Source organism: Streptomyces sp. NPDC048664, from assembly GCF_040650555.1.
Lineage (GTDB): Bacteria > Actinomycetota > Actinomycetes > Streptomycetales > Streptomycetaceae > Streptomyces.
In genome coordinates, this window is sequence record NZ_JBEZHK010000005.1 from 226,701 (window position 1) to 283,012 (window position 56,312).

The following is a 56,312-nucleotide window of genomic DNA, read 5'->3' on the forward strand; positions in this document are numbered from 1 at the left end:
CCGAGGCGAGCGAGCCATCGCGAAGGAGGCAGCCGTGACGACCGCCGGCCCGCCCGTACGGGGACGTTCCACCCGCCAGCGTGCCGCCGTGGCGGCGGCACTCGACGAGGTCGACGAGTTCCGCAGCGCCCAGGAGCTCCACGACATGCTCAAGCACAAGGGCGACTCGGTGGGCCTGACCACCGTCTACCGCACTCTGCAGTCCCTGGCCGACGCCGGCGAGGTCGACGTGCTGCGCACCTCGGACGGGGAGTCCGTCTACCGCCGCTGCTCGACCGGCGAGCACCACCACCACCTGGTGTGCCGGGTGTGCGGCAAGGCCGTCGAGGTGGAGGGTCCCGCCGTGGAGAAGTGGGCCGAGGCCATCGCCGCGGAGCACGGCTACACCAACGTCGCCCACACGGTGGAGATCTTCGGCACCTGCGCGGAGTGCTCCGCGCGGTAGGCCCCGCCCCCCTCGCCCGCCGGACGGGCCAGGGCCTAGCGGACCCGGGGCAGCCGGGTGTCCAGGAGGGCGCGCAGGCGGTCCAGGTCCTCGGGCGATCGCGCGCCGCGCTTCACGAGCACCGCCGCGCAGTTCCCGCGCCGGTCGGGGCTGCGCAGCACGAAGCAGTGCTCGCCCTCGGCGTAGCTGCCGTAGTTGGTCCACGCCATGCGCGCGTCCATGTGGGTGCTGGCCGTCCGGACGCCGTCCTCGCCGACGGACACCCGCATCGTGCCGTGGTGCTGGTTGGCCTTGAGCAGGTTGCGGGCCGAGATGCGGGGTGAGCGGTACATCAGCACCGCCCAGGCGACGAGCCCGATGCCGAACGCGAAGAAGCCGCCGTGGTCCCCGCGCAGCCCCAGGGCCACCAGAGCGGCGCCCACCAGCCCGACGCAGACGTGGAGGACGGGGTGGAGGAAGAGGCCGTACAGCCCGCCCCGCTTGCGGATCAGGACCCTGACGGCGTCCGCCAGGTCCTCGACCCGCAGGTCGTACTCCAGCTCGACCTGTCTTCCGTGCTGCTCCACGGCCTGCTCACTCATGGTCCCTCCCCGGTCCTGCGTGCGAGCGGTGATCGTAGAGCAGCACCGCGGACCGCCGGTGAACCGGGGGCCCCGCCCACCGGCCCCGCCGCCGCGGCTACTCCTGGCCGCCCTCCATGGCCAGCAGTTCCTCGTTCGGGACGGCGCCGCCGAAGCGGCGGTCGCGGGAGGCGAACTCCACGCACGCCCGCCACAGGTCGCGGCGGTCGAAGTCCGGCCACAGCACGTCCTGGAAGACCAGCTCGGCGTAGGCGCTCTGCCACAGGAGGTAGTTGGAGGTGCGCTGTTCGCCGCTCGGCCGAAGGAACAGGTCCACGTCGGGCATGTCCGGGTAGTAGAGGTACTTCGCGAGGGTCTTCTCGCTGACCTTCGAGGGGTCGAGCCGGCCCGCCCTCACGTCCTCGGCGAGGGCCTGCGCCGCGTCGGCGATCTCGGCGCGGCCGCCGTAGTTCATGCAGAAGTAGAGCGTGAGCCGGTCGTTGTCCTTGGTCTGCTCCTGGGCGATCTGGAGCTCCTTGGCCACCGACTTCCACAGCTTGGGCATACGGCCCACCCAGCGCACCCGGATGCCCAGCTCGTCGAGCTGGTCGCGGGTCTTGCGGATGAAGTCGCGGTTGAAGTTCATGAGAAAGCGGACCTCGTCGGGCGAGCGCTTCCAGTTCTCGGTGGAGAAGGCGTACAGCGAGATGTTCTGCACGCCCATCTCGATGCATCCCTGGAGCACGTCGAGGACCCGCTCGGCGCCGACCTTGTGCCCCTCGGTGCGCGGCAGGCCGCGCTCCTTGGCCCAGCGGCCGTTGCCGTCCATGACGATCGCCACGTGCTTGGGGATCAGCTCGCCGGGGAGCCTCGGCGCACGGGCCCCGGACGGGTGCGGTTCCGGCGTCCGGTACTCACGGCGCTGGCGTCCCAGGAACCCGCGTACGGCCATGTGCTTCTCTTCTCCCTCGGTGTTTCTTCAGGCTCGGCCGCGCCTCGGGCCCGGCCTTGTCTCAGGTCGCTTCGACGTACGTCGCCCTACTGTTCCACGTAGCGCAGGGAGCGCAGTCCGCGCTCCAGGTGCCAGTGCAGATAGGCGGACACCAGCCCGCTGCCCTCCCGGACGTACCGGGGCTCGCACGCGTCGGCGGTCTCCCAGTCCCCCGTCAGCAGCGCGCCGAGCAGTCCGAGCGCCCCCGGCGAGGGTACGACGCTGCCGGGCACCCGGCAGTCGACGCAGACCACGCCGCCCGAGGCCACGGAGAAGAACCGGTTGGGTCCGGGCATGCCGCACTTCGCGCAGTCCCCGAAGCTGGGCGCGTAGCCGTTGACGGCGAGGGAGCGCAGCAGGAAGGCGTCGAGCACGAGATGCGGCGCGTGCTCGCCGCGGGCGAGGGTGCGCAGGCCCCCGACGAGCAGCAGATACTGCTGGACGGCCGGTTCGCCCTCGTGGTCGGTGAACCGCTCGGCGGTCTCCAGCATGGCGGTGCCGGCGGTGTAGCGGGCGTAGTCCATGACGATGCCGCCGCCGTAGGGCGCGATGGTCTCGCTCTGGGTGCACAGCGGCAGCCCGCGCCCCACCAGGTCGCTCCCCCGCGCGAAGAACTGCACGTCCACGTGGGAGAACGGCTCCAGCCGGGCGCCGAACTTCGACTTGGTCCGTCTCACCCCGCGGGCCACGGCACGTACGCGTCCATGGCCTCGGGTGAGCAGGGTGATGATCCGGTCCGCCTCACCCAGCTTCTGGGTGCGCAGCACGATGCCGTCGTCGCGGAACAGACTCATGGGCCCCATTCTCGCCTACGCCGCACGCGCCCCGGGGGGCCGGGCGTCAAGGGACCTCGCCCCGGCTGCGCGCGTTGGCGTACGCGGTCGCGGCGCGCAGGCGCTCCGCCGGGGTCGCGGCGCGCACGGCGTCCGGTTCCACGTCCCACTCCCTGCCCCCGCCATACGGCCTCAGCTGCACATACGGCCCCTCGTGCCCCATCACCACGCCGACCCTTCCGGTACGGACGTCGATGGCGTACGAGCCGATCGGCGGCTCCTGCATCACTCCTCCGCGGCCGGCCGCGGACGCCACTTCTTCACGATCTCCTCCGCTCTTCGACGCGCCGCGCCGAGTCTCGTCCCCCGAGTGATACGTGCACTGCAGCCATCGAACTCCCCCGCCCTGTCGACTTTTACCCTTCGCGCCCCCGTGGTGACGCTCTGCATCTACACTGGCGGGTGTCTGCGCTGTGCAAGACGCGAGGTGGACGCGGTGCGTTCGTCCGAGCGGGGGTTTCGCGGAGGTTCGGCCGCCGACACGCAGGCACACAACCCCAGTGGCCCTACCGCTCCCCGGGGTCGGGCGGCGCGAGGGACAGCAGGGCGTCGACGAAGGCGGGGCCGTCCGGGACCGCGCCGAAGTAGTCGCGGTCGACGGACTCGACGGCTTCGACGGCCCGCGCGGCGAGCCCTCTCCCCTCCGGCGTGACGAGCAGGCGTCTGACCCGGGTGTCCCGCTGGTCCTGCTCGCGCCTGAGGAGCCGTTTGGCCTCCAGGGTCCGGGCGACCTGGGAGGTGGTCATGGCGTCCATGCCGGCGTGTTCGGCGAGTTCGCGCTGGCTGGGTGGCCGGCCGTCGCGGCCGAGCCACCAGGCGCCGGCCAGCACGACGAACTGGGGATGCGTCAGCCCGAGGGGCCGCAGGGCTCCCGCGACGGCCCGCTGCCACCGCAGCGTGACCCGCCACAGCAGGAACCCCGGGTTGCCCCAGGGTTCCCGCCCCCGCCGCTCGCGGTCGGTCATGCGTGCCGCCGCGCGGCCTCGGCCAGGGCCGCCATGGCGTCGGGGAAGTCGGCGCCGATCCGGGGCCCGAGCTCGGGTCCCATCCGGTCGGCGGCCGGCCCCTCGATCTCCAGCCGGTGTGTGATCCGCGTACGGTCGCCCGGCAGCGGGGTCAGCAGATGGACGAAGCGCAGGGTGACGGTGTCCGGGATCACCGTCTCGTCGGTGAAGCCCTTGTCGGGCACGACCTCCGTGAGGACGAACGGCAGCGCCTCCTGCCCCTGGGGCGTCAGCGTCCCCGTCACGCCCGCCTCGAACGGTCCGGCCAGCGTCACGCGCTCGAGGCCCTCGTCCCACTCGGGCCAGGTCGCGGTGTCCGCGTACCGCGCCCAGACCTGGGCCGTGGTCACGTCGGCCTCGACGGTGTGCTCGAACTCCCACATGCTGCCACCTCCAGAAGATATGCACGCTTACCATCAGCATGCACACCATGGAGCGGGGGCGGGAGCGCGGACCCACGAAGCGGGCACCTGATGTCCCCTCAGGTCCGTTCACGGTAGCGGTCGGCGCGCCTCACCCCGAGACCGACACCAGCCCCGCCTCGTACGCGATGATCACGAGCTGCACCCGGTCCCTCGCGTCCAGCTTCGTCAGCAGCCGGGTCAGGTACGTCTTGGCCGTCGAGACGCTGATGTACAGCTCCTCGGCTATCTCCGTGTTCGACAGGCCTCGCCCCACCAGCGTCAGCACCTCCCGCTCGCGCTCGGTGACGGCCGTCAGCGCGCGGCGCGGGCCCACCGGTCCGCGGCGGGTCGCGAAGTCCCGGATCAGCCGCCGGGTCACCCCGGGCGCGATCAGCGCGTCGCCTGCCGCCACCACCCGCACCGCGCCGATGATGTCGTCCAGCGCCATGTCCTTGACCAGGAACCCGGACGCGCCCGCGCGCAGCGCCCCGTACACGTGGTCGTCGTCGTCGAAGGTCGTCAGCACCACGATCCGCGTCTCCCCCGGCCCCGAGGCGATGCGGCGGGTCGCCTCGATGCCGTCCATCAGCGGCATGCGGATGTCCATGACGACGACGTCCGGGCCGTGCTCCTCGGCCAGGGCCACCGCCTCGGCACCGGTGCTCGCCTCGGCCACCACCTCGATGTCCTCGATGTCCGCCATCACCATGCGCAGCGCCGTACGGATCAGCTGCTGGTCGTCGGCGAGGACCACACGCACCGTCATCGGGCGACCGCCGGCGCGGTGTCGGCGAGAGCGTCCGGCAGGGGCAGGCGGGCCGCGACGCGAAAGCCGCCGCCCGGGCGCGGTGCGGCGCTGAACTCGCCGTGCAGCAGGGCCACGCGCTCCCGCATGCCCGCGAGGCCGAAGCCCGTGTCGGTGGCCGTGCCGTGTCCCCGGCCCTCGTCGGTGACTTCCACGGACAGCGCGTCCCGACCGTAGTCGAGGGTCACGAGGCACGCGTCGCTGCCGGAGTGCCGTACGACGTTCGTCACCGACTCCTGGATGACGCGGAACGCCGACAGCTCGATGTCCGGAGGCAGTTGGCGGGGCTCACCGCCACGCCGCACCTCGACCCGCACACCGGCCGCCGTGGTCGCGGCGGCCAGCCCGTCCAGGTCCGCCAGCCCGGCGCCGTGGTCGTGCTCCTCGGCCTCGGCGCCGGACTCGGCACCGGCCTCGGCGGCCCGCAGCGCCACCAGCATCCGCCGTAGCCCCGCCAGGGTCTGACGGCCCGTCGCCTCCACCGCCTGCATCGCCTCCCGCGCGGCCTCGGGCTGCGTGGTCGCCACCCGGGCCGCCGCGCCCGCCTGAAGGGCGATGATCCCGATGCTGTGCGCGACCGTGTCGTGCATCTCCCGGGCGATGCGCAGTCGTTCCTCGGTCACCGCCTGCCGCGCCGTGCGGGCGCTCAGCTGCCGTGCGTGCTCGCGCGCCTGGTGCACGGAGCCGCCGAGCAGCCAGGCAACCAACGTCACCAGTGCCACGGCCAGTTCGGCCGACATGCCCACGCTCCAGCCGCACAGCAGCCGTACGCAGATGTACAGCGCGAGGGTGCCGACACCCATGGCCAGGGCGATGGCGGCGGTACGGCGCGGGCGGGTCGTGGCGATGAAGTACAGGGCCAGGACGGGCGTGAGGTACTGCGCCATGGGCAGTTCGCCCACCCCGATGGTCGTGGTCTCGCCGATGGAGGCGAGGATCAGCAGGGTGAGGGCGCGCAGCGGACGGCGGTCGAGCAGCCTGGCCCCGCACAGCACCAGCACGGTGGACAGCACGAGTGTCGTCAGCCCGTCCCAGCGGTACAGCTGGGCCGCCTGCCACTTCTGCGGCTCCGTCTCACCGGGCAGCCGGAACGTGGTCAGCAGCGTGAACAGCGTGCTCACCCACCAGACGAGCACGATCCAGGCGCGGGGCGCGACGGATCTGAGCAGGGGAAGCGACGACGTGGCGGGCATGTCGGCGATCGTAGGCACGCGGCACGGCACCGGTCATCGGACCGTGGACGTACACCCGTGGTCGACATCCCCGCCGGTGCGCCGGGGCTACGCCCCGGGGCCGTGCTCGACGGAGATCCTCTCGGGTGCGGGTGACCGGGCCGGGCGCAGCGTGCGGCGTACGCGTCGCAGGAGGGCCAGGTGGGCGGCGGTCAGGGCCACCAGGAGGGCGATGTTCACGAGCACGGCCGTGTGCATGCCGTCCGTGAAGGCCGTGCGCGCGAGGACGAGGAGGTCGCCGCCGAGGCGGCCCGGCAGGTGCGCGGCGGTCTCGGTGGCGCCGGCCAGCGTCGCGCGGGCGGCCCGCGCCGCGTCGGGTCCGACGGCCTCGGGCAGGCCGCCGGTGTGGAGCCTGGCCCGGTAGACGGCGGCGGCCACGGACCCGGCGACGGCCACCCCCAGGGCCTCGCCCAGGTTCGCGCCGGTCTCCCCGATGCCGGAGGCGTTGCCCGCGCGTTCGGGCGGGGCGGAGCTGATGATGGCGTCGTTGGTGAGGGCGAGCGCCGCCTGCACGCCGAAGGAGGCGAGGGCGAAGCCGAGGACGCCGAGGAGCGGGCCGGACGCCGGGCCCGTGCCGAGCAGCAGGGCCAGGCCCGGTACGGCCAGCAGGAAGCCGCCCGCCATGACCCCGACCGTGCCGGTGCGCCGGGCCACGAACGGTGCCAGCAGCGCGCTCACCACGCCCGCCAGCACGGAGGGCAGCGTCCACAGGCCGGTCACCAGCGGGGACAGGCCGAGGACCAGCTGGAAGTACTGCAGGAGCAGGAACTGGGTGCCGGTCACGGCGAAGAGGCCGAGCGTCAGACCGGCCAGCGCCACCCCGAACTCCGGGCGGCGGAAGAGCCGCAGGTCGAGCATCGGGTCGGGCAGTCTCAGCTGCCTGCGCACGAAGACGGCGCCCAGGCACAGTCCGGCGGCCAGGCTCAGCGACGAGGCGGTGCGCACCCCGTGCTGGGCGATCTCCTTGAAGGCGTAGACCACCGGCAGCACGGTCAGGACGGACAGCGCGGCGCTGACCGGATCCAGGCGTCCCGCGTGCGGGGCGCGGTACTCGGGCAGCAGCAGGGGTCCGGCGACCAGCAGGACGGCGCCCACCGGCACCCCGAGCAGGAACACCGACCCGTACCAGAAGTGCTCCAGGAACAGCCCGCCGACCAGTGGTCCGATCATCGCGCCGACGCTGAAGTTGGTCATCCACACCGCGACCGCGAGCCGGCGCTGCCCGGGGTCGCGGAACATGTTGCTGATCAGGGAGAGGGTCGAGGGCATCAGGGTCGCCCCGGCCACCCCCAGCAGCGCGCGTGAGGCGATGAGCGTCTGCGGGGTGGTGGAGAACGCGGCGAGGGTGGAGGCGGCGGCGAAGGCCACCCCGCCCGTCAGGAGCAGCCGGCGGCGCCCCGCCCGGTCGCCGAGGGTGCCCATCATGGCGAGGAATCCGGCGACCATGAAGCCGTAGATGTCCACGATCCACAGCAGCTGCGTCCCGCTCGGATGGAGCCGTCGGCTCAGATAGGGGACGGCCAGGTGCAGCACCGTCATGTCGAGGCCGATGAGCATCGTCGGCAACGCCAGGACCGCGAGGCCGGTCCATTCCCGGCGCCCGGCCCGTGGCGGGGCGCCGGCCTGCGCGGGCCGGGGCGCACCGGCCGAGGACACGGTGGTCAGCCGCCCGCGGGGGACAGCGCCAGGTGGTCCCGGCAGGCGTCGAGCAGCCGGCGTACCGCCGGGACGAGCGGGTGCTCGCGCGCCTCGTCGGGGGTCAGCCAGAGGGCGGTGGTGCCCTCGGGGCCGAGTTCCACGGGCAGGTCCGCCTCGACGGGGGCGGCCGTGCGGAAGACGTGCCACAGGTGGGCGTCGGCGCCGCGCCGGCAGCCGTCGCCGGGTACCGGGACCCGCATCAGGCGCTCCAGCCGCTCCCCCGCGATGCCGGTCTCCTCCCGAAGCTCCCGGGCCGCCGCCCCGTCGGGGTTCTCGCGGCACTCGACGTGCCCGGCGGGGATCGTCAGACCGAAGGGGTGGGCGGTGCGGTCGAAGAGGAGCAGGCGTCCCCGGGTGTCCCGGACGAACACGCCCGCCGTCTCGTGCCAGTACTCGCCCGCGCTGTCGGTCCACCAGCGCACCGCCGGGTCCAGCACGAGGGCCCGTTCGGCACACGCGCCGCACGCGCGGCACTCGCACAGGCGCCGGCCGCCCTCGGTGTACCAGCGCACCGCCTCGCGGTGGCAGCGCAGGCAGTAGTGGTGCGCCCGGCCGTCGCGCAGCGCGTCGTGCGCCACGAAGTCCAGTCTCATCTCCCGCTCCGTCCGCTGGGATGGGCATGGTTCCGCGCGGCGGACGACCCGGAGGTCCGCCGCGCGGAAGCCGTGCGTCAGGCCTGGCCGACCGTCGGTACGTCCAGGCCGTAGCGGGTGAACAGTTCCCTGTCGCCCGCGACGTAGGAGGTGTCGGTGAGCGCCGTCTGGTCGTTGGGGCCGCGGCTGCACATGCACATGTGCCGGCCGGTGGAGACGACCTGTACGGCGCGTGCGCCACCCGAGTTCATGATCTCCTCGGCGATGTCCTTGACGAGGTGCTCCTGGATCTGGAACCTGCGGCTGAACGCCTGCACCAGGCGGGGGAACTTGCCCAGGCCCAGGATCCGGTCGCCGGGCACGTAGGAGATCGCCACCTGGCCGTAGAAGGGCAGGAAGTGGTGGGCGCAGATCGAGTAGTAGTTGATGTCGTGCACGCGGACCACGCCGGCGTGCTCGCCCTGGACCTCGACGGTGGTCTTGAGGATCGTCGAGGTGTCGATCTCGTAGCCGCTCAGCAGTTGGCGGTAGGCGCGGACGATCCGCGGTTCGCACTCCGGTTCGCGGTACCAGTCCAGCGCCCGTTTGTCGGTCGTGACGTTCTCTTCGAGCCATTCGGCGATGCTGCTCATGAAAACACCTCCTGGTGGACGGAGTTGCGCCTGTTCCAGACTGCTGTTCCAGGTCGGCCCGCAGCGGGCCCCGCGTGAGCGGCTGCCCGGTTGCTCCGTCCTCGTACTCGGGCCGCACCTGACCGGGACAGGCGACGACGCCCGGAGTGTCCCTGGGTGAGCGCATACACACGTGCTTTGAACAGCAGTTTCGCGCTGACGGTGTCATGCTGCCCGGGGCCGCGGGGCCCGGCAACTCGTCAGCGGTGACCGGGTGATCCCTCACTCGTTCGGGTGCGCCGCGCCCTCCCGCTCCCCCGCCGCACGGGCCTCGATCCCCCGGAAGTGGTCCGCCATCGCGCGCTCCGCGCGCTCCTCGTCGCGGGAGCGCAGGGCGGTCACGATGGCGCGGTGGCGGCGGGCGGTCAGGGCCGGGGCCGTGCCGTCCGGCCAGTCGTGGGCGCGGGCGGCCCGCCGGAACACCGCCCAGAAGGCGCCCAGCAGTCGCGGCACCAGCGCGTCACCGAGGGAGCCGTACAGCAACGCGTGGAACTCGCGGTCGAGTTCGGGGAAGGCGCGGCCCTCGCGGCCCGCCGCCTCCATCCGTGCGACCACGGCGTCGAGGCGGTCGAGTTCCGCGTCGGAGAGCGTCACGGCGACCCGCCGTATCAGCTCCTCCTCCACCACCGCGCGCACCTGGAGGATCTCGTCCAGGGCGCCCACCGCGTCGTCGGGCCGGGCCAGGGCCCGGAAGGTGAGTCCGTCACCGGACGGGCTCAGGGCGGCCTGCCCGACGTACGTCCCGTAGCCGTGCCGGACCTCGACGATGTCGAGGGCCGTCAGGGCCTCCAGGGCCCGGCGGACGGAGCCGCGGCCGACCCCGAGGTCCGCCATCAGTTCGGACTCCGTGGGCAGCGGGTCACCGGGCCGGAGTTTGCGATCGAGGATGAACCGCATGACCTCGCGCTGAATCCGGCCGCTGATGCGTCGTTCGCTCCCGCGCCGGTCACCGGGCTCCTGGACCATGCGCCGCATCGTACGCGTGCCACAAAACGTCAACTACCCGTACGTCTCACCGTCATTGGTCCGCACCATTGGCGGCCGCGCCCTGCGCGCCGCGGACCTCGACCGCCCCCGCCCCCCTTCCCGGGGTCGCGCCGCCGCGCGTTTGCCGGCGGAACGGTGTGCGACGTGGGCGCCGACCCGCCGCCGGGCCGCTCGGGCGCGTCGGCGGACGGACACCGCGCGCGCTGCCACCATCCTGTGCGGAAGGAACGAGAGGACCGCCGAAGGGAGCCCTGATGACCCTGCCCACCCCGCTGACCGGTGTCGTCCCGCCCGTCTGCACCCCTTTGACGCCGGAACGCGAGGTGGACGTGCCCTCGCTGCTCACCCTCGTGGACCATCTGGTGCGCGGCGGGGTGGACGCCCTGTTCGTACTCGGATCGTCCTCGGAGGCCGCGTATCTGACGGACGCCCAGCGACGACTGGTGGTGGAGACGGTGGTCACCCATGTGGCGGGGCGGATGCCGGTGCTGGCCGGGGCCATCGACATGACCACGCCCCGGGTCCTGGACCATGTGGGGTACGCCGTGCGGGCGGGCGTGGACGCGGTGGTGGTGACGGCGCCCTTCTACACCCGCACGCACCCCGCCGAGATCGCCCGCCACTTCCGGGTGGTGGCGGACCGCTCCCCCGTGCCGGTCATCGCCTACGGCATCCCCGCGGCGGTGCACACCGAGCTGGCCCCCGAACTGGTGCTGGAGCTGGCAGCGGAGGGCACGCTCGCCGGGCTGAAGGACTCCAGCGGCGATCTGGCCGCCTTCCGCGCGGTCGTGACCGGCGCGCGCACGACCCCGGGCATCACGGGCTTCAGCGTGCTGACGGGTTCGGAACGGCTCGTGGACTCGGCGCTGGCGCTGGGCGCGGACGGGGCGGTTCCCGGGCTGGCCAACGTGGACCCGGCGGGCTACGTCCGCCTCGACCGGCTGTTCCGGGCCGGTGACCTTCCGTCGGCGCGCGCGGAACAGGACCGGCTGTGCGCGCTGTACGGCATGGTCGGCGCCGGGGACCCCGCCCGGATGGGCCAGAGCTCCTCGGCCCTCGGCGCGTTCAAGGCGGCGCTGCACCTGCGCGGAGTCATCGCGTGCCCGGCGACCGCCGAGCCGCAGGTGCCGCTGTCGGAGGAGGAGACGGAACGGGTGGGGAAGTTCCTGGCCGCGGCGGGCCTGCTGTGACGCTCACCGCACGGCGCCGAGCGGGACGCGCCGGAACACGATCCTCTCGTACGGGCCCTTCGCCCCCGTCTCGTACAGGATCCCGACCCGTCCACCGGCCAGGCGCGTCAGATCGCTGTAGGCGGCCGGGGCGCCGGACAGCGTCAGGACCTTGCCGAAGGTCTCGCCGCCGTCGGTGCTGCGCCACAGCGCCATCGCCCGGCGCGCGGTGGGCACGGAGGGGCCGCAGAACAGCAGCGGGGCGTCCGGTCCCGGGAGTTGGAGCACGCTGCCCTGGACCACGGGGACGTCGTCCAGGGTGTGCTGGACGGCGTACGGGTGGACCAGGGTCCTGCCGCCGTCCTCGGAGTAGGCGTCGAGCCGGTTGCCGGCGTCGGCACCACCCTGGTCGCGGGCGGTGAAGTAGATCCTTCCGTCGGGGAGTTGGGCGGCTCCGCTCTCGTTGGAGTTGTCGCGTCCGTCGTGGGAGTCGTCGCTGTAGCCGATGCGCCAGGTGCGGCCGCCGTCGTCGCTGTAGAGGGCGTGCGACCCGTAGTACCGGTACTCCCGCCCGGTGTCCAAGGAGCCCGGGGGCGGGGCGGCGGAGTGGTCGGCGGGGACGACGAGCCGGCCGGCGTGCGGTCCCCGGGTGAGGGCGAGGGCGTGCCCGGGGCCGGTCGCGTACCAGCGCCAGTCGGGGCGCTTGACCTGGGCCGTGATCTCGCGCGGCCTGGTGAAGTGGCGGCCGTCGTCGGCGCTGGTCTGCACGAAGACGCGGCGGGTCTGTCTGGAGGTCGCCTCGCCGCGCATGATCTGCGCCTCGGTCACGGACCCGGCGTTGTACGACGTGACGAGGACGATGCGGCCGGTGCGGGGGTCGAGGACGGGGGCGGGGTTGCCCCGGGTGTCGGCGCGGCCCGCGGCGACGACCGCCAGGGGACCCCAGGTGCAGCCGCCGTCGTCCGAGCGCCTGAGGACCACGTCTATGGCTCCGCTGTCGGCCACGCCGTCCCGTCTGCCTTCGGCGAAGGCGAGCACGGTGCCCTCACCGGTGGTGACGACCGCCGGGATGCGGTAGGTGGCGTAGCCGCCACGGCCCGCGGTGTAGGGGGTGGAGGTGAGGCAGCCGGGGGTCGCGGGGGCGGGGGCCGCCGCCGCGAACGGGGTGAGGAGCGCGGCGGTGGTGGCGGTGGCGGCGAGGAGGGAGCGGCCGAGGGAGGTCATGGTGCACATGCTCCCCGGGCGCGCGGGCGTTGATCCCTTGGCGGGGGACGCGTCACCGGGGTGAGTGAACCCCTCAGGAGGGCGTGCGAGCGGCTTCCAGGAGCCGGGGGACGTCGTCCGGATGGATCGTCAGAGCCGATCCCACCGCGGCCAGGACGTCCCGCTCGGCCGGTGTGTACGGGCCGTCCGCGAGGGCGATCCGGGCCGCCCGCAGGAGCAGCGCCTCCCGGCCGGCGGGGGCGAGATGCGGGGCAAGGGGGCCCAGGGCCTCATGGAGCTCCCTGCCGGGCCCCGCCTCGCCGGGCGCACCGCACGCGCGGCCGTCGCCGGCGGCGAACCCCTCGGCCAGGGCGCCGAGCCGGTCCCCGGTGCAGTCCTCGAAACCCGCCGAGCGCAGCACGTCGACGGCCGCCCTGAGCGTCGTGCGGGAGCAGGCGCCGCCCGCCGCGAGGACCGCGAGGGCCACCGCGTGGACCGCGTCGCGCAGCATCGCCGAGAAGCGCGTGGTGGTGGGGTGGTTCAGGGCGTCCGTGCCGAAGTGGCGCCGGCAGGAGGCGCACTCCACGACCGGGGCCGCCGCACCGCGCGACAGCAGCGGTACGCCCACCAGGGTGAGGCGGCGGCGGCCGGTGAGCCGCTGGTAGTTGCGGTCGCCCCCGCAGCCGGGGCAGAAGAACTCGCCGTCGCCCACGGCGGTCCACGCGACGCGGACACCCAGGACGTGCGTGACACGGCCCATGCGGGCTCCTCGGCCGTTACGTCCCCGTCCTGGCAGCACGCCGCACCTCCGTCCCGTGGCATCGTCGCCGCGCTGGGCGTGATGTTAGCCACATCGGTGAGGCGAAGTCAGCACCTCCGACGAGACCGATCCGTGATCTTCGGCCGGAATGGCCGGTCCACGACGCGGCCCCGGCCGCCCGTGACGGGCGGCCGGGGCCGTGAACACGCCGGTCAGGAAGCCGACCGGGGGATCAGCGGGTGGCGCGGTTGACGGCGGAGACGACCGCCTTCAGCGACGCACGTGTCGTGTTCGCGTCGATACCGATGCCCCAGAGGATCTTGCCGTCGATCGCGCACTCGATGTAGGAGGCGGCCTGCGCGGAGGCGCCCTCGCTCATCGTGTGCTCCTGGTAGTCCAGCAGACGTACGTCGATGCCGATGGACTGCAGGGCCTCGAAGAAGGCCGAGATCGGGCCGTTGCCGGTGCCGGTCAGGACCGTGTCCCGGCCGTCGACCGTGGCCTCCACCCTGAGGGTGTCCACCCCGTCGGTGTCCGTCGTGGACTGGCCCGTGCGCACCTGGACGCGGCCCCAGGCGTTGTCCGGGTTGGGCAGGTACTCGTCCTGGAAGACCGACCAGATGGCCTTCGGCGTGACCTCGCCGCCCTCGGCGTCCGTCTTGGCCTGGATGATCCTGGAGAACTCGATCTGCATCCGGCGCGGCAGTTCCAGCTTGTGGTCGTTCTTGAGGACGTAGGCGACACCGCCCTTGCCGGACTGCGAGTTGACGCGGATGACCGCCTCGTAGGAGCGGCCGACGTCCTTGGGGTCGATGGGCAGGTACGGCACCGCCCACTCGATGTCGTCGACGCCCACCCCGCGGGCGGCCGCCTCGGCCTCCATGGCGTCGAAGCCCTTCTTGATGGCGTCCTGGTGGGAGCCGGAGAAGGAGGTGTAGACGAGGTCCCCGATGTAGGGGTGGCGGGGGTGGACCTCCATCTGGTTGCAGTACTCCCACGTACGACGGATCTCGTCGATGTCGGAGAAGTCGATCTGCGGGTCGACTCCCTGGGAGAACAGGTTCATACCCAGCGTGACCAGGTCGACGTTGCCGGTGCGCTCGCCCTGGCCGAACAGGCAGCCCTCGATGCGGTCCGCGCCGGCCATCAGGGCCAGCTCGGCCGCGGCGACCGCGGTGCCGCGGTCGTTGTGGGGGTGGACGGACAGGCACACGTGCGCGCGCCGGGAGAGGTTGCGGTGCATCCACTCGAAGCGGTCCGCGTGCGTGGACGGGGTGGAACGCTCCACGGTCGCGGGCAGGTTGAGGATGATCTCGCGGCCGGGGCCGGGCTGCCAGACGTCCATGACGGCCTCGCAGACCTCCAGGGCGAAGTCCAGCTCGGTGTCGGTGAAGATCTCCGGGCTGTACTGGTAGCCGAACTCGGTCTCGGGGCCCAGCAGCTTCTCGGCGTACTCCATCACCAGCCGCGTGCCGTCCACCGCGATCTGCTTGATGTCGTCCTTAGAGCCGCGGAAGACGACGCGGCGGAAGACCGGGGCGGTGGCGTTGTAGAGGTGGACGGTGGCGCGCCTGGCGCCCTTCAGGGACTCCACGGTGCGCTCGATCAGGTCCTCGCGGGCCTGGGTCAGCACCGAGATCGTCACGTCGTCGGGGATCGCGCCCTCGTCCTCGATGATCGAGCGCACGAAGTCGAAGTCGGTCTGGCCGGAGGCCGGGAAGCCGACCTCGATCTCCTTGTAGCCCAGCTTCACCAGCAGGTCGAACATGGCGCGCTTGCGCGCCGGCGACATGGGGTCGATCAGCGACTGGTTGCCGTCCCGCAGGTCCGTGGAGAGCCAGCGCGGGGCCTCGGTGATCCGCTTCCCGGGCCAGGTGCGGTCGGGGATGTCGACCTGGTCGTACGGGCGGTACTTGTGGGTCGGCATGGAGGTGGACTGCTGGCGGTTCGCCATGATGCGAAGGCTCCTTGGGATGTCGGAGTCCGGAGGGACGGCCGACGGCGCAACGCCAGACTCCGCGGGGAGGGGGTCGGCCTCGACTACAGGCCCTCGCCGCGGCAGCTAAGGAGGAGCAGCCCGAAACGCATGGTGCTCCGCATCCTAACCGAGCCACGCCCGGCACGAGGGCCCGTATCAGTATGCGGGACCCGTGGAACAATTCGGACAAAAAGTGCGCCGCATCACAGCCGCCGCCTCGACTTCTCCCCATGCCGGTTGCGGGTAGTGACAGTTCAGTCACTTAGTGCAATGGTGGGGTATGACCAGCAACGGGGGCTTCGAGCCCGTCTTCTGCACCATCGTGCCGCCGCATGTCCTGGACAGGCTGGCCCGTCACGACGACCTCGCACTCGCCGCTCCCGCGCGCCGCACCCTCGAACGCGACGCGCTGGAGCGCACCCGCCGCCGGCTGACCACGGTCATCGGCGCGTCCGTCGCGGCCCCGTCCGCCGCCACCGCCGAGGGCCCGCGCCGCACCGTCTACGACGCCGGACACCGCCAGGACCTGCCCGGCGAGAAGGTCCGCGGGGAGGGCGACGAGCCCGGCCAGGACGCCTCGGTCAACCGGGCGTACGCGGGCCTCGGCGCCACCTTCGAGCTGTACCGGACGGTGTACGGACGGGACTCCATCGACGGCAGAGGACTGCCCCTGGACGCCAGCGTCCACTACGACGAGAACTACGACAACGCCTTCTGGAACGGCGAGCAGATGGTGTTCGGCGACGGCGACAACGAGGTCTTCCTGGACTTCACCATCCCGGTGGACGTCATCGGCCACGAACTCACCCACGGCGTCACCCAGTACACGGCGAACCTGACCTACTACGGCCAGTCCGGCGCGCTCAACGAGTCGCTGTCGGACGTGTTCGGCTCGCTGATCAAGCAGTACGGCCTCGGCCAGAGCGCCGCCGACTCCGACTGGCTGATCGGCGCCGGGCTGCTGGCCCCCCGCGTCACCGGCACGGCGCTGCGCTCGATGAAGGAGCCGGGCACCGCCTACGACGACGACGTGCTCGGCAAGGACCCCCAGCCGGCGACGATGGACGGCTATGTGCACACCGGCCAGGACAACGGCGGGGTGCACATCAACTCCGGCATCCCCAACCACGCGTTCTACCTGGTCGCCACCGAACTGGGCGGCAACGCGTGGGAGCGGGCCGGGCAGATCTGGTACGACGTGCTGACCGGCGGCCGGTTGCAGCCGGACGCCGACTTCGCCGCGTTCGCGAAGCTGACCGTGGCGGCGGCCAGGGCCCGCTACCAGGAGGGGGCGGAGTACGACGCCGTCCTGAAGGCGTGGGAGGGGGTCAAGGTGGCGGCCTCGTAGTCCCTTGGCCCCATGGCCCCGTAGCCCTGGACGCCCGACTCGTACTAGACAGGTGCCATGCGTATTCGAGTGAGGCGTACGGGCGGGTTCGCGGGCATCGAGCGCCGGGCCGAGGTGGACACCTCGGGCCGGGTCGACGCCGAGGAGTGGTGCGACCTGGCCGAGCAGGTCCTGGCCGACGGCCAGGACACACCGCCCAAGGGCGTGCCGGACGGGTTCGCCTACGAGATCACGGTGGACGCGCGGACCGTGTACTGCGCGGACCCCCTGCTGAGCGACGCGCAGCGGGCGCTGGTGTCGCGGGTGCTGAAGGAGGGAGCCTGACCGGCGCCACAGCGCCGCACGCTTCGCGTCAACTACCAAGTGCCGCACACCCGTTGACTCCGGTGACCACCGGTGCGGATGATCCGGCGCATGGCGACGAACCCGAACCAGAGCCCGATGTCCCGGTTCCCGGCCGGATTCCTGTGGGGTGTGGCGACCTCGGCCCATCAGATCGAGGGGGCGGCCGGTGAGCGCGCCCCCTCCGTGTGGGACGCGTTCACCGCCGAGCCGGGCCGGGTGAAGGACGGCTCGACCGCGGAGGTGGCCTGCGACCACTACCACCGCTACCGCGAGGACGTGGCGCTGATCGCGGACCTCGGCGTGGACGCCTACCGCTTCTCGATCTCCTGGCCCCGCGTGGACTCCCCCGGTGGCCTGGACTTCTACGACCGCCTGGTGGACGAGCTGTGCGCGGCGGGCGTACGCCCCGTCCCCACCCTCTTCCACTGGGACCTGCCCGTCGCGCTGGACTGGCTGGAGCGGGACACCGCCGAGCGGTTCGCGCAGTACGTGTCGGTGGTCGCCGAGCGCCTCGGGGACCGCGTCACGAAGTGGATCACGCTCAACGAGCCCGCCGAGCACACCCTGCTGGGCCACGCCCTGGGCGCGCACGCGCCCGGCCGGACGCTGATGTTCGACGCCCTGCCGGTGGCCCACCACCAGTTGCTGGCGCACGGGCTGGCGGTACGGGCCCTGCGCGCGGCCGGGGCGGACGACATCGGCATCGCCAACTCGCACAGCCCCACCTGGCCGGCGTCCGGGAAGCAGGAGGACAGGGACGCGGCGGAGTTCTACGACGTGCTGCTCAACCGGCTGTTCTGCGACCCCCTGCTGCTCGGCCGCTATCCGGAGGGCATCGGCGAGCTGATGCCGGGCGACGTCGACGCGGACCTCGCGGTGATCTCGGAGCCGCTCGACTGGTACGGGATCAACTACTACGCACCGGCCGAGGTGGGCGCCCCGCAGGGCACCGAGACCGAGTACGGCGGCCTCACCTTCCCCGCCGAACTTCCCTTCTCGGTACGCGAGATCGAGGGCCGCCCGGTCACGGACTTCGGCTGGCCGGTGGTGCCGGAGGGCCTGACCGAACTCCTGACCGATCTGCGCACCCGCTACGGCGACCGGCTCCCGCCGCTCGTGATCACCGAGAACGGCTGTTCGTACGAGGGCCTGGACGACCAGGAGCGCATCGCCTACCTGGACGGCCACATCGGAGCACTGCTGCGCGCGGTGGAGGCGGGCGTGGACGTGCGCGGCTACTTCGTGTGGTCGCTCCTGGACAACTTCGAGTGGGCCGAGGGCTACGCCCGCCGCTTCGGCCTGGTCCATGTGGACTACACCACCCTGAAGCGCACCCCGAAGGCGTCCTACGCCTGGCTGCGCGACCAGCTGCGGACGGCGCGCGGGCGCCGGTCGCCCGCGGACGCCGGGTGACACCCGGCGTCGTCGCGCTGCGGCATCCACCCCCGGCCGGAGGCCGCAGGCGGCACGACGGGGTATACACGTCATACAAGAGCACGGAAAAGCCCTACGGCTGTGTCGGTGCCGCGTCGTACCCTGGAAACCGCGAGGCCGCCCTCAGCTGTGCGGCCGTACGGAGGAGGAATCGCAGGCCACAGAGCCGGCCCATGACTCAGACACCCACAGCGCAGGACCCCGCGGAGGGGCAGGCCAAAGCGCGCTTCACCGTACCCGCCCAGCACCCCATGGTGACCGTGCTGGGGTCCGGCGACTCCCTCCTGCGCGTGATCGAATCGGCTTTCCCGGCGGCCGACATCCATGTCCGGGGCAACGAGATCAGCGCGGTCGGCGACGCACGGGAAGTCGCGCTGATCCAGCGCCTGTTCGACGAGATGATGCTGGTGCTCCGCACCGGACAGCCGATGACGGAGGACGCAGTGGAACGCTCGATCGCCATGCTCCGCGCGGGCGCGGACGGGGAGGGCCCCGAGGAGACACCGGCCGAGGTGCTCACCCAGAACATCCTGTCCTCCCGCGGCCGCACGATCCGCCCCAAGACGCTCAACCAGAAGCGGTACGTGGACGCGATCGACAAGCACACGATCGTCTTCGGCATCGGCCCCGCCGGTACCGGCAAGACCTACCTCGCCATGGCGAAGGCGGTGCAGGCCCTGCAGTCCAAGCAGGTCAACCGCATCATCCTGACCCGCCCGGCCGTCGAGGCGGGCGAACGCCTCGGCTTCCTGCCCGGCACGCTGTACGAGAAGATCGACCCGTATCTGCGCCCGCTCTACGACGCCCTGCACGACATGCTCGACCCGGACTCGATCCCCCGCCTGATGGCCGCCGGGACGATCGAGGTCGCTCCCCTGGCCTACATGCGCGGCCGTACGCTCAACGACGCCTTCATCATCCTGGACGAGGCCCAGAACACGAGCCCCGAGCAGATGAAGATGTTCCTCACCCGCCTCGGCTTCGACTCGAAGATCGTGATCACGGGCGACGTCACCCAGGTCGACCTGCCGAACGGGACCAAGAGCGGTCTGCGACAGGTGCAGGACATCCTGGAGGGCGTCGAGGACGTCCACTTCTCCCGGCTGACGTCCCACGATGTCGTACGGCACAAGCTCGTCGGCCGTATTGTCGACGCCTACGAGAAGTACGACAGCAGGTCCGGCACCGAGAACGGCGCGCACAAGCCGCCGCACGGCAAGGCCGGGCACGCGCACAAGGGGAAGTAGACCAGCACCACCATGTCGATCGACGTCAACAACGAGTCCGGAACCGAGGTCGACGAGCAGGCGATCCTCGACATCGCCCGCTACGCGCTCGCCCGGATGCGCATCCACCCGCTCTCCGAGCTGTCGGTGATCGTCGTGGACGACGACGCCATGGAGCAGCTGCACATCCAGTGGATGGACCTGCCGGGCCCCACGGACGTCATGTCCTTCCCGATGGACGAGCTGCGTCCGCCGGCCAAGGACGACGACGAGCCGCCGCAGGGCCTGCTCGGCGACATCGTGCTGTGCCCCGAGGTCGCCACCAAGCAGGGCGCCGAGGCGCCGACGCAGCACTCCATGGACGAGGAGCTCCAGCTCCTGACCGTCCACGGAGTGCTGCACCTGCTCGGGTACGACCACGAGGAGCCCGACGAGAAGGCCGAGATGTTCGGACTCCAGGCCGCCATCGTGGACGGCTGGCGTGCGGAGAAGGGCCTGACGGGGCCGTCCCCCGCCCCGACCGTGTCATGACACCCGAACTGATCCTCGGCGCGATCGCCCTGGTCGTCGTCGCCTGGCTCGCCGCCTGCGCGGAGGCGGGCCTCGCGCGTGTCTCCAGCTTCCGCGCCGAGGAGGCCGTGCGCGGCGGCCGGCGCGGCAGCGCGGGGCTCGCCCAGATCGCCGCCGACCCCACCCGCTATCTCAACGTGGCGCTGCTGGTCCGCGTCGCCTGCGAGATGGCCGCGGCCGCCCTGGTCACCTACGCCTGCCTCCAGGAGTTCACCAGCACCGCCGAGGCGCTGCTGGTGGCCATCGCGGTCATGGTGCTCGTCTCGTACGTCGCCGTCGGCGTCTCCCCGCGCACCATCGGCCGCCAGCATCCGCTGAACACGGCGACGGCGGCGGCGTACGTGCTGCTGCCGCTGGCCCGGATCATGGGCCCGATCCCGTCCCTGCTGATCCTCCTGGGCAACGCCCTCACCCCCGGCAAGGGCTTCCGGCGCGGCCCGTTCGCCTCCGAGGCGGAGCTGCGCGCGCTGGTGGACCTCGCCGAGAAGGAGTCGCTGATCGAGGCCGAGGAGCGCCGCATGGTGCACTCGGTGTTCGAGCTGGGCGACACCCTGGTGCGGGAGGTCATGGTCCCGCGCACGGACCTGGTGGTCATCGAGCGCTTCAAGACCATCCGCCAGGCGCTGACCCTGGCGCTGCGGTCCGGCTTCTCGCGCATCCCCGTCACCGGGGAGAGCGAGGACGACATCGTGGGGATCGTGTACCTCAAGGACCTGGCCCGCAAGACGCACATCAGCCGGGACGCCGAGTCCGAGCTGGTGTCCACCGCGATGCGCCCGGCCACGTTCGTGCCGGACACGAAGAACGCGGGGGATCTCCTGCGGGAGATGCAGAAGGAGCGCAACCACGTCGCCGTCGTCATCGACGAGTACGGCGGCACGGCGGGGATCGTCACCATCGAGGACATCCTGGAGGAGATCGTCGGGGAGATCACCGACGAGTACGACCGGGAGCTGCCGCCGGTGGTGGACCTGGGCGAGGACCGCTACCGCGTGACCGCCCGACTCGACATCGGCGACCTCGGCGAGCTGTACGGGCTGGAGGCGTACGACGACGAGGACGTGGAGACGGTCGGCGGCCTGCTCGCCAAGGCGCTGGGCCGGGTGCCCATCGCGGGCGCCTCCTCGGTCGTGGAACTGCCCGACGGGCGCGCGCTGCGGCTGACCGCGGAGTCCGCCTCCGGCCGCCGGAACAAGATCGTGACGGTGCTCGTGGAGCCGACGGCACCGGCCGCCGAACCCTCCGAGGAGTAGCGCCGCGCGGGCGGCGGGACGGGACGTCGCAGGTGTCGCACGGGAGCTCTTCGCGTGGCACCGGCTCCCACGAGCCCGGCGTGCCGCCCCGGAGGCCTGGCCCCGCGCGCCGGGCCACGGCACGCCTGGGCCTCGGCTCCCGGCTCCCGGCTCCCGGGTCCCGGCATCGTGCGCGTCCGGGGCCGCGGCCGGGGGTCCGGGCCGGGCGTCCACCGGGTGGGGCGGGCGTCGCGGCCCGGGCTCAGGGCCCTGGTCCGGTGACGGCGTGACGCGCCGCACCCCGTGGTGGTCGCGGGTCCCGTGCTTCGTATGCTCGGGGCATGACCGACAGCAACGCGACCGACAGCGGCGCGCTCGACCCCGAGGACCGCAAGATCGTCACGCTGGCCCGCTCCGCGCGGGCCCGCAACGGGGTGCCCGAGGGGGCGGCGGTGCGGGACGAGACGGGGCGGACGTACGTGGCCGGGACCGTGTCCCTGGAGTCCCTGAAGCTGAGCGCGCTGCGCACGGCGGTGGCGATGGCCGTGGCGTCCGGGGCGACGTCCCTGGAGGCGGCGGCGGTGGTGACCGGCGCGGACACCGTGTCCCCCGAGGACCTGGCGGCCGTACGGGACCTCGGCGGCACCGGCACGCCCGTGCTCCTGGCCTCCCCCGAGGGCCTGGTCCGTCAGACCCTCCCGGCGAACTGACCCCGGGGGCCGGGCCGAGGACCCGCCGCGCGGATCGGCGGCCTCCGCCGGCCCGCGCACCCCGCCGGAGTGGACACCCGCACGGAAACTGACGGCCCGTCAGTCCAATTGCGGCATCGCCATTGACTTCTCACACGGCCCCCACGTCAATGGCCCCCTGTCGGCGCAGAAGAGCCGCTGCGCCCAACTCCACACAAGGGGGCATTCATGGCCTCGGGAACCCGAAGACACCGCTGGGCCTCGGTGCTCGCGGTGACCGCCCTGGCGGTCGCCGGGGGCGGTGCGCTGGCCGCTCCGGCCGACGCGGCATCACAGCAGGTGAGCTTCCCCACCCACTGCATCCCGCCCGCGGTCGCGGGCATCCCTCCGATCGACGGCACGACCACCGCGAAGATCGCGGTGGACAAGGCCACTCCCAAGGTCGGCGACACGGTCACCGTGACGTACACGGTCGTCTCGCCCGCCGCCAGCAACCCGACCGACATCGCCCTGCCCGCCGACATCATGACGCCTTCCGGCAAGGTCACCCTGGGCGGCGCCCAGAGCGGAAGCGTCACCGTCACCGGGCCCAAGAAGAACGACCCGGTCGCGGGGAAGGCGCCCTTCCCCTCGTTCAGCATGACGGGCACGTTCACCGTCACCGCCCCCGGCGCCATCACGCTCTCGCCGGGCGACTACAACATCCACACCAGCTACATCCTCGAACTGGACACCCCCTGCACGGTCACCAACCCGCCCGCACCCGTCTCCGAGACGGTCACGGCGGGGGACAACACCCCGGTCAACAACCGCGCCATCACGCTCGGTTCGGCCTCCGGGAAGCCCGGTGACAGTGTCACCGTCCAGGGCAGCAACTTCACTCCGGGCGCTGCCGTCACCCTCGCGGGACGCTCCGGCTCCACGCAGACCGCGGACACCGCCACCGTCACCGCCGACGCCCAGGGCGGATTCAGCGGCTCGCTCACGGTCAAGGACAAGACGACCAGTGGTGTCGTGGCCTACGAGGGTGCCGCCTACAGCACGGACAAGGGGGCCGGTCCGGCGGCGTACACGGTGGTCGACGACACCCCGGTGCCTCCGGGCAGTCAGAAGCTCACCACCACCGTGAAGGCGGGCACCCTGTCGATGTCGCAGGCCGGGGACTCCGTCCAGCTGTCGGCGGTGGACTTCGGCAAGGACGGGACCTCCCAGGGGGCCCTGCAGACGGTGACGGTGCAGGACTTCCGCGGTGGGCCCGCGGGCTGGTCCCTGACCGGCAAGGTCACCGACTTCACCGCTCCCGGCGGGAAGATCGACGCCGGGAAGCTGAGCTGGACGCCCTCCTGCGCCACCAAGGCGGGCAGCCCCAGCACCTGTCAGGCGGGCTCGGCGGGCACGGTGGGACTGTCGGGGGCGACCCTGGCCTCCACCCCCGACGGCACGCTCACCGGCGGTGAGTTCACCGTCGACGCCGGCCTGTCCCTGAGCGTCCCGGCCTTCACGCCCGCCGGTTCGTACGCGGGCGTGCTGACGCTGACGCTCACCTGACCGGTCCCCACCGGTTCCGCACCTCAACCCGGCGGCCGGGCGACCCACGCACCGGGGTTCCGCGCCCGCCCGTCCGCCTCAGCCCGGGGGTCCGCACCCATGCGCAAGCAGCACGTCCGCACGCCGCAGGTCCGCACACCGTACGCCCTCCTGCTGAGTCTCCTGTCGGTGCTGCCGTGCCTCGCCCTGTGGGCCGCCGGCCCCGCCCACGCGGCCGACAACGGCAGCTGGTCGGTGTATCCGGCCGCCTCGCGGCTCGGCGCCCGCCCGTACTTCTATCTGTCCGCCGATCCCGGCACGACCCTGAAGGACCAGGTCGTCGTCGCCAACAAGACCGGCGCGCCGCTCACCTTCCGGCTCTACGCGGCCGACGCCTACAACACGGCCCGCGACGGCGGCTTCGCCGTGCGGACCCTCACGGAGCGGCAGCGCGGGGTCGGGGCCTGGGCGAAGCCCGCCAAGAGCCGGGTGACGGTACCCGCGCACGGCTCGGTCACCGTGCCGTTCACGCTCGCGGTCCCCGAGGGCGCCGAGCCCGGCGACCACCCGGGCGCCCTGGTGGCCCTGGACGAACGCGTCGACAAGGGGACCGGTGCCGTGGCGCTCGGCGTGCAGCGGGCCGTCGGCGCCCGCGTCTACCTGCGGGTCGGCGGGCCCACCGTTCCCGCCCTCGCCGTCGAGGACGTCCGCGTCAGCCATCACCAGCCCCTGGTCCCGGGCCTGGGCGAGAGCACCGCGACCGTCGCCTACACGCTGCACAACACGGGCAACGTCACGGTCGACCCGAAGGTGCGGCTGCGGGCGAAGGGCCTGTTCGGCCGTACGCTCCTGACCCGCGACCTGGCCAAGGTCCCCTCCCAGCTGCTGCCCGGACAGCGCGTGCGGCTCAGCGAGACCTGGCGGGGGGCGCCGCAGTTCGACCGGGCCGACCTCACCCTGACGGCGAGCGCGCAGGGCACCCGCGAGTCGGCGGGCGCCTCGTTCCTCGCGCTGCCGTGGCTGGTGGTGTCCGTGGCGGTCGCCGCCGGCGCCGTGGCGGGCGCGCTGGTCGTCAGAGCGCGTCGGGGCCGCGCTCGCCCGTCCGCACCCGCACCAGCGTCTCCACCGGAACGGCCCACACCTTCCCGTCCCCGATCTTTCCTGTCTGCGCCGCCCTCACGATCGCGTCGATGACGGCCTCGGCGTCCGCGTCCTCCACCACGACCTCGATCCGCACCTTGGGCACCAGGTCCACCCGGTACTCGGCGCCCCGGTAGACCTCGGTGTGCCCGTGCTGGCGCCCGTAGCCGCTCGCCTCGGTCACGGTCAGACCGTGCACGCCGAGTTCCTGGAGGGCCGTCTTCACACTGTCGAGGCGGAACGGCTTGACGATCGCGGTGATGAGCTTCATCGCTGGGGGTGACCTTACTGCGCGGCGGGGCGGGAGGTGAGGGCAGTGACGGCGTGGCCGACCGGGGCACCATGGCCCACGACCCCGTGATCGTAGGCCGTCTCGGCGTGCACCGTCGCGTCGAGACCGGTGTACTCCTCCTCCTCGCTCGCGCGCAGCCCCATCACCCTGTCGAGCAGCTTGCCGATGCCGTACGTCACCGCGAACGCGTACGCCCCCACGACGGCCACGGCGAGCGCCTGCCTGCCGAGCGGGGCCAGACCGCCGCCGTAGAGCAGGCCCTCGCGCCCGCCGGTCATCGCCTTGGCCGCGAAGACACCGATCAGCAGGGTGCCGACGACACCGCCGACGAGGTGGACGCCGACGACGTCGAGGGAGTCGTCGTAGTTCAGGCGGAACTTCCAGCTCACAGCGTACGAGCACAGGACACCGGCGGCCAGGCCCACCACCAGCGCGCCGAGCAGGGACACCGTGCCGCAGGAGGGGGTGATGGCGACCAGGCCCGCGACCGCGCCGGACGCCGCGCCCAGCGTGGTGGGGTGGCCGTCGCGCCGCTGCTCGACGAAGAGCCAGCCGAGGAGTCCGGTGCAGCCGGCGGCGAGGGTGTTGAGGAAGGCGGACGCGGCGAGCCCGTTCGCGCCGAGGGCCGATCCGGCGTTGAACCCGAACCAGCCGAACCACAGCAGCCCCGCCCCGAGCATGACCATGGGCAGGTTGTGCGGGCGCATGGCGTCCTTCTTGAAGCCCAGGCGCGGGCCCAGCACCAGGCACAGCGCGAGCCCGGAGGCACCGGAGGTGATCTCGACCGGCAGGCCGCCCGCGAAGTCCAGCGCGCCGAGCCGGGCGCCGATCCAGCCGCCCGGACCCCACACCCAGTGCGTGACGGGAACGTACACGAGCAGCGCCCACACGGGGACGAAGACGAGCCACGCCCCGAACTTCGCCCGGTCCGCGACGGCGCCGCTGATCAGGGCGGCCGTGATGATCGCGAAGGTGAGCTGGAACGTCGCGAACAGGACGGTGGGCACACTGCCGTGGAGGCTGCCCGGGCCGATCCCCGCCATACCGACGTGGCTCAGGTCGCCGATCAGGCCGGCGCCGCTGTCGTCCCCGAAGGCGAGCGAGTAGCCCGCGGCGAGCCACACCACCGTCACCAGGGCGATCGACACGAAGCTCATCATCAGCATGTTGAGGACGCTCTTCGCGCGGACCATGCCGCCGTAGAAGAGGGCCAGGCCCGGGGTCATCAGCAGGACGAGGGCGGTGGCGGCGAGCAGCCAGGCGGTGTCACCGCTGTCGAGGGCGGGTGCCTTGGCGGCGGCCAGGAGCGTGGTCGCGGTCTGCACGGGCGGTCTCCTCGGGTGGGGGGATCTTTCGAGCCTCACCGTCCCGCGTTTCCTGTCGCGTACGGGGATGTTTCCGTGACGTTTCGTGTTGCGTGCACGTTTCCGGAACCTCACCGTGCCCCACGGGCCCCGCGACGGTACGGCGGGAGTCCGTGGATCAGGGAGAATGGGCGCCATGAGCGTTCGCAGCCAGTCCTCCGAGCCGACCGAGGCCGCCCACCGGGCCGGATTCGCCTGTTTCGTCGGCCGCCCCAACGCGGGCAAGTCCACCCTCACGAACGCTCTGGTCGGGCAGAAGGTGGCGATCACCTCGAACCGTCCGCAGACGACGCGGCACACGGTGCGGGGCATCGTGCACCGGCCGGACGCGCAGCTGATCCTGGTGGACACCCCCGGACTGCACAAGCCGCGCACGCTGCTCGGTGAGCGGCTCAACGACGTGGTCCGCACGACCTGGGCGGAGGTCGACGTGATCGGCTTCTGCCTGCCCGCCGACCAGAAGATCGGCCCGGGCGACCGCTTCATCGCCAAGGAGCTGGCGGGGATCAAGAAGACCCCCAAGGTCGCGATCGTCACCAAGACCGACCTCGTGGACCCCAAGGCCCTGGCCGAGCAGCTGATCGCGATCGACCAGCTCGGCAAGGAGCTGGGCATCGAGTGGGCCGAGATCGTGCCCGTGTCGGCGGTGGGCGACAAGCAGGTGGAGCTGCTGGCCGACCTGCTCGTCCCGATGCTGCCCGAGAGCCCGGCGCTCTACCCCGAGGGCGACCTGACGGACGAGCCGGAGCAGGTCATGGTGGCGGAACTGATCCGCGAGGCGGCGCTGGAGGGCGTGCGCGACGAACTGCCGCACTCCATCGCGGTGGTGGTGGAGGAGATGCTGCCGCGCGAGGACCGCCCGGCGGACAAGCCGCTCCTGGACATCCACGCGAACGTCTACATCGAGCGGTCGAGCCAGAAGGGCATCATCATCGGGCCCAAGGGCAAGCGGCTCAAGGACGTCGGCATCAAGTCCCGCAAGCACATCGAGGCGCTGCTCGGGACGCCGGTCTTCCTCGACCTGCACGTGAAGGTGGCCAAGGACTGGCAGCGGGACCCGAAGCAGCTGCGCCGCCTGGGCTTCTGAGGCATCGGCCGCCGGGTTCGAAGGCGCCTCACGGCGAGCGGCGGAACCCGATGGTCGGCACGGCCCTGCGCCGCGGCCAGGGCTCGGCGGGCACCTCGGGGACCAGCCCCTCCAGGAACGCGTACCGGCCGAGCGCGGCGGGGTCCTGGTCCTCGTAGGACTGGACCCTGCGCCACCAGGCGGCGATCTCGGACCAGCCGGGCGCCGAGAGCGAGCCGCCGAACTCCTGCACCGACAGGGCGGCGGTCAGCCCGGCGAACGCGAGCCGGTCGGCGAGCGGCCAGTCGGCCAGGGTGCCGGCGACGAAGCCCGCCACGAAGACGTCACCCGCCCCCGTGGGGTCCAGCGCCTCCACGGCGATGGCGGGCACCCCGGCGCTCTCCCCGGTGCGCCGGTCCACCGCGTACGCGCCCTCGGAGCCCAGGGTGACGACGGCCAGCGGCACATGCTCGGTCAGCGCGTGCGCGGCGGCGCGCGGGCAGTCGGTGCCCGTGTAGCGCATGGCCTCCTGCGCGTTCGGCAGGAACGCCTCGCAGTGCGCGAGATCGGCGAGGCCGGCCAGATCCCAGGCGCCGGTGTCGTCCCAGCCGACGTCGGCGAAGACGCGGGTGCCGTGCCGCGCGGCCGTGCCGATCCAGGGGGCGCGGCGGCCGGGGGTCAGTGAGGCGACGGCGGCGCGGGCGCGGGGCGGGCAGGCCGGGCCGGGCTCCTCGGGCGGCGGCTCGTGGCCGTGGGAGACCATGGTCCGCTCCCCCTCGTACGCCATCGAGACGGTGACCGGCGAGTGCCAGCCGGCGACGCGGCGCGAGGTGGAGAGGTCGATGCCCTCGCCCCGCTCCATCTCGTCCCAGCAGTACTCGCCGTAGTGGTCGTCGCCGAAGGCCGCCGCGAGGCAGGTCCTCAGGCCCAGGCGGGCCAGCGCGGTGGCCATGTTGGCGACGCCGCCGGGGCTGGACCCCATGCCGCGCGCCCAGGACTCGGTGCCGCGCACCGGGGCCGAGTCGAGTCCGGTGAAGACGATGTCGAGGAAGACCGTGCCCGTGAGGTAGACGTCCCAGGGCGGATCGCCGGGTGCGCGCAGCGCGGCGAGCGGATCGGTGTGGGACGGGTGGTGCTGGTGTTCCTCTCCGTGGATCCCGGTCACGGTGGCTCCCTGGCGTGGTGCGGATCCAGCCAGTGTGCACCAACCGGGCGCGGGGGCGGCGCGGATGGCTCGGGGAGTGTGGGCCGTACGGGCGCGGGGTGCGGGGCCGTGGTCGGCGCCGGGGGCCGGCGGGAGGGAGGGGCACGGCCGGCGGGGGCGCACGCAGGCGCACATGGGCAGGCGAGGGCGCGCGGACGGTGCTTCATCGACGCGCACGCGCACCCCGAACGACCCCTGAGAGCCCGGAAAAAGCGCTCTGCTACCCGCCTCGACCAGCTCCAAACGCAGGAGTGTCCCAGATCACACACTCCCCGCTTTTTCTCGAACCCCGTGCTTGATACAAATTGCCCGCGCGTTCCTGTCGGTCGACGGACGGCGCCCCCCTTCCCTGAGTCGCTCCTTTCGTCTGCCCTGGAACGCCCGTGCCCTCGCGCCCCGCCCCTCCCTGGCCCCTCCTCGCCCTTTTCACGGTCGGGTATCTGGCCGCGTACCTGCTGCCCACCACGGTCGGCAGACTCGACTCCGGGCTCCCGCTGTCGGCCACCGCGGCGGGCTCCATCGGCACCGCCCTGCTGCTGAGTTCGGCCGCGGCGGGCTTCCTGCTCGCCTCCCACGTCCGCCGGGTCGGCCCCCGCCGCCTCGCGCGCGCCGGACTCCTGCTCTGCGCCGCCGGATACGGCACCGCCGCGCTCAGCCACGCCATCCCGGTGGTCGTGGCGGGGGCGGTCGTCGGCGGATTCGGCTCCGGCACCGCCACCACGGTCGCCGCGAGCGGCATCGCCGCCGAACGCGACCCGCACCGCACCTCCACCTGGGGGCTGCTCGGGGTCTCCGCGCTCGCCGCGGCGATCTACCTGACGATTCCTCACCTCGGCGCCGGCCACGGCCAGCCGCTCGCGGCGCTCGCGCTCACCGCGCTGCTGGTGTGGCCGCTGACCGCCCGGCTCGACACCCCCGCCGCGGCGGCCACCACACACCACGGCACGGGCAACGCCGGACGCCGTCTGCCCCACGCACGTTCGGGCTTCGTCCTCGCCGGCGGCATCCTGGTCTGGTCCCTCGCCCAGAACGCCCTGTGGGGCGTCAGCCAGCGCATCGGCCTCGGCCAGGCGCACCTGAGCGAGGTCACCGTCGGTGCCGTCTTCGCCGTCGCGCTGGGCGCCGGACTGCTCGGGGTGGTCGGCGCGAGCGCGCTCGGCGCACGACTCGGCAACGCCCTGCCCATCGGCGGGGGGACCGCGCTCATCGCCGGCTGCATCGTCCTCAGCGCCGGTGCGAACGGCCTCGGCACCTTCACGACCGGCGAGATCGCCTGGAACGTGCTCTACCCGATCGTGCTGTCGTACCTGCTCGGTCTCTCGGCCTCACTGGACCCGCACGGGCGCTGGGCGGTCCTGGTCGGCTCGGCCTCCTCGCTCGGCACGGCGGCGGGGCCCCTGGCGGGCAGCCTGCTCGCGGCGTGGGCGGGCTTCCCCACGATGGGCGCGATCCTGGCCCTCGTCCTGCTGGCGATCACGCTGCCGCTGACCGCGGTGGCCCGCCGCGGGGGCACGGCGACCACGGTGGTCGCCGAGCACCAGGTGGTGGAGATCCCCCTGGAGGCCCCGGCGACCCCCCGGGAGGCCTTCGGCACGGCGGGCCCCCAGCACACGGCGGACCTCTGACCTCAGTGCCCGGCGAACCGGTACGCGTCCACCTCGGACAGATACCGTGCCCGCCGGTCCTCGTCCCCGTCCAGGAACGCCGCAAGGAACGAGTTCCGCGCGAGCTGCCGCATCTGCTCCTCCCCCAGCTGCGGCAGCGCCGCCCGCACCGCGTGGAAGTTGTCGCCCGCATAGCCCCCGAAGTACGCGGGGTCATCGGAGTTGACGGTGCACAGCAGCCCGGCGTCGAGCATCGCGGCCAGCGGATGCTCCTCCAGCCGACGCACGGCCCTCAGCCGTACGTTCGACAGCGGGCACACCGTCAGCGGCACACGCTCCCGCACCAGGCGTTCGACCAGCGCCGGATCCTCCATGCACCGCACCCCGTGGTCGATCCGCTCGACGCCGAGCACGTCGAGCGCCTCGGTGATGTACGCGGGCGGCCCCTCCTCCCCGGCGTGCGCGACCCGCCGCAGTCCCAGTGCGGCGGCCCTCTCGTAGACCTCGCGGAACTTCGACGGCGGATGCCCGACCTCGGCGGAGTCCAGGCCGACACCCACGATCCGGTCGAGATACGGCTTCGCCGCCTCCAGCGTCCGCAGCGCCGACTCGGCGGTCTCGTCCCGCAGGAAGCACAGGATCAGCCCGGTGGAGACGCCGTGGTTCTCCTCGCTGCGGCCGAGTGCGCGCCACAGGCCCTCGACCACCGTCTCCATGCCGACGCCGCGGGCGATATGGGCCTGCGGGTCGAAGAAGATCTCGGCGTGCCGCACACCCTGCGCGGCGGCGCGCTCCAGATAGGCGTTGGCGAGGTCCTCGAAGTCCTGCTCGGTACGGAGCACGGCCATCAGTTCGTAGTACAGGTTCAGAAAGGACTGGAGGTCGTCGAAGGCGTACGCCTCGCGCAGCCGCTCGGTGTCGGCGTACGGCAGGTCGACGCCGTTGCGCTCGGCGAGGGCGAAGGCCAGCTCGGGCTCGAGCGTGCCCTCGATGTGCAGGTGCAGTTCGGCTTTGGGGAGAGGTGCCATCGAACCATCGTACGGGCGCTTTGTCCCCATTCCGTGCCGGGTCGGCCCTCGTGCCGGACGGCCTCAGCGCCGCTTGGGCAGCGGCACCCGCATCAGGTCCTGCGCCACGGTCAGCTCCCCCTCGAACCCGGCCGCCCGCGCCTGCCGCCCGAACTCCACCCCGGCCTGCGTGCGCGGCGTGCCCTCGGGGTCGGTGTAGCGCTGGCTGAAGTGGGTGAGCACCAGGTGGCGCACCCCGGCCTCGGCGGCCACCCGGCCGGCCTGCCCGGCCGTCAGATGCCCGTGGTCGGCGGCGAGTCGGACGTCCTCGTCCAGGAACGTCGACTCGATGACCAGCATGTCGCAGCCCTCCGCGAGAGCGCCCACGCCGTCGCACAGCCGGGTGTCCATGACGAAGGCGAACCGCTGCCCGCGCCGCACCTCGCTGACCTCGTCCAGGGACACCCCGTGCAGGGAGCCCTCCCGCTGGAGCCGCCCGACGTCGGGGCCCGTGATGCCGTGCGCCGCGAGCCGCTCGGGCAGGATGCGGCGCCCGTCCGGCTCGGTGATCCGGTAGCCGTAGGACTCCACGGGGTGGGACAGCCGGCGGGCCTCCAGGGTGTAGGCGGGGGTGACCGCGAGGGGCCCGTCCGCGGCGGCGGGCACCTCGGTCAGCGCGACGGTCTCCCGGTACGCCGTCGCGTACCGCAGCCGGTCGAAGAACCGCTTCCCCGACGCCGGGTAGTGCGCGGTGACCTCGTGCGGCACCTGGTCCAGGTTGATCCGCTGGATGACCCCGGCGAGGCCGAGGCTGTGGTCACCGTGGAAGTGGGTGACGCAGATCCGGTCCAGGTCGTGCGCGGCGACCCCGGCGCGCAGCATCTGCCGCTGGGTGCCCTCGCCGGGATCGAAGAGGATGCCCTGACCGTCCCAGCGCAGCAGATAGCCGTTGTGGTTGCGGTGCCGGGTGGGGACCTGGCTGGCGGTGCCGAGGACCACCAGTTCGCGTACGGACACGGCGACTTACCCGGGGGGCCATTCCAGACCGCGGCCGCCCAGGACGTGGCCGTGGGCGTGCCAGACGGTCTGCCCGGCGCCGCTGCCGGTGTTGAAGACGAGGCGGTAGCTGTCGAGCTTCTCCTGCGCGGCGACCTCGGCGGCCTCCTTCAGCAGGTCGGCGGTGACGGCCGGTTCGGCGGCGGCCAGGGAGGCGATGTCCGGGTGGTGGACCCGGGGGATGACCAGCACATGGGTCGGCGCCTGGGGGTTGATGTCCCGGAAGGCCACCGTCGTCTCGGTCTCCCGGACGAGCGTGGCCGGGATCTGCCCGGCGACGATCTTGCAGAACAGGCAGTCGTCCTGCGGCTCTCCCGCCATGTGCGTGCCTCCTCACACCGACTGATCACGACAACGGCATCGTATCGGTGCGCCTCCCGCCGTCGCGACCGGTCGTCGTCACCGGTCGCCGTCACCGCGTCCGGGGCCATGGCGCCGCCGTCCGGGGCTACGGCAGGTCGGGGGCCCGCTTCGCCGGTGTCCTCTCCAGTTCCTCCAGCGCCAGCCGGATCGCCTCGTCGAGCTGGACGTCCCGCCCGGCCACGTGGTCCTGGGGCCGCTGGACGACCTCCACGTCCGGGTCGACTCCGTGGTTCTCCACACCCCAGCCGTAACCCTCCAGCCAGAAGGCGTACTTCGGCTGCGTCACCAGTGTTCCGTCCACGAGGCGGTACCTGCTGTCGATGCCGACGACCCCGCCCCACGTCCGGGTGCCGACCACCGGCCCGATGCCGAGCGCCTTGATCGCCGCGTTGACGATGTCGCCGTCCGAGCCGGAGAACTCGTTGGCTACGGCGACGACGGGGCCGCGCGGCGCGTCCTCGGGGTAGCTGAACGGCCGCAGTCCGCGCGGCAGGTCCCAGCCCACGATGCGGCGTGCCAGCTTCTCCACGACGAGCTGGGAGGTGTGCCCGCCCCGGTTCTCCCGGACGTCCACGACCAGCCCGTCCCGCGCGACCTCGACCCGCAGATCGCGGTGGAGCTGCGCCCAGCCGGAGCCCACCATGTCGGGTACGTGCAGATAGCCGAGCCGTCCGCCGGACCGCTCGTGCACATGGGCCCGCCGGTCGGCCACCCACGCGTGGTACCTGAGGGGTTCCTCGTCCGCGATCGGGACGACGACGGTGTGCCGTGGCTCACCGCCGCCCGCCGGGGAGACCGTCAGTTCGACGGGCGTACCGGCCGTGCCGACGAGCAGCGGCCCGGGCCCGGTCACCGGGTCCACCGCCCGCCCGCCGACCGCGATGATCGCGTCCCCGGCCCGTACGGCGACCCCGGGCGCGCCGAGCGGCGCCCGCGCGTCGGGATCGGAGGTCTCCGAGGGCAGCATCCGGTCGATGCGCCAGCTTCCGTCCGCGTGACGGGAGATGTCCGCGCCGAGCAGGCCCTGGCGGCGGTCCGCGCCGCTGCCGTGGCCGTGCGGGGTGACATACGCGTGGGAGGTGCCGAGTTCGCCCTGCACCTCCCACAGGAGGTCCACCAGGTCGTCATGGGTGGCGACCCGTTCGAGCACCGGCCGGTACCGGTCCAGGACGGCGTCCCAGTCGACGCCGCCCATGTCGGGACGCCAGAAGTTGTCCCGCATGAGGCGGCCGGTCTCCTCGAACATCTGCCGCCACTCGGCCGCCGGGTCGACGCTCTGCCGTACCCGCGACAGGTCGACGGTGAGGTGCGCGTCGCCGTCGTCGTCGTTCGGGGCGCGCCGGTCGCTCGGCACCAGCCTGAGCTTGCCGTCGGCCCACAGCAGGACCCGCTTGCCGTCCCCGGTGACCGCGAAGTGGTCGGCGTCGGCCGCGAGATGCTCCAGGCGCCGCTGGAGGAGGTCGTAGCGCTCCAGCTCGCTCCTGGGCTCGGGGCCCTCGGGTGTGGCGCGCGAGGAGCCGAGCACACCCTGGACGGGGTGGCGCAGCCACAGCACCCCGCCCTTGGCGGCGCGCAGTCCTGAGTAGCGCGCGGCCTCGACCGGGAACGGCACGATCCGGTCGGCGAGTCCGTCCAGGTCGATCCGGGTCGTGGGGACGCCCTCGCTGTCCGGGGTCTCGTCCTTCTCGGGCGCCTCGAAGGGGCGGCCGTGCCGCTGCGGGCCGAAGGGCGAGGGGGTGGTGGCGGCGAGGGTGATCAGATACGGCCGCGCGCCGCCCACGAACGCCAGGTCGAAGACGTGCTCGTCGTAGACGGGGTCGAAGGAGCGGGCCGAGAGGAACGCCAGATGCCTGCCGTCCAGGGTGAACGCGGGCGAGTAGTCGCGGAAGCGCAGCGGGGTCGCCTCCGTCACCGACAGATCGGTGGTGTTGGCCAGCTTGAGCTGGCACAGCGGGCGCGGGCCGGGATGCGACCAGGCCAGCCACGCCGAGTCCGGCGAGAAGACCAGCCCGCCCGCCTCGCCGTCCTCGCTGCGGTCGACCTCGCGCACCTCGCCGCTCTCCCGCTCGACCAGCAGCACCCGCCCGTCGTGCGCGGCGACCGCGATCCGCCCGCCGTCGGGCGCCACCGCCAGGCCGAGCACCCGTCCGAGCTGACCCACGGCCAGCCGCCGGGGGATGGAGCCGGGCAGCAGGCCGGTGGCGGGAGCGAGTTCGAGCGCGTCCTCGCCCTCGGCGTCCGTCACCCACACCACCCACTCCTCCCCCTCGGCGCGGAAGGTGCGCGGCAGCCGGCCGCGTACGCCCTGCTCCGCGGCGAGCGCGCGGGTGGGGCCCGAGCGATGGGTGACCCAGTGGACGGCGCCGCGCACCGACACGGCGCTGCCGCGGCCGGTGTGGTCGGGCGAGGCGGCCCCGAACCAGCGGGAGGCCTGGACGGGGTACGGCTGCAGGTCGGCGCGCAGCCCGCCGAGCCGGATGCCCAGCCGCCGGGGCCCGGCTTCCGCCAGGTCGTCCAGGACCCACAGCTCACCGGCGCGGCTGTACACGACCCGGGTGCCGTCGGTGGCGGCGTGCCGGGCGTAGAAGCCCTCGTCGAGGGGGGTGTGGCGGCGCAGGTCCGAGCCGTCGGCGAGCGAGGAGTACAGCGCGCCGACGCCCTCGTGGTCCGAGAGGAACGCGATCCGGTCCCCCACCCACCCCGGATACTCGATGTTGCCGTCCAGGTCGTCGTGCAGTCGGACGAACTCCCCGTCGCCGTCCCGGTCGATCCACAGCTTGCCCGCCGTGCCGCCGCGGTAGCGCTTCCACCAGGCGGCCTCCCGGCCCATGGGGGCGGACAGCAGCACCGTGGCCGGGCCGTGGGCGACCTCGCCGACGGGCCCGTAGGGCAGGGTGGCGGCCGGTCCGCCGTCCAGCGGCACGGCGCGCGCCCAGGTGCGGCGCAGGGAGGCCTGACCGGTGGTGCTCAGGGCGAGCACCTCCCCCTCGGGGGTCCAGCCGCGCACCTGGGTCCGCCGGCTCCCCCAGTGCGTCAGGCGCCTGGCGGGGCCGCCGTCGATCGGGGCGACATGCACCTCGGGGGCGCCGTCGCGGGTGGAGGTCCAGGCGACGGTGGTCCCGTCCGGGGAGATGCGCGGGTGGTCGACGGGGACGTTGTCGGCGCTGATCCGCCAGGCACGGCCGCCGTCCAGCGGGGCGACCCACACATCGTCCTCGGCGGTGAAGGCGACCAACTCGCCACGCGGGTGCGGGAACCTCAGGTAGGTGGGCGCGGGCGACGGCGATACGGGCTGAGTCACCGGATCACCCTAAGCAGCGATTCCCGCCGCTGACAGGGGTTTTGCCACATAGCCACCCCCGCCGCACCGGTCACTTGCCCTGGATCGGCCAGCAGGTGGGGTCGCCCTGGCACCAGATCGTCCTGGTGACGGTGACCGTGACGGTGGGGTTCGGCCGCCCCGGATCGGTGGGGTGGTTCGACGCGGGCGGCACCGGGCTCCGGGAGCCGCAGTCGCCGAGGCCGCTGAGGCGGAAGACCTGTCTGCCGCCCACGGTCGCCCTGAGGTCCCCGCGCACGCACTTGCCGTCGACGGCCCGGGTGACCCGGCCCTTGACGGTGATGGCCCTGCCGTCGTCGGTCCGCCCCTGGCAGTCGACGGTGACGATGGTGCTCACGGCGGGCGCGGGCGTCCGGCCCGCGGAGGCGTTCCGGTCGCCGTAGTCACCGGTGCAGCTGAGCCAACGCACCGTCACATGCTGGTGCTGGAGCTGCCGGGTGGCGGTCTGGTCGGTCGTGTACGCCACCGCCGCGGAACTCAGGTCACCCGGCTGGCACGCGACGACTCCGGCGACGGCGGCCACCACGAGCCCGGCCACCGCCGCGAACCGCGGGCCACCCGGCCGCCGAATCCGCCTCAATACCCCCATGGAGGGCATGGTGCCACCGCCGCACCCCCGACGGTAGGGCGCATACGGCCATCCGGGCGCTCCCGTGCACCCTGGGGCGTACGCGCGGCACGCGCCGACCGCGCGGGGCAACGGGCCCTGTCCGCGCGGGTGCAGACGTCAGGGGGTGAGCAGAAGCCACTCCTGCAGCTCCACCACGTTGCCCTCGGGGTCCTTGAGGTGGGCCACCCGCATGCGGTCGGTCAGGGGAGCCGGTCCGTGCAGCAGCGTCGCGCCCCGGGACGCTATCTCCCGGCAGTACGCGTCCAGGTCGTCCACGCGCAGCACCACCAGCGAGCGGTGGCCGGTGGCGGCCTCGCCGAGTTCTCCGAGGATCCCGGCCATCATGGCCCGGTCCTGGAGCGCGATGCCCGCCGAGCCCATGGCCGCGCTGAACTTCTCGTAGGGGCCCGTCTCGGCCCCCGACTGGGGCTTGAGGCCGAGGACGTCGGCGTAGAAGCGGTAGCACCGCGCGAAGTCCGAGACCAGCAGCCGTATCTGAGCGAGTTCCACGGCGTCCCCTCGTGAATCAGGACCAGCGGCCCGTGCGGCCGAGCAGCAGCGCTGCCGCCGCCGTGCCGGCGGTCGATGTACGCAAGACCGTACGCCCCAGCCGGAACGCGTTCGCACCCGCCTCCTCGAACGCGGCCAACTCCTCGGGGGACACGCCCCCTTCGGGGCCGACGATCAGCACGATCTCGCCCCGGGTGGGGAGTTCGACGGTCGCGAGCGGCTCGTCGCCGCTCTCGTGCAGCACCGCGGCGAAGTCGGCCTCCGCCACGAGCGCCGCGACCTGCTTCGTCGTCGCCGCGTCCGCGACGTCCGGGAAGCGCACCCGGCGGGACTGCTTCCCCGCCTCGCGTGCGGTGGCCCGCCACTTGCCGAGCGCCTTCAGCCCCCGCTCGCCCTTCCACTGCGTGATGCACCGCGAGGCCGCCCACGGGACGACCGCGTCGACGCCCACCTCGGTCATGGTCTCCACGGCGAGCTCGCCCCGGTCGCCCTTGGGCAGCGCCTGGACCACGGTGATGCGCACCGGGGCGGCCGGTTCCTCGTGGACGGACTCCAGGTCCGTGACCACGAGCCGGTCCTTGCCCTCGGCGGCCTTCACCACGCCCTCGGCCCAACGCCCCTGACCATCGGTCAGCACCACGTCCTCGCCGGGACGCAGCCGCTTCACGGAGACCGCGTGCCGCCCCTCGGGACCGTCGAGCACGAACTCCGGCCCGATCACGTCGAGTCGGTCCACGATGAACACCGGAGCCGTCATCGCCCGGCACCTCCCCCGGACAACGCTGTCACCGCCGCCTCCAGTTCCGCCACCAGCACGCGCACCAAACGGCCTGCGGGCAGCTCACGGGCCAGGCGGTGCCCCTGGCCGGCGAACAACGACATGCCCTGTGCGTCACCCGCCTGCGCTGCGGCCTTGCGCAGCGGCGAGGTGAGGTGGTTGATCTCGGGATACGCGGCGGGCGCGTAGGGGCCGTGCTCGCGCACGAACCGGTTGACCAGAGCGCGTGCCGGGCGGCCGGAGAAGGCGCGGGTCAGGCCGGTGCGGACGAAGAGCGGGTCGGTCAGGGCCCGCTTGTGCACGGCGGCGGCGCCGGACTCGGGCGTCGCGAGGAAGGCGGTGCCGAGCTGCGCGGCGCTCGCGCCCGCCGCGAGGACGGCGGCGATCTGGGCGCCGCGCATGAGGCCGCCCGCCGCCACGACGGGGATCTCCACGGTCTCCCGCAGCTGGGCGAGGAGGGTCAGCAGGCCGATGCCGAAGCCGTCGTTCTCCTGGACGTCCCGGTGGGTGCCCTGGTGGCCGCCCGCCTCGACGCCCTGCGCGATCACGGCGTCGGCGCCGGCCTGCTGCACGGCGAGCGCCTCCTCGGCGGTGGTCGCCGTGACGAGGGTGACGGTGCCCACGCGCCGCAGGGACTCAAGGGCCTCGGGAGCCGGGACCCCGAAGTGGAAGGAGACCGCGGGGACGGGATCGTCGAGCAGGACGGCCAACTTGGCGTCGAAGCCGTCGTCGCGCCCGCTGTCCCGGTCGCCCAACTCGGTCTGGTACCAGGCCGCCTCCCCGGCGAGCTGGTGCGCGAAGACCTCGACGGCGGCGGGGTCGGCCGTCTCGGGCTGCGGCATGAACACGTTCACGCCGAAGGGGCGGCCGGTGAGTCCGCGCAGCTGCTTGATCTCCTGGTACATGCCGTCGGCGGTCTTGTAGCCGGCGGCCAGGAATCCGAGGCCGCCCGCCTCGGACACGGCGGCGGCCAGTGGCGGCACGGAGATGCCGCCTGCCATGGGGGCCTGCACGAGGGGATGTCCGAGCAGACCGGTAAGCGCGGTGGACATGACCGCATCGTGTCACGTCCACCGGACAAGTCCGAATCCGGCGGACCCCCGGCTTCGGACACCGGCCGGCGCCAGTGCCGGGTCGGGGGTCACCCCCCGGCCCGGCGTCCGCGCTCAGCGTCCGTTGAACGCGTCCTTCAGACGCGAGAAGAGCCCCTGCTGTCCGGGCTGGAACTGCCCCTGGGGCCGTTCCTCGCCGCGCAGGACCGCCAGTTCCCGCAGCAGGCGCTCCTGCTCCGGGTCCAGCTTGCCCGGGGTCTGCACCTCCACGTGCACGATCAGGTCGCCCCGGCCGCCGCCCCGCAGATGCGTGACACCCCGGCCGTGCAGCGGGATCGACTGCCCGGACTGCGTGCCGGGCCGGATGTCGACCTCCTCCAGGCCGTCCAGCGTCTCCAGCGGGACCTTCGTGCCGAGGGCCGCCGCCGTCATCGGGATGGTGACCGTGCAGTGCAGGTCGTCGCCCCGGCGCTGGAACATCGGGTGCGGCAGCTCGTGGATCTCCACGTACAGGTCTCCGGCGGGGCCGCCGCCGGGACCGACCTCGCCCTCACCCGCGAGCTGGATCCGCGTGCCGTTGTCGACACCCGCCGGGATCTTGACCGTGAGCGTGCGGCGGGACCGCACCCGGCCGTCCCCCGCGCACTCCGGGCACGGGTTCGGGACGATCGTGCCGAACCCCTGGCACTGCGGGCACGGCCGCGACGTCATGACCTGGCCCAGGAAGGACCGCGTGACCTGCGATACCTCACCGCGGCCGCGGCACATGTCACAGGTCTGCGCGGAGGTGCCGGGCGCGGCGCCCTCACCGTTGCAGGTGTTGCAGACGATGGCCGTGTCGACCTGGATGTCCTTCGTCGTGCCGAAGGCCGCCTCGTCGAGCTCGATCTCCAGCCGGATCATGGCGTCCTGGCCCCGGCGGGTGCGCGAGCGCGGTCCGCGCTGCGACGCCGTGCCGAAGAACGCGTCCATGATGTCGGAGAAGTTTCCGAAGCCGCCCGCGCCGAAGCCGCCCGCACCGCCGCCCGCCTGGGACAGCGGGTCGCCGCCGAGGTCGTAGACCTGCTTCTTCTGCGGGTCCGAGAGAACCTCGTACGCGGCGTTGATCTCCTTGAACCGCTCCTGCGTCTTCGGATCGGGGTTGACGTCCGGGTGCAGCTCGCGCGCGAGCCGACGGAACGCCTTCTTGATCTCTTCCTGCGACGCGTCGCGGCGCACGCCGAGTACGGCGTAGTAGTCCGTGGCCACTTACGACTCCGCCAGGATCTGTCCGACGTACCGTGCCACCGCTCGTACCGCTCCCATCGTTCCCGGGTAATCCATGCGGGTCGGTCCGACCACGCCCAGTTTCGCTACTGCTTCGCCGCCCGAACCGTAGCCCACCGAGACCACGGACGTGGAGTTGAGTCCCTCGTGCGCGTTCTCATGACCGATACGCACCCGCATGGCCGGATCCTTCGCCTCCCCCAGCAACTTCAGGAGTACCACCTGCTCCTCGAGGGCCTCCAGGACGGGGCGGATGGTGAGAGGGAAGTCATGTCCGAAGCGGGTGAGATTGGCGGTGCCGCCGATCACCAGCCGCTCCTCGGTCTCCTCCACGAGCGTCTCCAGGAGGGTGGAGATCACCGCGGCGACGGCGCCGCGGTCCTCCGGCTCCTCGAACGCCTCGGGAAGGTCCTGCACCAGCTGCGGGACATCCGCGAAGCGGCGGCCCGCGACACGGCTGTTGAGCCGTGCGCGCAGATCCGCGAGCGACGCCTCCCCGAACGGTGCCGGGCAGTCGATCATGCGCTGCTCGACCCGTCCGGTGTCCGTGATCAGCACCAGCATCAGCCGCGCGGGCGCCATGGACAGCAGCTCCACGTGCCGCACCGTCGACCGCGTCAGCGAGGGGTACTGCACGACGGCGACCTGCCGGGTGAGCTGCGCGAGCAGCCGCACCGAGCGGGCCACGACGTCGTCGAGGTCGAACGCGCCCTCCAGGAAGCTCTGGATCGCGCGGCGCTCGGGCGCGGTCATCGGCTTGACGGCCGCGAGCTTGTCCACGAAGAGCCGGTAGCCCTTGTCCGTGGGGATGCGTCCGGCGCTGGTGTGGGGCTGGGCGATGTAGCCCTCGTCCTCCAGCACGGCCATGTCGTTGCGGACGGTGGCCGGGGAGACGCCGAGGTTGTGGCGCTCGGTGAGCGCCTTGGAGCCCACCGGCTCCTCGGTGCCCACATAGTCCTGGACGATGGCGCGCAGCACTTCGAGCCTGCGTTCACTGAGCATCGCGCGCACCTCCAGCTGTGTGTCACCTTCGCGTTCTCCCTGGCACTCAGCTCATCCGAGTGCCAGCAATCCCGGAGCCAGTGTACGGCGGCCGGGTACGCCCCCGGCAAGGGCGGGCGACCGTGCCGTACCGACGAGTACGGGCCGGGGGGAAGGCGGGCCGATAGCGTCGGGGGATGACGGAGACGACGCGGTGGCGGGAGCGGTGCTGGGCGGAGGCCGGCTGGGAGGCGCTCGGCCCCCGGGCGGGGCGCAGGCGGCTGCCGGTCTGGGACTGCACGGTGGGACTGGTCGCGGGCGAGCACGCGGCGCTCCTCGTGGACGCGGGGTCGAGCCTCGATGAGGGCGCGCGGTTGCGAGCCGAGGCGCGCCCGCTGCTCGCATCGCTCGGCGGGGCGCGCGATGTGACGCATCTCGCGCTCACGCACCCGCACTTCGACCATGTCCTCGGGGCTGCCGCGTTCCCGGGCGCGGAGGTGTTCGGCGCGGCGGGCGTCGAGACGGTGCTCTCCCACGGGCGCGCCGAACTGGGCGCGGACGCGGTGCGGTACGGCCTGGACCCCGCCGCCGCGGCCGCCGCCGTGGACGCGCCGACCCCGCCCACGCGTCCGGTCCCGGACGCGTGGACGCTCGATCTGGGCGGGGTGCGCGTGGTGCTGGCGAACGTCGGCCCCGGCCACACGGCCCACGATCTGGCCGTGCTGGTCCCCGGGGACCGCGCGGTGGTGTTCTGCGGGGACCTGGTGGAGGAGTCCGGCGAACCCCAGGCGGGTCCGGACGCGGTGCCCTCGCGGTGGCCGGCCGCGCTGGACCGGCTGCTGGGACTGGGCGGCCCGGACGCGCTGTACGTGCCCGGTCACGGCGCGGTGGTGGACGCGGCGTTCGTACGGGCTCAGCGCGACGAACTGGCCGCGCGTTTCGGCGTGTCGTAGGACCGGGCGGGCACCTTCTCCTATCGTCATCCGAATGCGCGCCTACTCGTCGGACCTGACTCCTCCGTGGAAGAAGCCCCAGCGGCCCGCGCCGGAGATCGCGGCGGAGCCCGGCCTGGTGGTGGAGGAGCCGGGTACCGGCTTCTGCGGCGCGGTGATCCGCTGCGAGGCGGGCACGGTGACGCTGGAGGACCGCTTCGGCAAGCACCGCGTGTTCCCGCTCCAGCCGCGGGGCTTCCTGCTGGAGGGCAGGGTGGTGACCCTCGTCCGGCCCTCGTCGGGCCCGGCCCGCCCCACGCGGACGGCGTCCGGCTCGGTGGCCGTCCCCGGCGCCCGGGCGCGGGTGGCGCGCGCGGGCCGCATCTACGTGGAAGGGCGCCACGACGCGGAACTGGTCGAGCGCGTGTGGGGCGACGACCTGCGCATCGAGGGCGTGGTGGTGGAGTACCTGGAGGGTGTGGACGACCTGCCCGCCATCGTGGACTCCTTCTCCCCCGGCCCCGACGCCCGGCTGGGCGTCCTGGTGGACCACCTGGTCCCCGGCACCAAGGAGTGGCGGATCGCCCGGTCGGTGACCAGCGACCACGCCCTGGTCGTCGGCCATCCGTACATCGACGTCTGGGAGGCGGTGAAGCCGTCGTCCCTCGGCATCCGCGCGTGGCCGCGCGTCCCGCGCGGGCAGGACTGGAAGACGGGGGTCTGCCGGGCCCTGGGCTGGCCGGAGAACACCGGCGCCGCCTGGCAGGCGATCCTGTCCCGGGTCCACTCCTACAAGGACCTGGAGCCGGCCCTGCTGGGCAGGGTGGAGGAGCTGATCGACTTCGTCACGGGCGGCGCGGCGGGGTGACGGGGCCGGCCGGCGGCGTTCAGTCCACCAGGTCCCGCACCACCGCGTCCGCGAGCAGCCGCCCCCGCAGCGTCAGCACCGCGCGCCCCCGCTCGTACGGGCCCCGCTCCAGCAACCCGTCGGCCAGGGCCTGTCCGGCGGACGCGAGGCCCCGCTCCTTCAGCAGGGAGAGCGGGGCGCCGTCGCTCAGGCGCAGTTCGAGCAGGACGCGCTCCACCCGGCGGTCCTCCGGCGAGAGCAGTTCGCGGCCCGCGCCCGGGGATCGGCCCTGGGCCAGGGCCGCCGCGTACGCGCCCGGGTGCTTCACGTTCCACCAGCGCACCCCGCCCACATGGCTGTGGGCGCCGGGACCCGCGCCCCACCAGTCGGCGCCGCGCCAGTACAGCTCGTTGTGCAGGCAGCGGGCCGCCCGGGAGGTGGCCCAGTTGGACACCTCGTACCAGTCGTAGCCCGCCGCGCCCAGCACCTCGTCGGCGATCAGATAGCGGTCCGCGTGGACGTCGTCGTCCGTCATCGGCACCTCGCCCCGGCGGATGCGGCGGGCGAGCTGCGTGCCCTCCTCCACGATCAGGGCGTACGCCGAGACGTGGTCCGGCTCCGCGCCGAGCGCCGCGTCCAGGGAGGCGCGCCAGTCGTCGTCCGACTCACCGGGCGTGCCGTAGATCAGGTCCAGGTTCACATGGTCGAAGCCCGCCGCCCGCGCCTCGGCCACGCAGGCCTCGGGACGGCCCGGGGTGTGCGTGCGGTCCAGGATTCTCAGGACGTGCGGGCGCGCGCTCTGCATGCCGAAGGAGATCCGGTTGAAGCCGCCCTCCCGGAGCGTGGCCAGATACCGGGCGTCCACCGACTCCGGGTTCGCCTCCGTGGTCACCTCCGCGTCCGCCGCGAGCCCGAACTCGTCGCGGACGGCGCCCAGCATCCGCACCAGGTCCTCCGCGGCCAGCAGCGTCGGCGTGCCGCCCCCGACGAACACGGTGCGCACCTCGCGCGGGTCGTCGCCCAGCACCTTGCGGGCGAGGCGGATCTCGTCGGTCAGCGTCCCGGCGTAGTTGTCCCGGGAGGCCAGCACCCCGCCCGTGCCGCGCAGCTCCGTCGCCGTGTAGGTGTTGAAGTCGCAGTAGCCGCAGCGCGTGGCGCAGTAGGGGACGTGGAGGTAGAACCCGAGCGGGCGCTCGGCGGCGCCGGCCAAGGCGTGGGCGGGCAGCGCCCCGTCGTCGGGGACGGGTTCGCCGTCGGGGAGTGCGGAAGGCATGTCCTCCATTGTCCCGTACCGCCGGGAGTGCTCGGCGGGCCCGCCGCTCCCGCGCCGCGCGGGCCCGGTCAGCCGGCCTGCAGGACCAGCAGCGCCAGGTCGTCCTCCGGTGGCTTCGGCGCGAAGTCGTGCACCAGGCCGCTGATCCGCCGGGCGATCAGTTCCGCGCTCAGCCCGGCGCAGGCCGCGAGCGCCACCGCGAGGCCGTCCCCGTCGTCGAACTGGCGGGAGCCGCTGCGCCGCTCGGTCACCCCGTCCGTGACGCACAGCAGCGTGTCCCCGCGGTACAGCTCGAAGGTCTCGCAGCCGTACGCCACGTCCTCGATGACCCCGAGGAGCGTCTGCGACCGCAGAACGGCGGGCCGTACGGCGCCGTCCGGGCCCAGTAACAGGGGCAGCGGATGCCCGGCGGAGGCGAGCGTGCAGCGCACTCCGCCGTCGAAGGGGACCAGCTCGCCGTAGAGCAGGGAGAGGAAGCGGGCCTGCGGGCCCTCGTCGGCGACCGGCAGCGGCGCGCCCGCCCCGACCAGGGCCCGCGCCGCCGCGTCCGAGGCCTCCGTGGCGTCGTCCAGCAGGAGCTGGTTGAGGCGGTCGAGGACCTCGGGGACCGCGTAGCCCTCCCGGGCCAGCAGCCGCAGCCAGGGCCGGGCCAGGCCGATCACGACCGCCGCCTCGGGGCCCTTGCCCTGGACGTCGCCGAGCGCGAAGCACCAGCGGCCGGGGCCGGCCGGGAAGATGTCGTAGAAGTCGCCGCTCGGTCCGCCCTTGTCCAGCGGCTCGTACACGAGGGAACTGCTCAGCCCGGGGATCTCGGCGACCGCCCCGGGCAGCAGCCCCCGCTGGAGCACGCGGCTGATGGTGGCCTGGCGCGCGTACTGCCGGGCCGCCCCGATGGCCAGCGCCACCCGGCGGCTGAGGTCCTCCACGAGCCCGGTGACCTCGTCGGGGAAGTGCCGCAGCCCGGTCCGCCCGATGACCAGCGTGCCCAGCGGCCGGCCACCCGCGATGAGCCGGTAGGCGAGCGCCACGCCCGTCGCGCCCCGGGGTCCGAGCGCCTCCCCCGGCCAGGGCACGGGCACCGGCCGGGAGCGCACCGCCTCGGGCAGCCGGGGCGGGTCCTTCTCCAGCGTGCGGCGCAGTTCCTCGATGCGGTTCTCGCTGCCGTGCCAGACCCTGGCGAGCCGGGGTCCGGGGGCGAAGGCGGTCTCGGGGCCGCGCCAGCCGCTCGCCTCGTCCTCCAGCCACACCGCGCACCAGTCCGCGAGCCGGGGCACGAGGAGCTGACCGGTCAGGGCGGCCACCATCTCCTCGTCCAGCTGCCCGGCGAGCAGGTCGGAGGCCTCGGCGAGGAAGGAGAGGGCGCCATGGCCCCGCCAGTCGCGGTCACGCGCCCCCTGGGCGGACCCGGGGAAGGCCGGCGCCTCGGGTCCGGCCGGGTCGGCGGGGCTCCGCCCGGGCTCCAGGACCCCGCCGTCGCTCGCGTACGCGCCGTACGTCTCGTACGCCCCGTACGCCTCGCCCACGTCGCCGTCCAGGCCGCCGTCGAGCGGCAGGCGCGCCCAGACGGTCTTGGTGCCGGTGCGGTAGGTGATCCCCCAGGCGGTGGCGAGGGAGGAGACGAGCCGCAGGCCCCGGCCGTACTCGGGCATTCCGTAGCCGTGGGGGCGTCCGGGGCGGTCCACGCCGTCGTCGCGCACCACGCGGGAGGGGTGGTGGTCGCAGACCTCCACGACGAGTCCCGGCGGGTCGTCCGCCGCTTCCGCCAGGCGGCAGGCCACCTCGATGTCGGTGCCCGCGTGGACGACGGCGTTGGTGACGAGTTCGCTGACGACCACCAGGACGTCGTCGGCCAGCCGCTCGGTGAAGGTGTCGGGTTCGGCGATCCGGGCCCACTCCGCCAGCGCGGCCCGCACGAACCGGCGGGCGGCGCCGGCCGCCGACGGGCCGCCGGGCAGCGCGGTGCGCACCACGGTGCCCGCGCCGGCGTCCCCGGCGGTCGCCAGGCCGACGCCCTCCGGCCCCTCGGGCCCGGACGGGTCGGGGGCAGGGGCACCGGTCTCCCGTTGCGTAGGAATAGCCCCCATGGACAGCTCCCGGACTGCTCGGACGGACACACCTCTCGTGTTGCCGACAGAGTGACAGACCGGGCATGTCCATAAGCGCCGAGTTACCGAAGTGGCCCGTCATGGGCGGGAACCGTGCTACGGAAGTGTTCGAAGTCGGACGGTTTCGACCGGACGGGGTCCGGGGTCCTCCCGGATACCGGACAGCGGCCCGGATCCGCCCGGATTCCGGACGGGACGGGAGGGCGGCACACGAGAGCCGCGGGACGCCTCGCAAGGCTCCCCGCGGCTCCGGCTCCGGACGTCAGACCCTCAGGCCTCCAGCGTGCCCGCGTACATCTCGTCGATCAGATGCCTGTACTCACGCTCGACCACCGGCCGCTTCAGCTTCAGGCTCGGCGTGATCTCCCCGTGCTCCACGTCCAGGTCGCGCGGCAGCAGACGGAACTTCTTGATGGTCTGCCAGCGCTGGAGCCCCTCGTTGAGCTCCTTCACATAGCCCTCGATCAGCTCGACCGTCGCGGGGGCGGCGACGACGTCGGCGTATGACCGGCCGCCGAGCCCGTTCTCCTCGGCCCACTCCAGGATGGACGGCTCGTCCAGCGCGATGAGCGCGGTGCAGAAGTTCCGGTCCGTGCCGTGCACGAGGATGTTGGAGACGTAGGGGCAGATGCCCTTGAACTGGCCCTCGACCTCGGCCGGCGCGACGTACTTGCCGCCGGAGGTCTTGATGAGGTCCTTCTTGCGGTCGGTGATGCGCAGGTACCCGTCGGGAGACAGCTCACCGATGTCGCCGGTGTGGAACCAGCCGTCCGCCTCCAGCACCTCGGCGGTCTTCTCCGGCTGCCCGTGGTAGCCGTCCATGATGCCGGGGCCGCGCAGCAGGATCTCGCCGTCGTCCGCGATGCGCACCTCGGTGCCGGGCAGCGGCTTGCCGACCGTGCCCGTGCGGTACGCCTCGGCCGGGTTCACGAAGGAGGCCGCGGAGGACTCGGTGAGGCCGTAGCCCTCCAGGATGTGGATGCCGGCGCCCGCGAAGAAGTACCCGATCTCCGGGGCGAGGGCGGCGGCGCCGGAGATGCAGGCGCGCAGGTTGCCGCCGAACGCCTCACGGATCTTGGCGTACACGAGCGCGTCCGCCACCTTGTGCTTGGCGGCCAGCCCGAAGGGCACGGAGGGGGTGCCGGTGCGCCGGAAGTTGTCCTGCGCGGCCTTCGCGTACTCGCGGGCGACCCCGGCCGCCCACTGGAAGATCTTGTACTTGGCCGCACCGCCGGCCCGGGCCTTGGACGCGACGCCGTTGTAGACCTTCTCGAAGATGCGCGGCACGGAGGCCATGTACGTCGGCTGGACGACCGGAAGGTTCTCGATGATCTTGTCGACGCGGCCGTCCACCGCCGTGACGTGGCCCACCTCGATCTGGCCCGAGGTGAGCACCTTGCCGAAGACGTGGGCGAGCGGCAGCCACAGGTACTGCACGTCGTCACCGGTGACCATCCCGGTCGCGGTGATCGCCTTCGCCATGTACGCCCAGTTGTCGTGGGGCAGGCGCACGCCCTTGGGGCGGCCGGTGGTGCCGGAGGTGTAGATGAGGGTGGCGAGCTGGTCCCTGGTGATCGCCCCGACGCGCTCCTTGATGAGCTCGGGGTGCTTCTCCAGGTGGGCGGCCCCGCGGGCCTCCAGGTCGGCGAGGCTGAGCACCCAGCCGTCCTCACCGGTGTCCACGCCCTCGGCGTCGATCACCACGACGTGGTGCAGCTCGGGCAGCTCGGCGCGCTTCTCCCGTGCCTTGGCCAGCTGGGCGGCGTTCTCCGCGATGAGCACCCGGCTCTCGGAGTCGGAGAGGATGAAGGCCGACTCCTCGGCGTTCGTCTGCGGGTAGATCGTCGTCGTGGCCGCGCCGCCGCACATGATGCCCAGGTCGGCGAGCAGCCACTCGACCCGGGTCGAGCAGGCGAGCGCCACCCGCTGCTCGGGCTGGACCCCGAGCTCGATCAGTCCCGCCGCGATGGCGAAGACCCGCTCGGCGGCCTGGGCCCAGGTCAGCGACTTCCACTCGTCGGGGCCCTGCCCCGAGGCCGGGGGCACGGGGTACCGGTAGGCCTCGGCGTCCGGCGTGGCCGCCACGCGTTCCAGAAAGAGGGCCGCCACGGACGGCGGACGGTTCTCGATCAAGGTCTGTGTGTCGCTCACGACATCCTCCGTGGCCCGCGACGGTGCGGCCTGCTCATTGCTGCTGGCTCTAAGCGGTGGCTCTTGCGGCTCGTGTTCTGGGGTGTTCTGGGTTCTTGCTCGTGCTTCTGGGTTCTTGCTCGTGCGATGACTCTTCGATGATGCGCCGGCCCGTGTGCCCGTGAGCCTGTTGTTTAACTCACGAGTAACTATCGAGCCGGGATCAGAGTAGAGCCCGACCGGCCGGTACGTAAGGGGCCGTGGCCTGTCACTTCTCACAGAAAGCGACCACCGTACGCACGAGGGCCCGCCGCGCTTTCGCACGACGAGCCCCCGTTCCACCCGGTTTTCCCGGGCGCCCCGCACCGGGGCGGTTACTTCTTGCCCTTCGCCGACCCCGCGCTGTCATCACTGGACAGCACGGCGATGAACGCCTCCTGGGGAACCTCCACGGAACCCACCATCTTCATCCGCTTCTTGCCTTCCTTCTGCTTCTCCAGCAGCTTGCGCTTACGGGAGATGTCGCCGCCGTAGCACTTGGCGAGGACGTCCTTGCGGATGGCGCGGATGGTCTCGCGGGCGATCACCCGGGCGCCGACGGCGGCCTGCACCGGCACCTCGAAGTTCTGCCGCGGGATGAGTTCCTTCAGCTTGGCGACGAGACGGACGCCGTAGGCGTACGCCTGGTCCTTGTGGGTGATCGCGGAGAACGCGTCGACCTTGTCGCCGTGCAACAGGATGTCGACCTTGACCAGGCTGGAGGACTGCTCTCCGGTGGGCTCGTAGTCGAGCGAGGCGTACCCGCGCGTCTTGGACTTGAGCTGGTCGAAGAAGTCGAAGACGATCTCCGCGAGCGGGAGCGTGTAGCGGATCTCGACCCGGTCCTCGGACAGGTAGTCCATGCCGAGCAGGGTGCCGCGGCGGGTCTGGCACAGCTCCATGATCGCGCCGATGAACTCGGTGGGCGCGAGGACCGTGGCCCGCACGACCGGCTCGTACACCTCGGCGAGCTTGCCCTCGGGGAACTCGCTCGGGTTGGTGACCGTGTGCTCCTCGCCGTCCTCCATGATCACGCGATAGACCACGTTGGGCGCGGTGGCGATCAGGTCGAGCCCGAACTCGCGCTCCAGGCGCTCGCGGACCACGTCGAGGTGGAGGAGGCCGAGGAAGCCGACGCGGAAGCCGAAGCCGAGCGCGGCGGAGGTCTCCGGCTCGTAGACGAGCGCGGCGTCGTTGAGCTGGAGCTTGTCCAGGGCCTCGCGCAGGTCGGGGTAGTCGGAGCCGTCGAGCGGGTACAGGCCCGAGAACACCATCGGCTTCGGGTCCTTGTAGCCGCCGAGGGCCTCCTGGGCGCCCTTGACCAGGCTGGTGATGGTGTCACCGACCTTGGACTGGCGGACGTCCTTCACGCCGGTGATGAGGTAGCCCACCTCGCCGACCCCGATGCCGTCGGCCGGGAGCATCTCGGGGGAGCTGACGCCGATCTCCAGCAGCTCGTGGGTGGCGCCGGTGGACATCATCTTGATGCGCTCGCGCTTGTTGAGCTGCCCGTCCACGACCCGCACGTACGTGACCACGCCGCGGTAGGAGTCGTAGACCGAGTCGAAGATCATGGCGCGGGCGGGCGCGTCGGCGACACCGACCGGCGCCGGGATGCGCTCCACGACCCGGTCGAGCAGCGCCTCCACGCCGAGACCGGTCTTGGCGGAGACCTTGAGCACGTCGTCGGGGTCGCACCCGATGAGGTTGGCGAGCTCCTCGGAGAACTTCTCGGGCTGCGCGGCCGGCAGGTCGATCTTGTTCAGCACGGGGATGATCGTGAGGTCGTTCTCCATCGCGAGGTAGAGGTTCGCGAGGGTCTGGGCCTCGATGCCCTGGGCGGCGTCCACCAGGAGGACGGTGCCCTCGCAGGCGGCGAGCGAGCGCGAGACCTCGTAGGTGAAGTCGACGTGCCCGGGGGTGTCGATCATGTTGAGGATGTGCGTGTTGCCCTGGTCGTGGGAAGGGGCCCACGGCAGACGCACGGCCTGGGACTTGATCGTGATGCCGCGCTCGCGCTCGATGTCCATGCGGTCGAGGTACTGAGCACGCATCTGCCGCTGCTCGACGACGCCGGTGAGCTGGAGCATCCGGTCGGCGAGCGTGGACTTGCCGTGGTCGATGTGCGCGATGATGCAGAAATTGCGGATCAGCGCCGGGTCGGTACGGCTCGGCTCGGGCACATGGCTGGGGATCGCGGGCACGCAGGGTCCTGATTCTTGAGGCGTCCGCACAGTCTGCTCGCACAGTCTGCGGTCTCGGGTCGGATCGATACGTAGCCTCCATGGTCCCACGGGCGGGAGGCTGCGACGGGTTTGGGCGGGCCGAAGGGGGACTGGTAGCCTGGGTGGCTGTGCCTCATGCCCTCTCAGCGCGAGGTACGTCTTCAGAAATCACCGGCGCGTGGGACGGTCCTCTGTCCTGCGCGCCTGAACCTGTAAAGGCTCATTCGTGGCGAACATCAAGTCCCAGATCAAGCGGAACAAGACGAACGAGAAGGCGCGCCTTCGCAACAAGGCCGTCAAGTCCTCGCTCAAGACCGCGATCCGCAAGGCTCGCGAGGCCGCCGCCGCGGGCGACGCCGAGAAGGCCACCGAGTACCAGCGCGCCGCCGCGCGTCAGCTCGACAAGGCCGTCTCGAAGGGCGTCATCCACAAGAACCAGGCCGCCAACAAGAAGTCGGCGCTTGCTTCGAAGGTCGTGGCCCTCAAGGGCTGACACTTGATTTGACGCCGGGGGAATCCGAGCGGGCCCTCTCTCATCCGCTCCCACCCGGCACCCGGTGTCCGCGCGCGGCCTGCGTTCGCCACGCGGGCGCGGACACGACAAAGCGTGACCCGAAGGCCCCGTCGCCCCGTCCTCCCCAGGACGGGCGGCGGGGCCTTCGGCGTGCCCCCGCGCGGACGGACGAACCCGCCACGCTCCCTCACGGCCGCCCACCGGGGCGCTAGCCGTCGACGTCGACGTCCTCGAAGAGGTGGAGCATCCTGCCGAGGACGCGCACGCACGTGTCCACCTCGGCCGCGGTCAGATCGCCCGCCGCCTCCCTCAGCAGCGCGTGCTCCCGGGCGACGGCGGCCCCGATCGCCGCGCCGCCCGCCTCGGTCAGCCGGATCAGCGAGGACCGGGCGTGCGCGGGGTTCGGCACCGCCTCCACCAGGCCGCCCGCCGCGGCGTCGTTGACCATCCGCTGGACGAACTGACGGCTGATCGACTGCGCCCGGCCCATCTGGGGAACCGTCATCGGCCCGTGCTCGCGCAGGAGATCGAGCACGGCGCGCACCCCCACGGAGAGGCCACCCCGCCCGGCGTCCTGCTCGATCTTCCGCTGCACACGCCGGTAGAGCGGCCCGACCAGGGCGAAGACCTCCATCAGCCGCGGACCTGCCTCGTCGGGGAGCAGCGGACGTTCCCCCTCACCTGCACGATCACTCACACGCCGATGATAGATGACAACTTGGTTGTCATTCCAGGATCACTATGACACCTTGGTTGTCATGAATGCAGCCTCCGATCTTCGCTCCTTCGCGTCCCTGGACGGCCCCCTCGCCTACCGCGACACCGGCGGCACCGGCCTGCCCGTCGTGCTGCTGCACGCGGGATTCGTCGACCACACGATGTGGGACGAGCACATCCCGCTGCTCGCGCGGGAGTTCCGCGTCATCGCACCCGACGCCCGCGGCCACGGCCGGTCCGCCAACGCGAGCCGCCCCTTCCGCCAGACGGACGACCTCGCCGCGTTGCTGCGCCACCTGGACACCGGGCCCGCCGCCCTGGTCGGCGTCTCCATGGGCGCGACGATCGCCGTCGCGACCGCGCTGGAACACCCCGACCTGGTCCGGGGCCTGGTCGTCTCCGGCGGCGGCACGGAGGAGCCGGAGTTCACCAAGCCGTGGGCGAAGCAGGCCTGGACCGCGCAGAACCAGGCCCTGGCCGCCGGCGACATCGAGGCCTGGCAGGACGCGAGCGACGCCTGGGCGGACGGGCCCGAACGCCCCCGGGACCCCGCCCGCGCCGGGATCTACGCCCGCCTGCGCGAGATGCGCCTGCGCACCATCAGCAAGCACGCGCCCGGCGAGGTGGACCACCACGTCCCGGTCGAGGGCCTCGGCGCCCGGGCCGGACAGATCGCCGTCCCCGTGCTGGCCCTCAACGGCGCACAGGACACACCCGAACTCCGCGCCATGGCCGACAGCGTCGCCCGCACGGCGCCCCGGGGCACGACGGCCGTGATCGAGGACGCCGCGCACTTCCCCCACCTCGACCACCCGGACGCCTACGTCCGCATCGTCAGGGACTTCCTCCACGGCCTGGACCCGGAGTCCCCCGTCCGCCCCTGAGGGCCTCCTCGGACGTCATGGTACGCGCGCGGGCGTCGGCCGGCGGCGCCCGCCGGGAAACGCGGACCAGCCCTCAGCCCCGGCCCCTTGAGCGGGCCGCGCGGGCGATGGCCACGACCGCCTTCTCCAACGCGTACCCGGGGTCGTCGCCGCCGCCCTTGACGCCCGCGTCCGCCTCGGCCACCGCCCGCAGGGCCACGGCCACCCCGTCCGGGGTCCAGCCGCGCATCTGCTGGCGCACCCGGTCGATCTTCCACGGGGGCATGCCCAGCTCACGGGCGAGGTCCGCGGGGCGCCCGCCCCGGGCCGAGGACAGCTTGCCGATCGCCCTCACCCCCTGCGCCAGCGCACTGGTGATCAGCACCGGGGCCACCCCCGTGGACAAGGACCAGCGCAGCGCCTCCAGCGCCTCCGCCGCGCGCCCCTCGACCGCGCGGTCCGCGACGGTGAAGCTCGACGCCTCGGCCCGGCCCGTGTAGTACCGGCCCACGACCGGTTCGTCGATCGTGCCCGCCACGTCCGCGACGAGCTGCGACACCGCGGCGGCCAGCTCCCGCAGATCACTGCCGATCGCGTCGACCAGCGCCTGGCACGCCTCGGGCGTCGCCGCACGGCCCTGGGCCCGGAACTCCGCGCGCACGAACGCCAACCGGTCGGCCGGCTTGGTCATCTTCGGGCAGGCGACCTCCCGCGCGCCCACCTTGCGCGCGGCGTCGAGCAGTCCCTTGCCCTTGGCGCCACCGGCGTGCAGCAGCACGAGGGTGATCTCCTCCGCCGGTGCGGCGAAGTACCCCTTCAGCTCCTTGACCGTGTCCGCCGAGAGGTCCTGCGCACCGCGCACGACCACCACCTTGCGCTCGGCGAAGAGCGAGGGACTGGTCAGCTCGGCGAGCGTCCCCGGCTGGAGCTGGTCCGAGGTCAGGTCCCGCACGTCGGTGTCCGCGTCGGCGGCCCGCGCGGCGGCCACCACCTCCTGCACGGCACGGTCGAGCAGGAGGTCCTCCTGGCCCACGGCAAGGGTGACGGGGGCGAGGAGGTCGTCGTTCACGGTGTTCTTGGCCATCACCGACAGCATCCCACGCGGCACCGACAACGAGGACGGGCCGCGGGACCCCCGCGGCCGCCCCGACCCGTCACGGCTCCTCCCGCCAGCCGTCCCACTGCGCCGCGAACGAGTCCAGGTCCCGCGCGTCGAGAAGCTCCTCGTCGTCCCGCAGCACCACCAGCCACTGCGCGTCCTCGGCGTCGTCCTCCCCGGCCAGCGCGTCCCTGACGATCCGCGGCTCCTCACCGAGTCCGAACCGCTCCCCCAGCGCCTGAGCCGCCTCCTCCGCGGCATCGCGGTCGGGCAGGACCAGCACATGTCTCACATCGCTCACGACGCCATTGTCCGACACCCCGCGCGGGCCCCGCGCTCAGCCTCCCGCACCCTCCCCGCGCACCGTGGGCACCCGGTCCAACTCGATACCGAACCGCTCCCGGTACACCTCCAGCACCTCCTTGTCGCCCGCCAGCTCCGACACCGCCTTCTGCCCGCCCGGGGCCGTCTCCGTCAGGCGACTGCCGCTGAGCGTGACCCGTCCCCCGTCCTCGGTGAGCCGGGAGCACACCAGCGACCGCACGAAATGCGAGGACGGTGAGGTGCTGTTCCACCAGACCCCGACCCTGAAGTCGTCGAGCGCCCTGGGCCGCAGCTCCAGCCGGTACTGCGGCTTGCCCTCCCACAGCACGTCCAGGTCCTCGGCCTCGGCGGCCCCTCCGCCGCCGTGCACTCCCGCGGCGTCCGCCCCGGCCTCGACCACCCGGAACACACCGGCCGGATCCCGCTGTTCGCCCCGCTCACCCAGTGCCAGCGGATAGTGGCTGTGCGCCCCGAAGCCGACGTCGGTGAGCCAGTCCCCGCCGTCGACCGTCCGCACCAGCAGGGCGAGGTGGTCGAACGGCACCCCCAGCTCCCCCTCCTTCCCGTACACGCGCGCGGCCAGCAGGGTGACGTCGAAACCGAGCGCCTTGAGCAAGCGGCCGAACGAGCCGTTGAGTTCGTAGCAGAAGCCGCCCCTGCGCCGTCTGACGATCTTGTCCAGCAGTTCCTTCTCCCCCAGCGGGACCTCCTCGCCGAGGTGGATCGACAGGTTCTCGAACGGCACGGCCCGCAGATGCCGCAGATGCAGCTCACGCAGCACATCGACGGTGGGCCAGGCGGGATGCTCCGCGCCGATCCGGCGGAGATAGGCGTCAACCTGTGCGGAATTCATGCCCTCAGTCTCTCGCCACGCCCAGCCCCCCGCCCGCACCGACCACGGCGATCGCCCCGTCCTCGTCCGTACGCAGCACCCGTGCGCCCTCCGCCCGCAGTTCCCCGACCGTGGCCGGGGAAGGGTGGCCGTAGGGGTTGTCCCGCCCGCAGGAGATGAGCGCGAGTCTCGGCGCCACCTTCCGCAACAGGTCCGCGTCCTGGTACGCCGACCCGTGATGCGCCACCTTGAGGACATCCACCGGGCCCAGCGCGGCTCCGGGCGGCGTTCTCAACAGGGCCTGCTGGGCAGGGGGTTCCAGATCGCCGAGCAGGAGCAGGCTCAGGGCCGCCGACCGCACGGACAGGGCCACGCTCGCGTCGTTCGGGTCGTCCGGCGAGGGAGCCGGTTCCGGCGGCGGCCACAGCACCCGCCAGTCGAGGGCCCCGATGCGGCGGCTCTCCCCGGCCACGGCGCGCGTCACCGGAATGTGCCGGGCCGCCGCCTGCACGCGCACGAAAGCGGCCTGTTCCGCCGGCTCCTGGAACCCGGTCGTCTCGATCGCGCCCACCGACCGGCCCCTCAGCACCCCCGGCAGTCCCGCCACATGGTCGGCGTGGAAGTGGGTCAGCACGAGCAGCGGGATGCGCGAGACGCCGAGCCGGGTCAGGCAGCGGTCGACCAGCGCCGGGTCGGGGCCCGCGTCCACGACCACCGCCGAGCCCTCGCCCGCCGCCAGCACGGTCGCGTCGCCCTGTCCCACATCGCACATGGCGAACCTCCAGCCCGGCGGCGGCCAGCCGGTGACGATCCGGACCAGGGCCGGCGGCTGCACCAGGACCAGCACCAGCACCAGCGCGCAGATCCCGGCCAGCCACGGCCGCCCCCACAGGCGTCGACCGAGAACCACGACGGCCGCGGTGACCACCGCCAACAGCAGCGCACCCGTCCAGGTGCCCGGCCAGTCCACGCCGCTCCCCGGCAGCGACGCCCCGGTACGCGCGACACGGGCGATCCACCCGGCCGGCCAACTCGCGCACCAGGCCAGCCCCTTGGCGACCGGCATGGCGACGGG

The 56,312-nt window shown here is 72.8% G+C and carries 53 protein-coding genes and 1 pseudogene (1 of these 54 only partly in view); 17 read left to right on the forward strand and 37 right to left on the reverse strand.

The window, feature by feature from the left end:
- Positions 1-34 precede the first annotated feature (34 nt).
- Complete coding sequence (locus AB0C59_RS08045) at positions 35-445, forward strand: transcriptional repressor (protein WP_363001798.1); 411 nt, start codon at positions 35-37, stop codon at positions 443-445.
- A 35-nt stretch (positions 446-480) separates the two neighbouring features.
- On the opposite strand, the gene AB0C59_RS08050 is transcribed toward AB0C59_RS08045, so the two are convergent.
- From AB0C59_RS08050 to AB0C59_RS08105, 12 genes are all read right to left on the reverse strand, one after another.
- Positions 481-1,026, reverse strand: coding sequence for a hypothetical protein (locus tag AB0C59_RS08050; RefSeq protein WP_363001800.1), 546 nt, complete (start codon positions 1,024-1,026; stop codon positions 481-483).
- A 97-nt stretch (positions 1,027-1,123) separates the two neighbouring features.
- On the reverse strand, positions 1,124-1,957 hold the full coding sequence (locus AB0C59_RS08055; protein ID WP_363001802.1) for an isoprenyl transferase: 834 nt from the start codon (positions 1,955-1,957) through the stop codon (positions 1,124-1,126).
- 86 nt (positions 1,958-2,043) lie between these two features.
- Positions 2,044-2,790: a DNA repair protein RecO gene (gene recO, locus AB0C59_RS08060; RefSeq protein ID WP_363001804.1), complete on the reverse strand. Its 747-nt coding sequence runs from the start codon at positions 2,788-2,790 to the stop codon at positions 2,044-2,046.
- A 46-nt stretch (positions 2,791-2,836) separates the two neighbouring features.
- Positions 2,837-3,055 (reverse strand): hypothetical protein, encoded by a 219-nt coding sequence (locus AB0C59_RS08065; RefSeq protein WP_363001806.1) that lies wholly within the window; start codon positions 3,053-3,055, stop codon positions 2,837-2,839.
- A gap of 280 nt (positions 3,056-3,335) precedes the next feature.
- Positions 3,336-3,794: a MarR family transcriptional regulator gene (locus AB0C59_RS08070; RefSeq protein ID WP_363001808.1), complete on the reverse strand. Its 459-nt coding sequence runs from the start codon at positions 3,792-3,794 to the stop codon at positions 3,336-3,338.
- A complete protein-coding gene (locus AB0C59_RS08075; RefSeq protein ID WP_363001810.1) occupies positions 3,791-4,216 on the reverse strand; it encodes an SRPBCC family protein in 426 nt (141 codons plus the stop codon). The genes AB0C59_RS08070 and AB0C59_RS08075 overlap by 4 nt, the downstream gene beginning before the upstream one ends.
- Positions 4,217-4,346: 130 nt before the next feature.
- On the reverse strand, positions 4,347-5,003 hold the full coding sequence (locus AB0C59_RS08080) for a response regulator transcription factor (protein WP_363001812.1): 657 nt from the start codon (positions 5,001-5,003) through the stop codon (positions 4,347-4,349).
- A complete protein-coding gene (locus AB0C59_RS08085; RefSeq protein ID WP_363001813.1) occupies positions 5,000-6,235 on the reverse strand; it encodes a sensor histidine kinase in 1,236 nt (411 codons plus the stop codon). The genes AB0C59_RS08080 and AB0C59_RS08085 overlap by 4 nt, the downstream gene beginning before the upstream one ends.
- 87 nt (positions 6,236-6,322) lie before the next feature.
- Positions 6,323-7,930: an MFS transporter gene (locus AB0C59_RS08090; protein ID WP_363001814.1), complete on the reverse strand. Its 1,608-nt coding sequence runs from the start codon at positions 7,928-7,930 to the stop codon at positions 6,323-6,325.
- Between the two features lie 5 nt (positions 7,931-7,935).
- Positions 7,936-8,565: an NUDIX hydrolase gene (locus AB0C59_RS08095; protein WP_363001815.1), complete on the reverse strand. Its 630-nt coding sequence runs from the start codon at positions 8,563-8,565 to the stop codon at positions 7,936-7,938.
- Between the two features lie 77 nt (positions 8,566-8,642).
- On the reverse strand, positions 8,643-9,197 hold the full coding sequence (locus AB0C59_RS08100) for a GTP cyclohydrolase I (protein WP_363001816.1): 555 nt from the start codon (positions 9,195-9,197) through the stop codon (positions 8,643-8,645).
- 261 nt (positions 9,198-9,458) lie between these two features.
- Complete coding sequence (locus AB0C59_RS08105) at positions 9,459-10,211, reverse strand: FCD domain-containing protein (RefSeq protein ID WP_363001817.1); 753 nt, start codon at positions 10,209-10,211, stop codon at positions 9,459-9,461.
- A gap of 266 nt (positions 10,212-10,477) precedes the next feature.
- Here AB0C59_RS08105 and AB0C59_RS08110 point away from each other — a divergent pair, with 266 nt between their 5' ends.
- Positions 10,478-11,413, forward strand: a complete 936-nt coding sequence (locus tag AB0C59_RS08110) for a dihydrodipicolinate synthase family protein (RefSeq protein WP_363001818.1) — start codon at positions 10,478-10,480, stop codon at positions 11,411-11,413.
- 3 nt (positions 11,414-11,416) lie between these two features.
- On the opposite strand, the gene AB0C59_RS08115 is transcribed toward AB0C59_RS08110, so the two are convergent.
- From AB0C59_RS08115 to leuA, 3 genes are all read right to left on the reverse strand, one after another.
- Positions 11,417-12,616: a sialidase family protein gene (locus tag AB0C59_RS08115; protein ID WP_363001819.1), complete on the reverse strand. Its 1,200-nt coding sequence runs from the start codon at positions 12,614-12,616 to the stop codon at positions 11,417-11,419.
- Positions 12,617-12,689: 73 nt separating this feature from the next.
- Positions 12,690-13,394 carry a TerB family tellurite resistance protein gene (locus tag AB0C59_RS08120; RefSeq protein ID WP_363001820.1) on the reverse strand — a complete coding sequence of 235 codons (705 nt, stop codon included), beginning with the start codon at positions 13,392-13,394 and terminating at the stop codon, positions 12,690-12,692.
- 193 nt (positions 13,395-13,587) lie between these two features.
- Positions 13,588-15,309, reverse strand: a complete 1,722-nt coding sequence (gene leuA, locus AB0C59_RS08125; protein WP_363001821.1) for a 2-isopropylmalate synthase — start codon at positions 15,307-15,309, stop codon at positions 13,588-13,590.
- 304 nt (positions 15,310-15,613) lie between these two features.
- On the opposite strand from leuA, the gene AB0C59_RS08130 reads away from it, so the two are divergent.
- From AB0C59_RS08130 to AB0C59_RS08170, 9 genes and pseudogenes are all read left to right on the forward strand, one after another.
- Positions 15,614-16,681 (forward strand): M4 family metallopeptidase, encoded by a 1,068-nt coding sequence (locus AB0C59_RS08130; RefSeq protein WP_363001822.1) that lies wholly within the window; start codon positions 15,614-15,616, stop codon positions 16,679-16,681.
- A gap of 57 nt (positions 16,682-16,738) precedes the next feature.
- Positions 16,739-17,005, forward strand: a complete 267-nt coding sequence (locus AB0C59_RS08135) for a protealysin inhibitor emfourin (RefSeq protein WP_363001823.1) — start codon at positions 16,739-16,741, stop codon at positions 17,003-17,005.
- A gap of 78 nt (positions 17,006-17,083) precedes the next feature.
- Complete coding sequence (locus tag AB0C59_RS08140) at positions 17,084-18,439, forward strand: GH1 family beta-glucosidase (RefSeq protein WP_363001825.1); 1,356 nt, start codon at positions 17,084-17,086, stop codon at positions 18,437-18,439.
- Positions 18,440-18,633: 194 nt separating this feature from the next.
- Positions 18,634-19,707 (forward strand): PhoH family protein, encoded by a 1,074-nt coding sequence (locus AB0C59_RS08145; protein ID WP_363001827.1) that lies wholly within the window; start codon positions 18,634-18,636, stop codon positions 19,705-19,707.
- 12 nt (positions 19,708-19,719) lie between these two features.
- On the forward strand, positions 19,720-20,217 hold the full coding sequence (gene ybeY / locus AB0C59_RS08150) for an rRNA maturation RNase YbeY (protein WP_363001829.1): 498 nt from the start codon (positions 19,720-19,722) through the stop codon (positions 20,215-20,217).
- Positions 20,214-21,509, forward strand: coding sequence for a hemolysin family protein (locus tag AB0C59_RS08155; protein ID WP_363001831.1), 1,296 nt, complete (start codon positions 20,214-20,216; stop codon positions 21,507-21,509). The genes ybeY and AB0C59_RS08155 overlap by 4 nt, the downstream gene beginning before the upstream one ends.
- A gap of 320 nt (positions 21,510-21,829) precedes the next feature.
- The gene (locus AB0C59_RS08160) at positions 21,830-22,198 is read left to right on the forward strand and encodes a cytidine deaminase (RefSeq protein ID WP_363001833.1); all 369 of its coding nucleotides are present in this window, start codon (positions 21,830-21,832) and stop codon (positions 22,196-22,198) included.
- A 207-nt stretch (positions 22,199-22,405) separates the two neighbouring features.
- Positions 22,406-23,725: a beta-xylosidase gene (locus AB0C59_RS08165; protein ID WP_363001835.1), complete on the forward strand. Its 1,320-nt coding sequence runs from the start codon at positions 22,406-22,408 to the stop codon at positions 23,723-23,725.
- 99 nt (positions 23,726-23,824) lie between these two features.
- Positions 23,825-24,880, forward strand: a pseudogene (locus AB0C59_RS08170) (DUF916 domain-containing protein); the annotation flags it as partial.
- On the opposite strand, the gene AB0C59_RS08175 reads toward AB0C59_RS08170, so the two are convergent.
- Together AB0C59_RS08175 and AB0C59_RS08180 are read right to left on the reverse strand one after the other, a co-directional pair.
- Positions 24,777-25,115 carry a P-II family nitrogen regulator gene (locus tag AB0C59_RS08175; RefSeq protein ID WP_363001837.1) on the reverse strand — a complete coding sequence of 113 codons (339 nt, stop codon included), beginning with the start codon at positions 25,113-25,115 and terminating at the stop codon, positions 24,777-24,779. The pseudogene AB0C59_RS08170 and the gene AB0C59_RS08175 overlap by 104 nt on opposite strands.
- A gap of 14 nt (positions 25,116-25,129) precedes the next feature.
- The gene (locus AB0C59_RS08180; protein ID WP_363001839.1) at positions 25,130-26,461 is read right to left on the reverse strand and encodes an ammonium transporter; all 1,332 of its coding nucleotides are present in this window, start codon (positions 26,459-26,461) and stop codon (positions 25,130-25,132) included.
- A 166-nt stretch (positions 26,462-26,627) separates the two neighbouring features.
- On the opposite strand from AB0C59_RS08180, the gene era reads away from it, so the two are divergent.
- On the forward strand, positions 26,628-27,587 hold the full coding sequence (gene era / locus AB0C59_RS08185) for a GTPase Era (protein WP_363001841.1): 960 nt from the start codon (positions 26,628-26,630) through the stop codon (positions 27,585-27,587).
- A 28-nt stretch (positions 27,588-27,615) separates the two neighbouring features.
- Here the strand turns inward: era and AB0C59_RS08190 are convergent, their stop codons facing one another.
- On the reverse strand, positions 27,616-28,731 hold the full coding sequence (locus AB0C59_RS08190) for a PfkB family carbohydrate kinase (protein WP_363001843.1): 1,116 nt from the start codon (positions 28,729-28,731) through the stop codon (positions 27,616-27,618).
- Between the two features lie 422 nt (positions 28,732-29,153).
- On the opposite strand from AB0C59_RS08190, the gene AB0C59_RS08195 reads away from it, so the two are divergent.
- Positions 29,154-30,395, forward strand: coding sequence for an MFS transporter (locus tag AB0C59_RS08195; RefSeq protein WP_363001845.1), 1,242 nt, complete (start codon positions 29,154-29,156; stop codon positions 30,393-30,395).
- 2 nt (positions 30,396-30,397) lie between these two features.
- Here the strand turns inward: AB0C59_RS08195 and AB0C59_RS08200 are convergent, their stop codons facing one another.
- From AB0C59_RS08200 to hrcA, 10 genes are all read right to left on the reverse strand, one after another.
- A complete protein-coding gene (locus AB0C59_RS08200; RefSeq protein WP_363001847.1) occupies positions 30,398-31,402 on the reverse strand; it encodes an adenosine deaminase in 1,005 nt (334 codons plus the stop codon).
- Between the two features lie 63 nt (positions 31,403-31,465).
- The gene (locus tag AB0C59_RS08205) at positions 31,466-32,398 is read right to left on the reverse strand and encodes a ribonuclease Z (RefSeq protein WP_363001849.1); all 933 of its coding nucleotides are present in this window, start codon (positions 32,396-32,398) and stop codon (positions 31,466-31,468) included.
- Positions 32,399-32,404: 6 nt separating this feature from the next.
- The gene (locus AB0C59_RS08210; protein ID WP_363001851.1) at positions 32,405-32,758 is read right to left on the reverse strand and encodes a histidine triad nucleotide-binding protein; all 354 of its coding nucleotides are present in this window, start codon (positions 32,756-32,758) and stop codon (positions 32,405-32,407) included.
- 127 nt (positions 32,759-32,885) lie between these two features.
- Positions 32,886-36,101, reverse strand: a complete 3,216-nt coding sequence (locus tag AB0C59_RS08215) for a S41 family peptidase (RefSeq protein WP_363001853.1) — start codon at positions 36,099-36,101, stop codon at positions 32,886-32,888.
- Between the two features lie 70 nt (positions 36,102-36,171).
- Positions 36,172-36,729, reverse strand: a complete 558-nt coding sequence (locus AB0C59_RS08220; protein WP_363001855.1) for a hypothetical protein — start codon at positions 36,727-36,729, stop codon at positions 36,172-36,174.
- 138 nt (positions 36,730-36,867) lie between these two features.
- Positions 36,868-37,260 (reverse strand): VOC family protein, encoded by a 393-nt coding sequence (locus tag AB0C59_RS08225; RefSeq protein ID WP_363001857.1) that lies wholly within the window; start codon positions 37,258-37,260, stop codon positions 36,868-36,870.
- A 16-nt stretch (positions 37,261-37,276) separates the two neighbouring features.
- Complete coding sequence (locus AB0C59_RS08230; RefSeq protein WP_363001859.1) at positions 37,277-38,017, reverse strand: 16S rRNA (uracil(1498)-N(3))-methyltransferase; 741 nt, start codon at positions 38,015-38,017, stop codon at positions 37,277-37,279.
- Positions 38,014-39,090 (reverse strand): nitronate monooxygenase, encoded by a 1,077-nt coding sequence (locus AB0C59_RS08235; protein ID WP_363001861.1) that lies wholly within the window; start codon positions 39,088-39,090, stop codon positions 38,014-38,016. Before AB0C59_RS08235 ends, AB0C59_RS08230 begins: the two co-directional genes overlap by 4 nt.
- A 114-nt stretch (positions 39,091-39,204) precedes the next feature.
- Positions 39,205-40,338, reverse strand: coding sequence for a molecular chaperone DnaJ (dnaJ, locus tag AB0C59_RS08240; RefSeq protein ID WP_363001863.1), 1,134 nt, complete (start codon positions 40,336-40,338; stop codon positions 39,205-39,207).
- Positions 40,339-41,358, reverse strand: a complete 1,020-nt coding sequence (gene hrcA / locus AB0C59_RS08245) for a heat-inducible transcriptional repressor HrcA (RefSeq protein ID WP_363001865.1) — start codon at positions 41,356-41,358, stop codon at positions 40,339-40,341.
- Positions 41,359-41,534: 176 nt separating this feature from the next.
- Here hrcA and AB0C59_RS08250 point away from each other — a divergent pair, with 176 nt between their 5' ends.
- Complete coding sequence (locus tag AB0C59_RS08250; protein WP_363001867.1) at positions 41,535-42,290, forward strand: MBL fold metallo-hydrolase; 756 nt, start codon at positions 41,535-41,537, stop codon at positions 42,288-42,290.
- 34 nt (positions 42,291-42,324) lie between these two features.
- Entirely contained in the window at positions 42,325-43,137 is an 813-nt protein-coding gene (locus AB0C59_RS08255) for a DUF3097 domain-containing protein (RefSeq protein ID WP_363001869.1), read from the forward strand.
- Positions 43,138-43,156: 19 nt separating this feature from the next.
- Here AB0C59_RS08255 and hemW read toward each other — a convergent pair whose 3' ends face one another.
- From hemW to lepA, 4 genes are all read right to left on the reverse strand, one after another.
- Positions 43,157-44,389: a radical SAM family heme chaperone HemW gene (gene hemW, locus AB0C59_RS08260; RefSeq protein ID WP_363001871.1), complete on the reverse strand. Its 1,233-nt coding sequence runs from the start codon at positions 44,387-44,389 to the stop codon at positions 43,157-43,159.
- 68 nt (positions 44,390-44,457) lie between these two features.
- Positions 44,458-46,473 (reverse strand): SpoIIE family protein phosphatase, encoded by a 2,016-nt coding sequence (locus AB0C59_RS08265; protein ID WP_363001873.1) that lies wholly within the window; start codon positions 46,471-46,473, stop codon positions 44,458-44,460.
- 291 nt (positions 46,474-46,764) lie between these two features.
- Complete coding sequence (locus AB0C59_RS08270; protein ID WP_363001875.1) at positions 46,765-48,645, reverse strand: AMP-dependent synthetase/ligase; 1,881 nt, start codon at positions 48,643-48,645, stop codon at positions 46,765-46,767.
- A gap of 353 nt (positions 48,646-48,998) precedes the next feature.
- Positions 48,999-50,867, reverse strand: coding sequence for a translation elongation factor 4 (gene lepA, locus AB0C59_RS08275; RefSeq protein WP_363001877.1), 1,869 nt, complete (start codon positions 50,865-50,867; stop codon positions 48,999-49,001).
- A gap of 247 nt (positions 50,868-51,114) precedes the next feature.
- Between lepA and rpsT the strand changes: the two genes are divergently transcribed.
- Positions 51,115-51,381: a 30S ribosomal protein S20 gene (gene rpsT, locus AB0C59_RS08280; protein WP_363001879.1), complete on the forward strand. Its 267-nt coding sequence runs from the start codon at positions 51,115-51,117 to the stop codon at positions 51,379-51,381.
- Positions 51,382-51,610: 229 nt separating this feature from the next.
- Here the strand turns inward: rpsT and AB0C59_RS08285 are convergent, their stop codons facing one another.
- Positions 51,611-52,036 carry a helix-turn-helix domain-containing protein gene (locus AB0C59_RS08285; RefSeq protein WP_363001935.1) on the reverse strand — a complete coding sequence of 142 codons (426 nt, stop codon included), beginning with the start codon at positions 52,034-52,036 and terminating at the stop codon, positions 51,611-51,613.
- Between the two features lie 124 nt (positions 52,037-52,160).
- Between AB0C59_RS08285 and AB0C59_RS08290 the strand changes: the two genes are divergently transcribed.
- Positions 52,161-53,003, forward strand: coding sequence for an alpha/beta hydrolase (locus AB0C59_RS08290; protein WP_363001881.1), 843 nt, complete (start codon positions 52,161-52,163; stop codon positions 53,001-53,003).
- A gap of 73 nt (positions 53,004-53,076) precedes the next feature.
- Here the strand turns inward: AB0C59_RS08290 and holA are convergent, their stop codons facing one another.
- The 4 genes from holA to AB0C59_RS08310 form a co-directional block, all read right to left on the reverse strand.
- A complete protein-coding gene (gene holA / locus AB0C59_RS08295; RefSeq protein WP_363001883.1) occupies positions 53,077-54,066 on the reverse strand; it encodes a DNA polymerase III subunit delta in 990 nt (329 codons plus the stop codon).
- A gap of 70 nt (positions 54,067-54,136) precedes the next feature.
- Positions 54,137-54,382 (reverse strand): hypothetical protein, encoded by a 246-nt coding sequence (locus AB0C59_RS08300; RefSeq protein WP_363001885.1) that lies wholly within the window; start codon positions 54,380-54,382, stop codon positions 54,137-54,139.
- Positions 54,383-54,418: 36 nt separating this feature from the next.
- On the reverse strand, positions 54,419-55,258 hold the full coding sequence (locus AB0C59_RS08305) for an arylamine N-acetyltransferase (RefSeq protein ID WP_363001887.1): 840 nt from the start codon (positions 55,256-55,258) through the stop codon (positions 54,419-54,421).
- Between the two features lie 4 nt (positions 55,259-55,262).
- Positions 55,263-56,312 carry the final stretch of a ComEC/Rec2 family competence protein gene (locus AB0C59_RS08310; RefSeq protein WP_363001889.1) on the reverse strand. It continues 1,662 nt past the right edge of the window, so only the last 1,050 of its 2,712 coding nucleotides appear in the window; the start codon falls outside the window, past its right edge — the gene reads right to left on this strand; it ends in the stop codon at positions 55,263-55,265.

What these genes read in the sequence shown, in the direction of transcription:
- AB0C59_RS08050 (WP_363001800.1), bottom strand. Translation starts at nt 1,026, where the DNA reads ATGAGTGAGCAGGCCGTGGAGCAGCACGGAAGACAGGTCGAGCTGGAG.
- AB0C59_RS08055 (WP_363001802.1), bottom strand. Translation starts at nt 1,957, where the DNA reads ATGGCCGTACGCGGGTTCCTGGGACGCCAGCGCCGTGAGTACCGGACG.
- recO (WP_363001804.1), bottom strand. Translation starts at nt 2,790, where the DNA reads ATGAGTCTGTTCCGCGACGACGGCATCGTGCTGCGCACCCAGAAGCTG.
- AB0C59_RS08065 (WP_363001806.1), bottom strand. Translation starts at nt 3,055, where the DNA reads ATGCAGGAGCCGCCGATCGGCTCGTACGCCATCGACGTCCGTACCGGA.
- AB0C59_RS08070 (WP_363001808.1), bottom strand. Translation starts at nt 3,794, where the DNA reads ATGACCGACCGCGAGCGGCGGGGGCGGGAACCCTGGGGCAACCCGGGG.
- AB0C59_RS08075 (WP_363001810.1), bottom strand. Translation starts at nt 4,216, where the DNA reads ATGTGGGAGTTCGAGCACACCGTCGAGGCCGACGTGACCACGGCCCAG.
- AB0C59_RS08080 (WP_363001812.1), bottom strand. Translation starts at nt 5,003, where the DNA reads ATGACGGTGCGTGTGGTCCTCGCCGACGACCAGCAGCTGATCCGTACG.
- AB0C59_RS08085 (WP_363001813.1), bottom strand. Translation starts at nt 6,235, where the DNA reads ATGCCCGCCACGTCGTCGCTTCCCCTGCTCAGATCCGTCGCGCCCCGC.
- AB0C59_RS08095 (WP_363001815.1), bottom strand. Translation starts at nt 8,565, where the DNA reads ATGAGACTGGACTTCGTGGCGCACGACGCGCTGCGCGACGGCCGGGCG.
- AB0C59_RS08100 (WP_363001816.1), bottom strand. Translation starts at nt 9,197, where the DNA reads ATGAGCAGCATCGCCGAATGGCTCGAAGAGAACGTCACGACCGACAAA.
- AB0C59_RS08105 (WP_363001817.1), bottom strand. Translation starts at nt 10,211, where the DNA reads ATGCGGCGCATGGTCCAGGAGCCCGGTGACCGGCGCGGGAGCGAACGA.
- AB0C59_RS08110 (WP_363001818.1), top strand. Translation starts at nt 10,478, where the DNA reads ATGACCCTGCCCACCCCGCTGACCGGTGTCGTCCCGCCCGTCTGCACC.
- AB0C59_RS08115 (WP_363001819.1), bottom strand. Translation starts at nt 12,616, where the DNA reads ATGACCTCCCTCGGCCGCTCCCTCCTCGCCGCCACCGCCACCACCGCC.
- leuA (WP_363001821.1), bottom strand. Translation starts at nt 15,309, where the DNA reads ATGGCGAACCGCCAGCAGTCCACCTCCATGCCGACCCACAAGTACCGC.
- AB0C59_RS08130 (WP_363001822.1), top strand. Translation starts at nt 15,614, where the DNA reads ATGACCAGCAACGGGGGCTTCGAGCCCGTCTTCTGCACCATCGTGCCG.
- AB0C59_RS08135 (WP_363001823.1), top strand. Translation starts at nt 16,739, where the DNA reads ATGCGTATTCGAGTGAGGCGTACGGGCGGGTTCGCGGGCATCGAGCGC.
- AB0C59_RS08140 (WP_363001825.1), top strand. Translation starts at nt 17,084, where the DNA reads ATGATCCGGCGCATGGCGACGAACCCGAACCAGAGCCCGATGTCCCGG.
- AB0C59_RS08145 (WP_363001827.1), top strand. Translation starts at nt 18,634, where the DNA reads ATGACTCAGACACCCACAGCGCAGGACCCCGCGGAGGGGCAGGCCAAA.
- ybeY (WP_363001829.1), top strand. Translation starts at nt 19,720, where the DNA reads ATGTCGATCGACGTCAACAACGAGTCCGGAACCGAGGTCGACGAGCAG.
- AB0C59_RS08155 (WP_363001831.1), top strand. Translation starts at nt 20,214, where the DNA reads ATGACACCCGAACTGATCCTCGGCGCGATCGCCCTGGTCGTCGTCGCC.
- AB0C59_RS08160 (WP_363001833.1), top strand. Translation starts at nt 21,830, where the DNA reads ATGACCGACAGCAACGCGACCGACAGCGGCGCGCTCGACCCCGAGGAC.
- AB0C59_RS08165 (WP_363001835.1), top strand. Translation starts at nt 22,406, where the DNA reads ATGGCCTCGGGAACCCGAAGACACCGCTGGGCCTCGGTGCTCGCGGTG.
- AB0C59_RS08175 (WP_363001837.1), bottom strand. Translation starts at nt 25,115, where the DNA reads ATGAAGCTCATCACCGCGATCGTCAAGCCGTTCCGCCTCGACAGTGTG.
- era (WP_363001841.1), top strand. Translation starts at nt 26,628, where the DNA reads ATGGGCGCCATGAGCGTTCGCAGCCAGTCCTCCGAGCCGACCGAGGCC.
- AB0C59_RS08200 (WP_363001847.1), bottom strand. Translation starts at nt 31,402, where the DNA reads ATGGCACCTCTCCCCAAAGCCGAACTGCACCTGCACATCGAGGGCACG.
- AB0C59_RS08210 (WP_363001851.1), bottom strand. Translation starts at nt 32,758, where the DNA reads ATGGCGGGAGAGCCGCAGGACGACTGCCTGTTCTGCAAGATCGTCGCC.
- AB0C59_RS08220 (WP_363001855.1), bottom strand. Translation starts at nt 36,729, where the DNA reads ATGGGGGTATTGAGGCGGATTCGGCGGCCGGGTGGCCCGCGGTTCGCG.
- AB0C59_RS08230 (WP_363001859.1), bottom strand. Translation starts at nt 38,017, where the DNA reads ATGACGGCTCCGGTGTTCATCGTGGACCGACTCGACGTGATCGGGCCG.
- AB0C59_RS08235 (WP_363001861.1), bottom strand. Translation starts at nt 39,090, where the DNA reads ATGTCCACCGCGCTTACCGGTCTGCTCGGACATCCCCTCGTGCAGGCC.
- hrcA (WP_363001865.1), bottom strand. Translation starts at nt 41,358, where the DNA reads ATGCTCAGTGAACGCAGGCTCGAAGTGCTGCGCGCCATCGTCCAGGAC.
- AB0C59_RS08250 (WP_363001867.1), top strand. Translation starts at nt 41,535, where the DNA reads ATGACGGAGACGACGCGGTGGCGGGAGCGGTGCTGGGCGGAGGCCGGC.
- AB0C59_RS08255 (WP_363001869.1), top strand. Translation starts at nt 42,325, where the DNA reads ATGCGCGCCTACTCGTCGGACCTGACTCCTCCGTGGAAGAAGCCCCAG.
- hemW (WP_363001871.1), bottom strand. Translation starts at nt 44,389, where the DNA reads ATGCCTTCCGCACTCCCCGACGGCGAACCCGTCCCCGACGACGGGGCG.
- AB0C59_RS08265 (WP_363001873.1), bottom strand. Translation starts at nt 46,473, where the DNA reads ATGGGGGCTATTCCTACGCAACGGGAGACCGGTGCCCCTGCCCCCGAC.
- AB0C59_RS08285 (WP_363001935.1), bottom strand. Translation starts at nt 52,036, where the DNA reads ATGGAGGTCTTCGCCCTGGTCGGGCCGCTCTACCGGCGTGTGCAGCGG.
- AB0C59_RS08290 (WP_363001881.1), top strand. Translation starts at nt 52,161, where the DNA reads ATGAATGCAGCCTCCGATCTTCGCTCCTTCGCGTCCCTGGACGGCCCC.
- holA (WP_363001883.1), bottom strand. Translation starts at nt 54,066, where the DNA reads ATGGCCAAGAACACCGTGAACGACGACCTCCTCGCCCCCGTCACCCTT.
- AB0C59_RS08305 (WP_363001887.1), bottom strand. Translation starts at nt 55,258, where the DNA reads ATGAATTCCGCACAGGTTGACGCCTATCTCCGCCGGATCGGCGCGGAG.